Origin of the sequence: Bradyrhizobium sp. 164 (assembly GCF_023073715.1) — a bacterium.
Taxonomy (GTDB): Bacteria; Pseudomonadota; Alphaproteobacteria; order Rhizobiales; family Xanthobacteraceae; genus Bradyrhizobium.
In genome coordinates this window covers 1-42,261 of the sequence record NZ_JADPKA010000012.1, presented here as the reverse complement: position 1 = coordinate 42,261, position 42,261 = coordinate 1, and the positions used below count along the sequence as shown (strand labels likewise).

Genomic DNA, 42,261 nt, shown 5'->3' with positions numbered 1-42,261 from the left:
CGTTGTTCGGCTCCTGCTCGAACTTCACCAATTGATTGTCGACGGTGTCCAGGCTCTCGCTGGTCTCCGTCAAAAACTCCCGCAACAGATCATCCATGAAAAACAGGCCTTCATACAGGAAGGGCGCGCACGAGGCGTGATGCGCCATTTCGGAATGGGGCCAGCTTCACCGCAAAGCGTTTAATATTGGTTGAGTATGTGCAAAAGAACGGAACCAACAAAGAGATAAGGCGCTCCGGACAAGCCGAAGCGCCTCGTCAAGTTTGGATTAATATTCCGAGCGCGAAAAGGCGCGTTTACGAAGCGGTAACGGTGATGGCTTCGCCTTCCGGCGCGAGCTTCACGGTGAGCCCGCAGGCCTGCGCCAACAGCCGCGTATAATAAGGCTGGATCGCATGCGCATCCGCGGCAGGCCCGCGCTCGCCGCTCAGGAGCTCGGAGATGTTCTGCGGCAGGCGCGCATTATGTCCCGTCGCGGTGATGCGGAAGCTCATCGTCTCGCCCTCGCCGATCGGATCGATCGTCAGCATGCCGCCGCGCGGGATCGTGTGCTGGGCAACTACCAGCATATTGAGCAGCAGCTTGACGCGATTCTTCGGCAGCAGCAGCCGCGGCAGATTCCAGGTGATCGAGCACTTGCCGTCCTCGATGTGGCCGCGCGCCATGGTCTGGGCATCACCGAGATCGATCTGTGCGCCGGAGGAGCCGGCGGCGCCGAAGGCAAGGCGGCAGAACTGGAGCCGGGCCGAGGCCGTCTTGGCGCTCTTGCGAATGAGGTCGAGCGCGAACTCGCGGTCCTCGGGCTTCGGATCGTCGTCGAGCACTTCGAGCCCGTTGACGATGGCGCCGACGGGGCTGATGAGATCGTGGCAGACCCGCGAGCACAACAGCGCTGCGAGTTCGAGCATATCTGGAGCAGTAGCGGTCGCGGGCGACGAGGCGTCAGACATATAATGGGGTCCTGGAGGGTTCCTGGAATGCACGGCGTTGGAGCCGCGAATCACGCATGCTTGACGGATGCTGCGGGTTCTAACATTCGCATGGCCGCGGCAGCTAGCTTGCGATCGATGAGAGGTGGCCATAAAGCCCCAACCGAATCAATCGGGGCGAATCAGTCGAGGAGGACGAAATTGCCGATGAATGAGGCATCCAGGTGAAGCGGATCATCGACGGCGCGGCCGCAACCGGCCTGATGGAGCCGCTCACCGCACTGATGGTGAAGGCGGGCGAAGCGATCCTCGCCGTCAACCGTGCGGCGATGCGGGTCGAGGGCAAGCAGGACGGCTCGCCAGTCACCGAGGCCGACCTTGCCGCCGACCGCATCATTGCGGAGGGACTGGCGCAGCTTGCGGCCGACGTGCCGACCCTGTCGGAAGAACGGACCCAGTTCGCCTCGCCGCCGTTTCAGGGCAGCTTCTTCCTGATCGATCCGCTCGACGGCACCAAGGAATTCGTTGCCGGCCGCGACGAATTCACCGTCAACCTCGCCCTGGTGACTGAAGGCGTGCCGCTGCTCGGCATCGTCTCCGCGCCCGCGCTCGGCCTGCTCTGGCGCGGCGTCATCGGCCGCGGCGCCGAGCGCGTGAGCTTCGACGGCACGACCATCGGCGCGGCCGAGCCAATTCACACCCGCAAGTTTCCGGCGCAGGGCGCGCCCTGGATCGCGGCGGTGAGCCGCTCGCACGGCGATCTGAGGAGCGAGGCGTTCATCGATGCCAGACCCAATGCCGTCCGAAGGACGGTCGGCTCGGCCGTGAAATTCGGCCGGATCGCGGAAGGCAGCGCCGACATCTATCCCCGCTTCGGACCGACCTCGGAATGGGACGTCGGGGCCGGCGCGGCGGTGGTAACCGCGGCCGGCGGCAGGGTGACCGACGGCAAGGGAGGCGAGCTCCGCTTCGGCCAGCGCAGCGACAGCGGCTTCATCATCCCGGAGTTCATTGCCTGGGGCGACCCGCAGGCGGTAGATCGCTACTGACCGCCTGTTACTGGCCAAGCTTATCCTGGAGGGCGGGCCAGCGCTTGCCGACCTCATAGAGAAAGCGCTCCGGGTTGGTGACGAAGGCGTCGCGATTGGCTTCCCGGCTGAACAGATAGAGCCGCTGCGCCACGATCGCGAAGAAGCGGGGATTGCCGGCGACGACGACGCCGCGGGCGATATCGGCCGGATCATAGCCGCCGAATTGTGGCCCGTAGATCTCGGGATGGGACAGGAAGGAGGCTCGGTTGCCCTCGTTCCGGAAGCGCCAGACCGCGCCCCAGAGGTTCGCCTCGAACTGCGCCGTCCCTCGTACGGCCGCGCCATCGACGAAATAGGCGACGGGATCGAAGCCCTCGATGGCGACGCCGCTGAAGCGGTTGACGACGATCCGCTCGGTGGTGGCTGCCTCTGCAGGCAACCTCGGGCAGATGATCCAAATGCCCGCCAGCAGGCAGACGAGGCAAACGCGGCGGCCGATCAAGGCAATTCCGGGGCGCAAAGGGCTATCTTCCTGCCGTTGTGCCGTCATAGTTGCTGCGGATAACATCCGAGTCGAGGGGACATCCGGCGCAACCTAGAGCCGTGCCTGTTGGCGTCAGGTTAAGGAAGCGATCGGTTTCGGTACCAGGGGTTCTTTTATGACTTTCGCATCACGCCTTGCTGCGCTCGCGCTCGCCGCGATGATCGGCTGGATCGTGCCGGCCTCCGCCCAGCAGGCGCCCCCGCCCAACCTGCCGCCGCCGCAGCGCGCCCCGACGCCCAACACCTATGGGCCGGACGAGCTCGTGACCGCGGGCCACCGTTTCTTCGGCAACGTCTCGCGCGGGCTCGCCTCGATCATCGAGAAAGCGGTCAGCCAATGGGGTCTGCCGAACGGCTACATTCTGGGTGAGGAAGGTTCCGGCGCTTTCGTCGCCGGCCTGCGCTACGGCGAAGGCACGCTCTACACCAAGAACGCCGGCGATCTGCGCGTCTATTGGCAGGGCCCCTCGCTCGGCTTCGATTGGGGCGGCGACGGCGCCCGCACCATGACGCTGGTCTATAACCTGCCCGCCACCAACGCGATCTACCAGCGCTTCGCCGGCCTCGACGGCTCGGCCTATATCATCGGCGGCTTCGGCATGACGGCGCTCACCGCCAACAACATCGTGCTGGTGCCGATCCGGTCCGGCCTCGGCCTGCGGCTCGGAGCCAATATCGGCTATCTCAAATTCACGCCGAATGCGACCTGGAACCCGTTCTAGGTCTCTTCTCCCAACTGGGTACGGATCAAGGTTAACGACAGAGCGGGGCTGGCTTTTTGCCGGCGCCCCATGCCATTGTCGTTGGTAAATTTTTCCTTAGCTCTGGGAGTTCTGGCCCATGGTCGAACCGATCATGTACCTGGCGATCGGTTTCCTGCTCTCGATGCTGTGCGGGCTTGCCATCGTGCCGCTGGTGCACAACCGCGCGGTGCGCCTGACCACGCGCCGGCTCGAGGCCGCCACCCCGCTCTCGATGGCCGAGATCCAGGCCGACAAGGACCAGCTCCGCGCCGAATTCGCCATGTCGGCGCGGCGGCTCGAGATGAGCGTCGAGCAGCTCAAGAACAAGACCACGAGCCAGCTCGCCGAACTCGGCAAGAAGAGCGATGCCATCAACCGCATGAAGATCGAGTTAGGGGAGAAGAACGCCACGATCTTCGCACTGGAGGCGCGCGAGAAGGCGGTGAAGGAGCAGCTTCGCGCCACTGAGGAGGAGTTCAACGCCAAGACCGAGGCGCTGCGCGCCGCCGGGATTGCGCTGGCCGACAAGCAGGCCGAGCTTGCAAAGATCAACTCTGAACTGTCGGACCGCTCGATGATGGCGGAGAGCCGCCAGGTCGAGCTGGTCGCCGTGCGCGCGCAGATCGAGGAATTGAAGAACCGCGTCGGCGATGCCGAAAAGGAGTTTGCCGCGACGCAAGCGCGCCTCGCGCAAGAGCGGATCGAATCCGAGACCGCCTCGCGCGAACTCGCGGATGCCCGGGGCCGCGTCGAGAATCTGAGCCAGCGTGTCACCGAGCTCGATCGCCAGCTCATCGTGCAGGTCACGGAGGCCGAGATGCTGTCGAGCCGCGTCGCCGACCTCGAGGGGCGCCTTGCCACCCAAGGCAAGCTGCTCGCCGAGCGCGACTATGAGAACAACCAGCTGCGCCAGGCCAACGAGAGCAATGAGCGCATCATCAAGGAGCTGCGCGTCGAGATCGCCGCCTTGAGCGGCGGCAAGTCGTCGGCCCCGTTCGAAGCGCTGCGCGCGGAAAAGACCGCGCTGGAGGAGCAGCTCCGCAGCGCGCGTGACGAGCGCGCCAGACTCCAGCGCGACATCAACGCGATCCAGCAGCAGGCGGAAAGCTCCTGGGCGACCGAGCGGATGGAGAACGCGCTGCTGCGCGAGCGCATCAACGACATCGCCGCCGAGGTCGCCAAGCTGGCGATGCAGCTCGAAGGCCCGAACTCGCCGATCGAGGCGCTGCTCGCGGCCGACGCCAGCCAGGCCGCCAAGCCGGCGCCGCGCCCGGCCAACGATGCTGCCACCAACGGCGCGGCCACGGCCACCCTGCCCGAGGGCGGTGGAACGCTCGCCGAGCGCATCCGCGCCCTCCAGGCCCACGCCTCCCGCGCCCGCCAGCAGGGCGCCTAACCGGGCCGAAACCCGGCCTACCAGCGAATGGCATGGCTTGCGATAGGTTTTCCGGCCCTACGGCGCCTGGAAACTTGACACCTTCGGCCCGCACTTCTAAATCGCGGGCTCCAATGTGCCGGCCGGCCGCAAGTCCGGCCGCCTGCATGATGGTCCCGGGCGCATAGCTCAGCGGGAGAGCGTTCCCTTCACACGGGAGAGGTCCAAGGTTCGATCCCTTGTGCGCCCACCATTAATGCCTTGGAATCAGCCACTTAGCGACCCATTGTGCGCCCACCATTAATGCCTTGGAATCAGCCACTTAGCGACCCGGTTCTCCGAGTATGTGCCCCAAAAAAGCTGGGGCACAACAGGGGCACGAAGCGAGCAATGATGGCGCGACGGCCTCGGAGCGGCTCGGCTGCTCATCGTGCAACCGTCCGATGTTCTCGCCACCCAACCGGTGTAGGCGACCTCGTTTGTCTCGATGCGCTCTTGTCTGCGACGTTCCTGCACTGTTTCTCTTTGCCCTTAGTGCTTCTCAGGCGGTGAGCGATCACTCTGCCGAGCAGCAGGACTTCGGCTGCGCGCCTAAAGAAAATCCCGCCAGCCACATAGGGCTGACGGGTTCTCGTTTGCCAGTGCGTATCCGCGGTACTCGTCACCCATCCGCGATGGCGCATCGTGCAGCCATAACGGTTGACGTTGGATTACCGCTCACGATCTTAGCGGCTTCGTTCGACGTCGTCCGTAAGACCGATGGCGACGGCAGACAAGTTGAAAGTATACACTTTCCGCCCCTCAAAAACCTCACCGAGCGGCGACGCAGGCCGCCGCGTAGTAGCTCGAAGCTCTTCAGAATCATGGACAGTCTCTGATTTGCGTTTGGGTTCTGCGAGCGCACGCAGCTGGCTGACCTCATCGGCCCGGATCTTCACTCGGGGGTCCCGGTGCCAGACATCTCGAATGCGGTTTTCGGACCAACTATCGAGCCTGCGGCTTAATCTGCGAAGCACAGCCTTCAGCGACTCGCCGGCATCGCTCGCCGCCAACTTTCGAAGAAGGTCTGCGGCCTCGAGCAGAAGATGAAGCCAAGCCGGGCGCGACTGGCCCAGCTGATCGCTCGCCGCAGAAATGTCCGGGCCATAAAGGTCCTCGTCGAGGCGGACTGCACTGGCGGAGGTGCTCAATGCCGACGCGACCAGGCACGAAACACCATGTGCCCATTTCGATTTTAAAAATGTGATCCTCAACAGAGCGAGGACGTGGTGGCGAGCTTCAGGCGGATCGGCAGTCCGTCTGGATGGGTAAGCGTGTGGGCGCTCGACTGGATGAGGATTGTCTCCAATTGGAGACAAAATTACCGAGGGGGGATCGTCAGCCATACCGCGATCACCGGCATCCTAAGTACCTCGCAGATTATCGATTCCTAGTAGCTCGGTCGGAGAGCAAGCTACTGCGTGTCGTGGGCATGGAAACGAAGAACCCGATTCGCTGCGGGGCGTTTTTGCCCGCCCGCCCCCGATGTGCACGCCACCGGGATTTTACTTCCGCAACTATCTAATAACTATGAAGAATCCCGCCCGTCTTTGACCGCGAGTGTTGCATGCCGGCTACAGCAACGTAGAGGCGAACGACGTACTCTTAATCGGGCCCGGAGCCAAACGCATCCGATTCATTGAACTCGTATTTCTGGGGAGACACTCGCATGAAAAGGCTTTTAGCGGCTGCAGCCGGAACACTAACTCTGGGGCTGGTCGCTCCCGCCAGTGCGGCGGATCTGGCCGCGCGGCCATATACGAAGGCGCCTCCGATGATTGCTGCTGTTTACGACTGGAGCGGCTTTTACATCGGCATCAACGGCGGCGGCGGTTCAAGCCACAAGTGCTGGGATTTTGTGGATGCAGCCGGCATTTTCGGTGTCCCAGGCGCTCTGGTCGGCGAGGGTTGCCACAATGCTGTCGGGGGCACGGTCGGTGGCCAGATTGGCTATCGCTGGCAGTCGGCAAATTGGGTGTTCGGTTTCGAAGGCCAAGGCAACTGGGCTGACTTCAGAGGCGACAACACGAGCTTGGCGTTTGGCACTGATCGCAATCGCTCTCGCATCGACTCTTTTGGTCTGATTACCGGGCAGGTCGGTTACGCATGGAACAATGTTTTGTTCTACGTCAAGGGCGGCGCCGCGGTCGTCGGCGACAAGTATGATGTGTTTGATATTCCGACTGGCGCGCTCTTGTCGTCGGCGCGTGAAACCCGTTGGGGTGGCACCGTTGGCGCGGGTCTCGAGTATGGCTTTGCTCCGAACTGGTCGGTTGGCATCGAGTACAACCACATCTTCCTGGGCGATCGCACGATCGACTTCACCACGCCGGCTGGAGCCTTCGCAGGTAGCGACCGCATCCGCCAAGACGTTGACATCGGCTTGGTCCGCCTGAACTACAAGTTCGGCGGTCCGACGATCGCGAGGTACTGAGCAGCTTCATAAAAGAACAGGGGCCGGCTCTTAGAGCCGGCCATCTTCTTTGGAAGGCTCGAATGACAAAGACCTTCAGGCCAAACGTCCCTTCGCAGCTCGCCGTGAGCTCAACGAGGCACTCGCTTCGGGTGAACCTCACACAATTTGCGGAGCATCGGGCAGGCACTCAGACATTTCAACATTTCAGAACTCTCAAAAAAAACTGGACTGCAGCGTACAAGCATCTATCGCGCGTTCGGCGACCAACGGCTTCCGAATTTTTCAACAATTCTCAGTGTGCTCACCGCCATGGGCTTGCAGATCAAACTAGTTCCACGCACTGGCGGCAAGGGAGCGTCGAGGACATGATCAGGGCTCTCCAAAACAAGTTCAATCTCGACTGACGCGAGCCCGTTTCGGGAGAGCAAAAGCCCCGCCGGTTCGCGCTAGCGGGCCTGTGTGCTAGCAACTTGGCGTGCCGCGCGGATCGTGCGGAACGTCGCGGCACCGGCCGCAGGAGCTGTCATAAGGTAGCACCTGCGGCCTACATATCCGCGGGGGCTCGGACGCCGCCGCACCTGATGGAAGCCCGTTGTTCTCGTTTTGCGGAATGTTCTCATGCTGCCTCGGGTACTGGCCTGTTTCCGAGCGCGGTGGCCTAGTTTGAAAATCACAGTGGCCTGATTTGAGGAACCGGCCCGGAACTTTCGCGTTTGTTACGTCATGGAGGAAGGCCATGGGAGCGCGCCGCCGATTTAGCCAGTCTTCGCCCTTGGAAGAACGACTTGCCGAAGAAGCGAAAAGCCTACGCGAGCAAGCCAAGAAGCTCCCGCATGGACCGCAGCGGGAAGCCTTACTGCGTAGAGCCCGACAAAACGAGGTTGGCGCTCACATGACCGAATGGCTTATGTCGCCCGGCTTGCAGCCGCCGGAGTAAAGCGTAAGATTCAGGTGATTTGCGAAACCAAATGGGGGGCAGCGTGACGGCGCCAGACCTCGTTTTCATAATCACCATGGTTGGATTGGGCGCTCTATCCACGGTCCTCGCGTATATGCTGGTGCTGAGCCTCTAAGGCGCCCGTAAATCTCCGAAATGGACAGAGAGTAACGCCGCCTCAGTTGGCGGGCCTGTTCTGCGGGTGCAGGTTCGCGCTGGCGGGCCTATCACGTCGTGCTCAAAGGTGAAGCCCTCGGGATCGTTCTCATCGAGCCATGCCTGCGCAACCTCTTCGGTCGCGAAGACCTTCAGAACCTCGCCCTGATCGTAAGTCCAAACGGTCATAATTCGCGCTCCGGGACGTCCGCTCTTGGTCTTGGATGCACGCGCGCGTCAACCAGGACCTCCGTGATGGCGTCGCGGAGGCTGTCCCGATCAAGGATCTGGATTTCAATGGTGGTTGCCGCGTCGCGCTCGCGCGTGAGATAGTCGGCCAGCGCCTTCATGGCGTCGTCGTAGCTCTGCTCGATCTGCTCGGCGGGGTGAGGCGAGCCATCTTCACGATCCTCCCGCGCTGGACTTCTTCTCCTCTTGCCGCTTCCATTTTTGGAGATAGCCCATGCGCGAGCTGGCACTGAACCGAAGAAGGCACTTCTCAGGGTTTGAGAATCGGCGATAGCGCCTATCGCGGAGATCTCGCAGGAAATCGCAAAGGCTGGCTCGCGCGAAGCACGACGGAAGTCGGCAGTGACGGCTCCGGAATAGGGGACGTGGAAAAGGTTTGCGACCGGATCGTGAACTGACAGAAACCGCTGAGTCTGACGGGACGATTTAAGCCGCTTTATGATCCGCTCGCGTCGCCGGGTCGGCGGGTGAGAATTCTCAGCGCGGTGGTTGCGAGCTTTGTGGTGGCGATGGTCGGTCGGTGTGAAAGCCCATCTCGCCCTTGCAGCGCCGTACGAACGGGGTTTGTACGCGATCATGACGCGCGGCGGCGTGGCGCCGAATTTCAAGGCCTTCTTGACAAGCCGCTGCGCAGCGCGCGAGTCTCTTCGGCGCTGGATTAAGACCTCGAGAACGAGCCCTTTCTGGTCAACAGCGCGCCAGAGCCAATGTTGTTCGGCCGCGTCGAGATAGCGATTTCGTTCAGATGCCATTTGTCGCCGCGCGCGGAGCGCGCTGGCGGATCCAAAAGGAGAACGCCTTGCCGAATTGGTTCCCGGCTGGCGCACGGTTTAATAGGTCACGACAATGCCGCGCGCCGCCAGCATTTCCTCGACCATGCGCGAGCTTAAGGAAACGGGAAATACATCCAAACGGCATAGCAGATCCCTTCCAGTGGGAAACCATGACGGCGAAAAAGAACCCCGGGCGGTTGGCATGCCGCTCGTCTGCCCGCTCGGCCGCTCCAATTCGTTAATTTGACCGTGCCTTCTGCCCTCAACCCTCGGCTGCTCCGTCCTGTCAACGCCATGCAGCTGAAGCACTACACTCTTCACGTCTTCAAACCGATGCGAACAATTGTTTTCGCGGGCGTCTCCTTTCTTTGAGGTCAGCGACGACTCCTCATCTTGCCCCCGGAGTAGCGGAAAGGGCCGTCCACCCCAGCACGAGAGCCCGGTGCGGCTGGCCCGCACGCGTTTGGCCCTTTACACCGCATTTTGGTGCTCCGGGCCGGGAAGCCCAATCGTTGTGGGGCGCTAAGCACGGCGCCGCAGACACTTACCGAAGCGATCGGCGATGGGATCTCGAACACAAATGCGCAAAACTGCTTCATTCACGATCTGAAGCATAGCCGGGTCTTAGGCTATTCGGACCCGGCCATCGCAAGCGCGGCGACAAGCGCCGCGATGCTGTTTTTCAAGCGAAAGGAAGTCGGGGTCTCCACGCTCGCGATCGAATTTCAGTCGGACCCCGTTGTCGATCTGTTCGAGGAGCCCGCGCCGGCTTCGAGTTCATCGAGGATTTCCTCTCGGTGGCGGTCTGCTTGATGGTGTCACCACAGCGACGCTCTGGCGCGAGACACTCAGGTAACTACATCCTGAGGCGCGCGAACTGCATCGACGCGTGCTCCGCCTCGGGAAGGGAGTAGCCTGAGGCGATGCTCAACAACGACTTACAGAACGCAGGCGTGAGCTTGCCGCGGTGGATCACGACGTTCTCGTGCCCCTTGGCGGCTTGAGCGCTCTGCCATTGCCGATTGTAGCCGCGCTGTTCATGGGACTTCACGTGGCAAGCGGCGAAGTCGGCGACGCCCAGCGTGGCCAACTGCGAGGCACGTACCGGCAGCTTGGTATGGATGTGCACCCACATCGGATTTGGCGTCCTACCACTGCGCAGCGCCTTGGGCTGCAGCTCGATCTCGAACAGCGTCGCTGGCTCGATCTTCTTCAAGGCTTGGGGTGAATACACAGACGCAAGTTCTTCGGCCGCCCGCAACTGTTCAAGGTACTTCTGCGACGGAAACGCATAGGTCTTCATGCAATCGATCGTGATCCCCGCCTTTTGCGCGTTCACTGAGTTTGCCTGTCCCTGAACCTCGGACAACATCGCCTTAAGCCGGACTATTTTGTTGTGCACTTCGGTCAATTGCGCAGGCTTGAGTAGGCCACGTCGGCGGGGCTCCTCCAGCGCGGCTACACAGGTCTTAATCTCGGTGGCCTGCGTCTGCAGGCGCTTAAGGACGAGATCCACGACGTGGTCGGCGTCCTCGGGCTTCATCTGGCGCGCTTGCGAGACGGCGCTTTGCTGAGCCGGCAGATCGAACTGCAGCAGCTCGTCCAATCGCTTGAGTAATCCCGTCAGTGCGTTCCTGGAGGGCGGAGCCTGCCACATCGCCAGGTGCCCGGTCGCCGATGATGACGCCCTCGCGCGTGCCTCCTCCGCACTCGCGAGTTTCTTCGTACCCAGATCCGAGAGTACGATAACCGTGGCAGCGTCGGGCCTGGCGAGCTGCGGCTCGCGCAGCCCGGCCGTCGAACTCCGCTCGCCTGCGGCCGGTGCGCGCTTGCCTTTCCCCTTCCTACGCGCCGCGTGGCTCTCAGCCGCTAAGTCGGTCTTTTCCGATATCGCAGTCTGGGCAGGCGGCTCCACTTGCGTCTTTGGCTGCACTGCCAATAGTCGCGTGACTTGATGCGCGGTGACCCATGCACCTTCCATGATCTGGTCCAACTGTTCCAATAGAAGGTCGGCATCCGTTCCAGCATCCCTTAGCGTGGCACCGATGCGTTCCACCCCTGAGGCCAATTCCGAATGCCGTTCCATGACTCCTTCCAGAACGGTGCAGTGCTCTGCGTCGAGTGGCTCTCCGTGCTCGTTCAGAACGGCTTTGTACGTCGAGTTGAATGCCGGAAAAGCATCCTGGATATAGGTCCCGAGCAGACGCACCCGCCCGTTCTCATCCATGAGGGCGTCCCTCACGGTTGGTTCAAACGTGCTCGCCTGAGACTCAATCAGAAGCTTCGCGAGCTTAATCCGCGCTTCCAGATACAAGCACCCATCATAAAGTGCCGAGCCGGTATGCAGGCGTAGTGCGGCCTCGATGGGCTTCCGCATCTCGGGCGTCGTGCTTGGCAACTTGGCAGTGGTCTCGCAGACGGACACCATCCGTTCCGAGCGTAACAGCTTCTTTCCCCACCACTCGATGACAGGCACATGGTCCTTCACCATACTGGAAGCCACTCGGCTCAACTGGTCGGGTGTAGCGTTGGATTTGATCCGCTGGAACAGGTCTGCCGAATTCTTTCTGCGCTCTTGCAAGTCGGAGATAATCGCTCTGCCCACAATCTTGCCTTGACGCCCCGCATCGAGCACGGCAGAGCAGCATTGACGGGCCTTAGCGTCGGACAGAATGATCGGCGCGACGGCCGGGCGCAGGCTCGCGTAGTACTCCAGAACTGCCGAGCCTGCTTTGACGAACCGATCGGCCAGCTCTAGCGCCTCCTTCGAGTTCTGGGCTTGCATGCCCGCATTACCGCAAGCGGCAAGTTCCTCACGCAGGCGGTCCATGTGTCGCCTTGCTGCGTTGATTTCTTCCTCTGACGAGGAAATGGAGACTGCCACACCGGAAGTTGGCTGGCTGGCGACCGGCGCCGTGTCTCCACCCTCCGACACTGAGGTAAAGCCGCGCCGCCGCGCAGTGACTGCACGTGGCGCAGCGGCTGCACGTGCCGCAGCGCCTAGGATTCGATCTGGGCCAACGGAGGGACCGGAAGACCTGTCGCCAAGGGCATCGTCGGCACCGCGCGCCGTGCTAGCGGAGGGCGTCCCTCTATCTTGGGGCCCAGAGCGCATCCGCTCCACAACGGAATCGAACGATTGACTGCCTTCCCCAGGGGCTAGACTTGAGTGCGAGCGTGAACTGCTCGATCCGGCTCCAGCATCTCCAGTGCGCGATCTTCCAGATCGGCCAATGCCCGTCATATTCCATCTCCAATCAAGTCGAGAATGCGCAGCCTGTCTGGATAGACAGGCTGGCTGACGAGTAGCTGACGAAGGGCGTTTTTCCGGTTGCACAGGAAACCCACACCGCCGTGGATCGTGGTCGAGTAGCTCGGCCATTTGGCGTTGCCCCCACACATCCGGGCAGACGGCTTTGGCGAGTAGGCCGGCGGAATCTCACCGCCGGCCTCTCAAGGATCCCAGCGTGAGACTCTCGCGTCACTAGGCTCCCATCAGGCGAACGAGCCGCGTATGCCGATCTTCCATTGTGCGAACAACCCGGGACGTTCGCGAGATAGTCGTTCGAGAACGCGGCCGGTCTTGGCCTTGCGACCCCATAAAGCGTTTGAACTTCCGCATCATCCAAGCCTCGATTGTCTGATTGACGTATCGAAGGATTGACCCAGAGGCGCCCGCCTGAATCGACCGTAATACACAATCCCCCGCAGGAGGGGATTGAGCTGCCGAGCGATGTCAGCCATTGACACATGGGTCCGTTTTCGGAGGTTAAATCCCGGATTGCCGCCCGCATAAACTTCAGCGCCGAAGCGCTGAGCCGAGGCAGAAAACTGCAAAACACCGAGGCGTTTTGAGAGCTCTTTGCCTGTCGCGGCCGGAAGCAGTAGCCGAGGAAGTCAAACTTGACGTTCGAAACCGGGCATATGTCACGCGCGAGGAGCACGTCCGGCGCGAGCGCTTCCTTCAAGTTCACTTCTGAACCGGCCCCTGCAATAGCGAAATACCAGTCGGTCCCAGCCCGCTCTTATCATTCGAATCGTCTTGTCCCACAGGCAATCTTCGAACAGCGCGCTCCAGGTAATACGACGGATCATCGTCAGACGAATCCGTCTCGCAGCTCTCTTGACTATCGCTATCCTCGACTTTGGAAAGATACTTTGTAGGCCTGTCTACTCGGTGCCACTGGTCGTTCTCGTTCTTCGTCCACACTTTTGGATGCTGTTGAGGATCAAGCACCCAGTTATTGCGACCCACGAACAAAACCCATTTCCGCTAGATGGGGTTCCATACCTCCTACGCCAGGACGTGATAAGACCAGCGGATGATCGCCGTCCATTCGCAGTTCATGCTCCAGCAGGATATCGCCCGCGTTCTCGGCGAGCGGATAAGTAACGCGTAGGTCTACCACGGACGTGATATCGTTACGCCCGAACTGTTGGCGAAAATGGTCTCCCTTGATCCGGACCGAGCCTCCGGCTCCTAAAAACCCTACAGTTTCGTTACCCAACCTGATAGCTGAAAAATCGCGCGGGCTTATCCGGATCATCGTAAGTACTGGAATAGCCTCCTCCCACCGACAGTTGCAGCCCGCTCGGCTTTCTCCGATCAAAATCCGAGTACTCGTGCGGGTTACTGGCGATGTGCATGATTTCACTGGACAAGAATCTCTTCACTTTGCGCATGAAAGATTCTCAGTCGACGATCTTGATAATGGGCGGATTGGAACGCAGGGAGTATGGCGTCGCGCCCGCCGACGACGACCCACCTCGCTCCAGGCCGGCAACCGCTTCCGCAAAACGGAGCCACCGATTCTGCCATACATCAGATCGCTCCCGGTCGGCAAGATGCACGCGATTGAGTCGTGCCGCGACAAGCTTTGCCGAGGAGGATATACAACCTAGCTGACCACAACCTGACCAAAGCATCTGTCCGCACTCCGATGCGACTGCCAAGCACTCTGCGGAAGACTTATTGGCCGTCAAGCTCTCTAGGATCGGGGCGCTTCGGCTGAGACGGAACAACTTGCTGACGCGCGGTCATGCACCATGCGATTCCGGAGCAAGTCGCCCACCGATTCCGAGATGATGCACCATTCTGATCAGACGTAGAATGACAACAACATTTTTTCCCGCGTCCGGATGGAGCAGAACCGACATTGCTTGGCGAGTGACCATCACGTGGGTTTGCTAGTCCAGAAGAGTCGGCGCCCAATGTGAGCCTTGCAGGAAGACGCCGCCATGCAAATCACCAAAATTATCGCTCGCCCCACCAAATTGCCAGCGACAGATTGCGTTCGGTCATCAGGGCATCAGGTGCGGCTAGGAGACTGAGACACAGACCTCAGACGTGTTGTCACTATCCAGGATGCGAATGCAATCCATCCAAAGAATTGATTTCACACTTCATGTGCTGCCGGGTAGGGAAAGCGCCGTGCATCACGCAACATGGTAGGTTTGCTGTCGGTAAAGCTGCGATGAGTACGTGATCATGGACGCCGCGATCGGATTGTAGGCACGGTTTTGCCCGGTGCGGCCAACTTCATGTCACCCCCCGTCTTTGGATTGTGCGGCCGTTGAGCAGTTCATTCCGCAGCGTCTCGGTGATTTTATAAAAGTTCGAAAAAGGAAGGCGCGGCAGGACGGCCTCGTTATGGCGTTCTCCAGCTGAGCGTAGCCGCGCTTGGCCATCACTGTCGCTCCAGTGATCGGAGCACGAAGGAGACTCACCTTCCAGGCCGAATGAGGAAGTTCGTTGCTCAAGCACGGAACGTCTGCCGGCGTGTGAGGCTTTGCAAATTGAGGGCCGCGATGCAAATTGCCTATCATCGCTGCTCCCCATCAAACCTGCGGCCGTGCGGCTGCGCTCGCCATCGGGAGCATCGATCGTGATGAGGAGATTTAGATCCAGACCATGGAACGGCATTGTCACTGCTCCGCCATGTGAATGCATCGATCCAAACCATCGATTTCACCAATCAATGTGTTCTCGGCAATCATCTCGGCCTCAGGATGTCGGCGACAACTACCGGGATTGTTCCGGCGCTGAGCGGGGTGCTGCCCGCCTATCGATGCATTTGATTGATTGCCGCCTATGTCCCGGTGGCGAGAGCACATTCGACGTCACCAAGATGCATGCGCGCCACGTGAGACAGTGAACAACGCCAGTCGAGCTTACAATGGAATCCCGATCCAGTATGCGATTCGCCAGCACCGCTGCTCTTCGTCTATTCCGGATTCCAACGCTTACGCGGAGGCCGGACTGTTCAATTCCGCGCATGCTCGAACCTGACGTGGTGGGTGTCTTGGCGTGACTTAATAGGAGGTCGCGGAATGCGAACGCTACTCGTTGATCATGAGACAGACCCAGCGCGCGTTGTACAAGAAGCGCTCTCCGATTGCGGTTTTGCCGTTGACGTAGCGTGCACCCTGGACGAGGCGGCCGCCGCTTTTTGTTGCGCCAGCTATGACATTCTCTTGCTCGAGTTGGTTCTACCGGATGGGGACGGCTTGGATTGGCTGAAGCAGTTGAGACGTGACGGACATTCGATGCCTGCCGTGATGATGAGTAACTTCAACGAGCTCGGTAGGCGCATAGCGCTATTTAATGGCGGTGCGGACGACTTCCTGCCCAAGCCCGTATCTACTGATGAACTCATCGCACGGATGCGCGCTACTCTGCGCCGATCAACGCAAATGATGGCCCCCATCGTTACCTTTGGCAATCTGCGATTCGATTCGATCGGTCGGCAAGCGTCGGTCAATGGTCGACCGCTGAAGATTGCCCGCCGCGAGGTGTGCATTCTCGAACATCTGCTCAGCCGCGCCGGCCGCACCGTGGCTCGCGCGTCATTGCAGGATAGCCTCTATGCATTTGACGACGAGGTCTCCACCAATGCGCTTGAGGTCGGAATCTATCGTTTGCGCGGTCATTTGAGTCAGTCCGGTGCGTCGCTACGGATCAAAACCGCGCGCGGGATCGGCTACGTCCTTGAATTGAAATGCGCGGCATCGACCGCGCAGCCAATCGAACTTGAAAGAAACGACCATCTTGAGCATCATTCTTGACAAGCATGCCGGCGTCACTCGAAGATCGATCGCAGCCAACGGCCTTTCGTCCACCTTTCTTCCTTGTCTTTCGCAGCTTTTGTGCGTGGTCGTCCTGCTATTCCCGGCTGCTGCCGTAGCTCAGATCAAGCGGGATGATGGAGGTGGGCCGCAGCGTACGGCTGCCGACGGCATTAGCGGAACGCTGACCCTTTCCTCTTCGCTGGGTAAGACGATTCATCTGCCAGCGCCAGCTGCGAGCATCTTTATCGCAGATCCTACGGTCGCGGACTATCAGGCACCTTCGAACAAGACCATCTTCGTTTTCGGCAAAAAATCCGGGCGGACCACCTTGTTCGCACTGAACGAGGGCGGGGAGGCTCTCGCTGAACTGCGTGTTGTCGTCACGCAACCGATCGAGGATCTGCGCGCCACGCTGAAAGCCCAGGTCGGCGACTATCCCATCCAGGTAAGCTACACCCCGCGCGGGGCCATCCTTAGCGGTACGGCGCCCAATGCGGAGATCGTCGACATAGCGATGAAAGTGACCGAGCAGTTTCTTGGGTCTGGTGCGCTCGTCGTCAACAAGATTCAGGTGGCGGGGTCATTGCAGGTGAATCTGAGCGTGCGGGTGGCGGAGGTCTCCCGGAGCGCCATGAAGGAGCTCGGCGTCAACCTCTCCGCTTCCGGTCAAGCTGGCCCTTTCACTCTCGGCATGGTCAGTGGCAGTGGTGGTGGATACGGCGCGGCGCAGGGCGGCGGTACGGCGAAGATAGGAGTCAACACTGGCCATGTGAACGTCAGCGCTATGCTCGATGCACTGGCTCACGAGCGCCTCGCTTCCGTACTTGCTGAACCGAACCTCACCGCAATGTCAGGCGAATCCGCCAGCTTCCTCGCCGGCGGCGAATTTCCCATTCCGGTGTTGCAGGACAATCGGCAGGTCTCTGTCGAGTTCCGTCACTTCGGCGTCAGCCTGGAGTTTGTACCGACCGTTCTCAGTAACAATCAGATCAATATCCGCGTGAAGCCTGAAGTCAGCGAACTATCGTCACAAGGTGCTGTCAACATCAACGGCATCTCCGTGCCGGCTCTCTCCACCCGGCGTGCGAACACGGTTGTCGAGCTCGCCAGCGGCCAAAGCTTTGCAATTGGTGGGCTTATCCGGCGCAACTTCAGCACTGAGATCACGACTTTCCCCTGGCTCGGCGACGTTCCGATACTTGGTGCGCTATTTCGCTCATCGTCATTTCAACAGGATGAGACGGAACTCGTGATCATCGTCACGCCTTACGTCGTGCGGCCAAGATCGAACTCGAAGCAGATGAGTGCGCCCACCGACCGCATCGCTCCGCCCTCAGACCTCGCGCGCAGTCTGACGAACACATTGGCAACGCGCTCGCCTGTTCGCAGTGCTCCCCCGATAAGCGTACCAGGCGCGACAAGGGGCACCGGCCACATCATCGAATGAGGATCGACCAATGAGATTACGATTCGTGCGCCCCCTCATCGGTCTGACGGCCAGTCTAGGTGGCTGCGCTAGCACCGCGCCGACCTACCTCGAGCCGACCGCGCAAGCGATCCTGGTTGAACAGGAGAAGAACGTCTTACTGTTACAGACCCTTGGAGGGCCCGAACGGCAGCGTCTGCGTTATTTCATAGCAAGTACCGGTCGCGGTCGGTATGACGCGCTGCATCTTGATATCGTCGGCTCACGTCGGCTCGGGGCGCAGATAGCAGCTGAGGCCCGCGCAATGGGCGTCGACGCTCTCAACATCCGCCTGTACAGTCCATTCATCGATAGGCGTGATGGCTCTTCCGCCCGAATCGAGGCGATTACGTACGAGGCGCGCCCTCCCGTTTGTCCGTCGATTGCGATCGTCGGCCCTTCAGTGAACGACAATTCTTTCGATCCGACGCTTGGCTGCTCGATCCGCAACAACTTGGCCGGCATGGTCAACGATCCGCGCGACTTGATTGACAATCAGGCCGTTGTGCCGAGTGATGGCAATCGTGCGGCCATTCCCGTTGCCACATACAAAACCTTCGCGACCGGCAATAACAGCAACTTGGGTATAGCTAACAACAAGCTGCCATCAGATCCCACGTCTGCCGGCACCCAGACCGTGCAGCCGTCTCGATAGCGAGAACATCAGTCATTCGATGCGACCTCATTCACAACACGAACTAGACTTGGCCGGCGGCAAAGAGTGCTTTTGCGACAGCCTCGAAATACTGGACAGGAATGGAATTGCCAAGGCTAGCGTTGCAGATTAGCTCACGGACCAGGACGTGATCATCGACGATACTGAGACGAAGGCGCCTCGCTTCATCAAAGAGCCGTGAAGCCGCCTCCCCATCGCCGCGGCAAACCAGGACCGGGACGCCCGTTTCGCCACGGATGTAGCGTACCCCGACCAGCAGCTCGCGCCCAGTCAAGATCAATGTCGCGCGACGCACGCCGAGTGGAGACTCGCTCGCCTGCTCCCGCCGAAGGCGTCGGTGTTCGCGTTTCACCTCCGGACTGCCTTGCTGCTCCTTGTCCTCGCGCTTCATATCGCTCTTAGTCATGCGCATGCCGCGCAAAAACAACCAGCGCTGGACGATGAGATCGACCAATCCGCCGATCAGAAATGCACCACTTGCAATCCCGATCAACAGTTTCACTTGAATGAACACGAACTCGAAGCAGCCCGTGCCGCAAACCGGCAGATAGACCAGTGTCTTCCACGCGCCGACAACGACGAGGACAAAGATCGCGCCGAGGCAGAAGACCTTGACCAAGGTCTTCCCAAGCTCGATGAGCGAACGCAAAGAGGCGATGCGCTTCAGTCCGTTGATGGGATCAATGTTCTCGAATTTCGGCTTCATCGGCTCGGAGGAGAACACTAGTCCACCATTGGCCAGGACCGTCGTCAGAATTGCGCAGATGACCATACTCCCAAGAAGCGGGCCAACAATTCTCAGTGCAAGTTCGGGCAAGACGCCGAGCGCAAGATCGACCGCAATATTGAACGGCTTATCAAGCAGCTTGTCAGTCAGCATGAGCGCTTCACGACATTTGTCGTAGATGGAACTCGCTTCTATCCAGAGATAGCCGAGACCGGCGCAAGCGCTGAGGGCCCTGACTAGATCCGTGCTATGCGGAACCATGCCTTTCTTGCGCGAATCGCTTAGCTTCTTTTCAGTGGGGGCGAGCGTTTTCTCTTCGCTCGTGCCGCTCACTTCAGTTTCCTTTCAAGCCTCTCCAGCTCTCGGCTCGACTGTATGATTTCGGATTGCATGTATTCGATGAGATAGATCGTATAAGTGACCATGACGATCGCAAAGCCTATATTCTTGATCGTCAACGATAGGTCCCGCGGGTTGAATTGCGGCGCAAAGCGCCCGAGCAGGAGCGCGGATATGTCGGCCAGCAAGAGGAACGCTACCACAGGTCCAGAGACCAGGACGGCGGTACGTATGATGCTGTCGAGCACGCCCCACAACTCCAGTGTCCCTTGCATGCTCAGCGTGGGTCCAAGCTGATAAGCCGGCCAAACCAGATAGCTGCCGTAAAGCCCACTGATCATGGTTTGCAGCCCGCCCGTGACGACGAAGATCGTGATCGCGGTGGTACCGATAAGCAGTCCCGTCGCCGAAGCCTGACTGCGTGTCGCGGGATCGGCGGGAGTGACTACGCTGCTGATGCCCCGTTGCGTGTCGATGAACTCGCCGACGGCCTGAAGACTCCAGAGGGGAATACTGAGCAGGGCGCCGATCAGCAGGCCGACACACGTCTCCTTAAGACCGAGTAGCGGGATCTTGAGCAGACGGGTGTCCGGATCTAGCTCCTTCAGCCCATCGGCGATGTGCGCCAAGTATGGTAGTTCGAGTGCAACGGCCAGGCAACCGCGGATCAGGCCGCCGATCTGCGGACGCGTAAATACCGGAAGCACCAGCATAATGCCCACGGGGCGGGCCGCACCAAGGCTGGCAGCAACGACGAGTTCGATGGTTGCCTGGATCAGACTTTGCGTGTTGGTGGTTGACAGATCATACATGACGGGCGGCTGCTAGTAGCCGGTCGTGAGCGCGGGAAAATCAGTGAAGATCTGCTTGGCTTGTTCGATGAGCGGGGCGCTCAGCACCGGAGCAAACAAACCTATAATCCCAACAATAACCAAAAGCTTCACAGTCAGTGGCAATGTCTGATCCTGGATCTGCGTTGCCGCCTGGATGATGCCGATGACGGTTTCGGCGACCGCCGCTGCAATGAGCGGCGGCAGAACCCAGGTCATGAAAAGCACCAGTGATCGGCTCATATAAGGGAGAATAGTGGCCTCATCCATGCTCACCCTCCAGGTGTTGTATAGCTCAGCACTAGCCCGTGCATAAGCCGCGACCAGCCGTCAATCGCCACGAATAGGAACAGCTTGAAAGGAACTGAGATCACTGTCGGAGACACCATTGACATGCCCATGGCCATCAGAATGGTCGTTACGATCAGATCGATAGTGATAAACGGAAGGTATAGCAAAAACCCGATTTCGAAGGCACGCTTGAGTTCTGAGATTAGAAAAGATGGGACGAGAATGACAAAATCATCGGCTGTGGCTCTGCCGCGCATCTCTTCCGGCCAGACACGTTCGGTCGAGGACAGGAAGAAGCCTCGCTGTTCTTCATTGGTGAAGTTCTTGAGATAGGCTCGCAGCGGCTCCTGTCCCTCTTTCGCAGCGGCTACCCAATCCTCGAGCGTTTGATAGCGGAGCTGCAGATCGGCGACTCGATTGTAGCTCTGCTCAAAGACGGGGGCGCTCGTGAAAGCGGTGAGCATCAATGCCGCGCCGTATAGAACGATGTTCGGTGGAATCGACTGGGTCCCAAGCGCATTGCGAACGAGGAAGAGAACGACAGATACCTTTACGAACGCCGTGGTCGTGACGACAGCGAAGACCAACAAGCCGAGCGCGGCCGTGACCGCAAGAAGCGGCAGTATTGCTGGTTCAATGTTAGTCATTTCCCGCTAACCCGCCACGCAGTCTAACGCCGAGCTCGTCCCCAATACGTACTATGTCGCCACTCCCGATACGTACGCCGTTTGCAAGGATATCGACCGGGCCATCGACCGGCCGGCCAAGTTCGAATACATATCCTTTGCTGATGCTTCTCAAGGCTCCCAGCGTGATGGGCCAGCGGCCGCATTCAAAGACAAGCGAAATCTCAATATCGTCGAGATCGGCTTCCGAAGGCGGCTGCTGTGAACCGGGTAGTGTCGTCATGTGCGCATACTCCAGAGGGCGCGGCCGCAAGCGAAACGGTCCGTGCAGGATCAGGTGGTTGCCAGTGACATCTGCCGCGGTCCATAACCGGCCCGCAGTGAGGATGATCTGACCGCGGGCGAATGGCATTACATCCGGCAACAAAGCGTCGCCCTTACGCGTTTTGCGAAGAAGCGAGGCTGACGCCCGGAGGGAGCCGACCTCTCCTGCAACTGTAACGGGTAACTGTGCGGGGACCTCACACAACTGTCGCGGCAATTGGCCGAGCAGCTTGCCTAAGGCGCGGAACGCCGGCGGTATCGGTCCATCAAGAGGCGAGAAAAGAAATAGGCGACCTTTGCCCCTGACCGGACCGTAGATGATGTCGAGTTCGATATAAGGCCCGTTCTTCTCGGCCTTTCCAACATGAAGGAGTCGCAGTTGCTGCTCTGTCTCAGTCTCCACGTGCGCGAGCAACGGTTCAAGTGCAAGTTCGAGAACCAGCGAACGACTTGGCTCGGAAAGTAAAGCTAGGCCACTCTGTACTGTCGAGATCAAGGCCTCGGCAAGCGCATGCGGTATCGACAACACGAGCTCATCATCGCCGAGGCCCCAAACGCAATCGAGCATCGACAGAGCCGGAGGTTCCTCCTGCCACACAAGTCGTTCCAATCGCACCGACAGCGGCTTGTCGCAAAGGTTACTCCGCGAAGAGGCGGAGGGCCGCACGTTTCTGTTGAGCCACGTTACGAGACTCTGCGTTAAACGCTGGGTTGGCTCGTACTTCGCGTATGCGTCCGCGCGAGTTGCAGGAGGCGGCTGTACAGGGCAGCGCATTTGCTTCCCAACTGGACTAGCTGTAATCAAATTGAACCGCCCGCCACCGGCATGGGCAAACCCCTCCCATGGCGAAGCAAGACTTCATCATCGGCCTCTAGCTCGGCTGTTACTTCCGAATGGGTATCGGCCGCACGCCGGACGTCGGTCTCGATTTGTCGCCATTTATGAGTCGCTGCGGAACGCTTCGCCCAGTGCGCACGCCTCTCGGATGCGGCTGTCTCGGCCTGCTTTTGAGCGATACGCGCCTCCTCAAGTGTGCGGCGTTTCGAGGTGATCTCGATCGCGAGCCTCTCAAGGGTGAGCTGGCAATGATCGAGTTCAACGACGGACAAGGTACCGGCCGACATCAACTGTTGGTAAACCTCCGCCTGGGCCTCTGTATGATGCTTTTCAGCAATTGCAAGTTCCTGCCATGCGTGCTCCGCGGCCGAGGTCGCGATATGAAGCTTGGCTTGCATATTGGACAACTCACTACGAGCACTACGCTCGCGCATATCCTTTACTTGCCGCAAGCTCGAAACGTGTATGCAACTCATGCGGTCAGATGGCACATCCATGTGACGGTTTCCTCAAAAGTGGACGCATCGTTTTCACCTTGGCGTAAAAACTCGCGCAGATCATCGATCGAAGCGACAGCTCGGTCCGTCAGCGGATCGCTGCCTTGCTTGTATTCACCAACCTTGATCAAAAATTCGGCCTCTGCATGACGGGAGATAAGATCACGGAAGAGGGATGCTGCCTTGCGATGCGGTGCAGATACGACGGCATCCATGACGCGGCTGCGGCTCGACAGTACATCGATGGCGGGGAAATGCGCCCGCGCCGCGAGAGAGCGTGAAAGAACGATATGACCATCGAGAATGCCACGCGTTTCCTCGGCGATTGGATCGCCCGTGCCGTCACCTTCCACAAGCACGGTATAGAAGGCCGTGATTGAGCCACGCTCACTCATACCAGCGCGCTCCAGCAAACCTGGCAACATTGCAAAGACAGAGGGAGGAAAGCCCCGGCGGGTCGGTGGCTCACCGGCAGCAAGCCCGATCTCGCGCATAGCGCGGCTAAATCGCGTCAATGAATCCATCATCAGAACGACGCGCAGGCCTTGATCGCGAAAATATTCGGCGAGCGCGGTTGCCGTATAAGCACATTGCGCCCGCTCCGTCGCTGAGCGATCGGAGGTCTCAACGACGACGACCGTGCGGCGGAGGGCAGTCTCCCCAAGATGCCGCTCGATGAATTCACGCACTTCGCGTCCACGCTCGCCTATCAGCGCAACCACGGTCACGTCAGCGACCGCGCCTTTTACGATCTGCGACAGTAACGTCGACTTGCCGCCACCAGGCTCTCCATAAATGCCGATGCGCTGGCCCTCGCCGCATGTCAGAAGACCATCCAAGGCGCGAACACCGAGTGGTAGAGGGCGATCGATGATGCACCTTGTCATTGGATTTGGCGCCTTGCCGCGCAGCGGACGCGTCTCCACGGTTTTGACTGCGCCCCTGCCATCGAGAGGACGGCCGAAGCTGTCGATCACCCGCCCAAGCAAATTGGGGCCGACCGGCACTTCGTGCATTCGGCCAGTGGCAACGACTTCTGCGCGGCCGGACATGCCTTGCAGGTCACCGATCGGCGTCAGCAACACGCCGTCCTGCAAGAGACCGATCACCTCGGCCTCAAGCGACCATCCGGTGCGCGGATCCTTGAGCACACAAACTTCTCCAATACGAGCATCCGGCAAAACTGCATGGATTAACGTGCCGAGCGCCCGCGTGATCCGCCCGCGTACGGCACGCGTGTCCACATGGCTTGCCGTAGTTCGCAGACGCGCCAGCGCCGCGTGCAGAGTCCCGTCTCCATCAGGACAGCTATGGTCTGGTCTCGGCGCCGTCACTATTCGTCTGCCTCATGATCTAAACCAAAGCCCAAACGCAGTGCGCGGAGCTGCGCGTCAAGTCCGAGATGGATATTGCCAAATTCGCTCCACAGCACGCATTCGTTCGCTGACAGCGCCGGGTCCGGAATAATTCGGACCGCCGGCCGGTCCTCCCGTCCGTCACAGGCAGCAAATTCGCGCGTAAGCGCATCAGCATCCATGGGGGACGCATGAAGGGACAGTTTCGCCCCGCCATATCTGTGCGAAATCGTGTGACGAACCGTCCTCACCAACATCTCGCCGGGATCGAAATCGCCCAGTAGATCAGTTACGATGTCCATCACGAGCGCTGACAGTTCCTCCTCCAAAACGGCCTTTCGTCGTGCCACTTCCGAGGCAGCCTGCGCCACCAGCTGTGCCATTTCCTCGGCGCCGGCCCTCACCCCCTCGGCATGGCCGCGCGCACGCTCCTTCTGAAAAGCTCTGCGCGTCCAGCCGCGAGCGCGCTTCAGATTTCGCTCGGCCACGGCACGCGCCTCGAGGGCGCTCTGCCAAATCTCGAGATCCCTCGCCTCTATGAGTGGCCCAAGCGGGCGGATGTGCGGAGCGACGGGCGGCGCAGTTTCGTCGGCTGTCATCCCGCTGGGGCCTCCCTCGTCAAATGGGCCAACACCGGTGAAAACAATTGGCCCGCGGCATCGCGGTGTTCAGTCCCCGGATTGTCGGCGGCCGTTCCGACAGCTAGGCGTAGAAGCACGCGGCGGCAATCAAGCGTTGACGCTTCATCGAGCCAAGCGCCGAGGCAGGCATGTCCATCGTCTTCAATCCCTAGCGCGAGTTCTTGAGGATCAGCAATTAATCTGGTCGAAACCGCATGCGCTGCATGTCGGATCCCGAAAGCCTGCACCTCGGTGCCGACGTGCTCGACCAGAACGGCGACATCATGCTTTGAAATCAGCCTTGTCAGCGAACGGGCATGCCAAATGCCGCCGGCGAGCAGGGCAGCCCTGCTCGGATCATGCCCGAGGAGAAGGTCTGGCCCGAAGTCACTTCCGTTCAAGCCCATTTCATCTTCAAGCAGCAACGCTTGCAGTCTTACCTGCAGCCTAGGACTCTTCTGCAGTCGCACCAAAGTCGCGGCCGAGAGGTTCGCGTCAAGACGCGCGGCAAGGCGGGTCGGATGAATCGTGGCAGCAAGCTTACGAATACCTACAGAGGCTAGTTTCAGCGGATCATGCCGCTCGGCAGACGGATTCGGTCTCGTCATGTCGGATACCACACTACGCCGCATTAGGCTTAATCGCTTTGCGAATCATCTCCATAGCAGAGACAGCCGAGCGCCCACCAACAGCGCTAACTTTCTGAGATGATTGCCTGCGCTGGCGCCCACGAGCGCTCAGCAAGACGCAGGACAGCACGCCGAATACAGACCCGCCGAGACCCATGCCAACCGCAACCAATGGCGTCGAAATGACTCCAGATGCTTGGACGAAACCAGCCGCAGCCGCCGGTCGCGGCTCTAGTGCGGGCCGCTCGACTGAGACGAAAACAACAGCCACCTTGTCATAGGATAAGCCCTCGATGCTGTTGGCGACGAGCATTTTAATCTGCGGCAGCAAGATTGAGAGATTTGCCCTCGAGTCATGTCGGATGAAAACCGACGCCGAAGATGGCGTGGTGTCACGTCGCAACAGGTCGTTCTTTGGCAGAACAACGTGGACGCGCGCCGAGAGGACACCATCGATATCACTGATCGTGCGAGATAATTCCTCGCTCAGCGCATAGACGTAACGGGCGCGCTCCTCGATTGGCGAAGCAATCAGACCCGCCGCGCTGAACACTTCGCCTAGACTCTTGAAAGCGTGGCGCGGCAACCCTTCGCCATTCAGCAGGTCGATTGCGGAAGCAATCTGAGTCTGCTCGACCTGGATCGTGATAGTCCCGTCCTTAGCAGCAACGCGGACCGCATCGACCCCGTTCTTGAGGAGGACCGCAAGCATCTCATTGGCCTCACGCTCCTGAACTTTCGTGTAGAGATCGGCTTTGCAACCAACCAGGGCAAGCAGGAGCGGCAGCAGAGCCAGAAGTTGAAGCCGCTTGCGGAATGGGCACGCCTGACCGCTTTCGCGATCGATTAAACCAATCATTCGCCCCACTCAGCCCGCCGATATCAGCTTATTCAGAGATGAACCGAGGCTACCGATGCCATTTGAAATGAGTGTTACCTGGATGACGCTGTCAGAAACATCCTTCAGATTCGCCAACATCGCCTCGAAGTCACCTGCGCCACTGGGGGCGCCCGGCACACCCGCTCCCGCTTTGCCCGGCTGCAGCAATAGGGGCTCCGACGTCGACCCGGTCTCCGCACCTTTTGGAACTGCATTGACCGGATACATCGCAGAAAGGTTCTGGAGGATGCGATCGCCCAGCGGGCTCGCCCGTGTTGTTGCACGCGATACCTCGGATATCGGCGGAACGGGCGCCGCTCCCGTTACTGGAGGCGCAAGGTCTGGAACCGAAGCCGCTTGCAAGAGGCTCTGCTGAAACTGGACCTGCTCGTCGACCGCTGTTGCCGAACAGGCCTTGGACAGGCCTTCTAGATTGTGAGAGATCGGCGCAGCGCCTAACATCATCATGGAAAGACTCGCTCTCATCGAGATGTGATACGACCAGCCGTTCAAGCCGATTAGCGGCTCAATGTCCTAGACAGGCCAGCTGACGACAAGCTGACGAGTTCGCCCGCAACATCGCCATCTAAAGATCACGTTTCGCGTTCACGTACCGAACGTACTCCTGTTAGTTTAAGTCAACGAGAACCATGAATGCTCATCCGATCCATAATCCCGCACGTTTTGAACGGAGTTCTGTGTGTCGCCGTTTTCGGCGGAACACAGATCGCGCGCGGCGCTCCCCTGTCGCTGCCCTCGACCCCTTATCGGTATACGGTTCTGGATCAGGAGCTTTCTGCCGCGCTGCAGGAATTCGGCAACAACCTCAATATTAAAGTCACCATCAGCGCCGAGGTGAAGGGTCGGATTCGCGGGCACATGCCGGACCTGCCACCGCGCGACTTCCTTGATCATCTGACTCAACTCTACAATCTTCAATGGTATTACGATGGGCTCGTGCTTTACGTCTCTACCGCAAAGGAAGCGCAAACTCGTCTGCTTGTCCTAACTTCAATCAGCTGCGACGCGCTCAAGGCAACCCTCGATGCGCTCGCCATTTCCGACGAACGCTACATCATGAGATCGGCTCCGGGAAATGGCCTAGTCCTTGCGTCCGGTCCACCACGCTTCATCGCACTCGTGGATCAGACGCTCAATGGTCTTGTGGCGGAGGCGCAGGCGCGACCTCGCTCCGTCGAGATGCCGTCCCGGGAATCTGTGCTGATGTTATATCGCGGCGCCTCCGCGACGATCGTTCGGGATGGGCGAACTGAAGGCCCGTACTCTTCAGACATGCCGCGCCAGGAGGGTGCCTTGCCTGCGCAAGGGCCGGGCCCAAGATGATACAGCTCAATCAGCCGTTACGCGGGTTGTGCAAGGAGCCTGGACCGATCGTCCGGTCAGACGCCGCACAAGCACGGCGAGACGTGCGTGCCGTAAATCGGCTCCAGAACACGAGAATTGCCGCTGCGCCACCTTGTCCACCAGTATCCGGATGTCCGGTGGTAGTGTGCGGGAGGTTCTGCAAAACCTGAGCGGCTGAAGCGGTCACAGTAAATCCGGTATTTGCGAAGATCACCGCCCATAGCGGAGCAAGGACCATCACGACCGTGACGAAGATTAGGACGGATGGCTCTGCCGTCAAACAGCTTATTGCGTCGGACAGGGATCCTGAAACCCCTGATCCAGGGTGCGGTGCAGGAAGCTATCGAAGCCGCGATGGCGGAGGCGCTGGGCGCGGCGAGGCGCGGCTGGGCTATCGCTCCGGCTACTATACCCGCTCGCTTATCACCCGGGGTGAAGGTGCCGCAGGACCGTCAGGGGCGGTTCTCGACCGAGCTTCAACGCTGTCAGCGCTCGGAGAAGGCACTGGTAGCGGCGCTGGCGTTCGGACATCAGTCTTGAATGCTCGCGGTTTTGCGACTGCACCACATTTTGCGGCTTGGACGGGGTTAACACCGAGGGCACAGTCGAGCGGCGGGAAAGAAAGGTTCGGGGCGGTATCAAAGCGTGGAAATCGGCAACTACGGACGCTCTTGATCCTTGGTGCGACCTCAATCATCAAGCTTGGCAAGCGAGGCTTGAAAGTCCCGCTCTGGATTCGGATCATGCTGCAAAGACGGCCGTCAAGCTCATAGCGGTGGCGTTCGCCAATAACTTGCGCGCACCATCTGGGCCTCGCTGTCAGAGGCGGCATCTATCATGCGCCGCCTGCAATGCTGAAAACCTAATCTTAAGAACTCTCCGGCGGAAGAAGAAAGCTGCCAAGGAGGCAAGGTGCAAATCTGGATGGACCCCGAATGACGACATTCCCGGTAGCAATCAGGACCGCCTGACTCACTGCGCTTCGAGCGCGAGAAATTGATTGGGCGATTGCTTCCGCGGATATCATCGTGGCCAGCGGCCAGGCGCCGCGTTTACAGGTCGAACATATGACCGCACCGTCGTCCCTTGTTCAACCAGAGAAAGATCTTGCAGCCCGGGCCGTTCCACATATGAGTCAGAGCCCCTTTTGGATGCCGATCGGGAGTCCCAGTCCAATGCCGATCGAGACCCGTGTCAGCCACGACGGGCTGGTGTGGATCAGTGGGAACTATTACAGCATACCCGACCATACGCGGCGCATTGTCGAGGTGCAGCAATTGCCCGATGTAATCCCATTCTCGATCAAGGCGCAATCGTTGCCGTCCATCCCGTTCTGGAGAAGGCCGCCGGCGAACTCGCGTCGCGCCCGAGCATCGACAGGCGGCCAACCGGTCCAGGTCGCGACCTGGCGTATCCGAAACCCTCGTCGATCGGGCCGGCGATCACATGCCAAGCCGGTCGCTGGGGTTTTACCAAGGTGTTGCAAACGGCTCCCCAATCGGAAGGCCGGCCATAACCATGCACGCGCAGCCGGCAGCGACCGACAACGTCAGGAAAGGCCTAGTCGCACTCAAGATGCCACGTGCGCTCAGAATGCTGGACACCACCTGCGGCGAATTGAAAGAGGGTGAGGTCACCTGGATTGAGGCGCTCGATCACGCATCGAGGAGCTGACGGTCCGCGACAGTCGCCGTGTCAGCACCGCGCTGAGAATGTCTCGCCTGACCACCGTCAAAACCCTCGCTGGCTTCGACTTCGCATCCAGCCCTCGCTCGATCGCAATCGCATTCTGGAGCTTGCCGAATTGAATTCATCTGCTTGCGACACCGGCAAGAGCCATCTCGCGACGGCACTCGCGGTCGAGGCCGTGAAGGCGGGAAAGAGCGTCGCGTTCGCCACGCTCGCGGACATCGTCATCACCACTTTGCGCGAGCACCTGCGGTTCCTCGCCCGCGCCTCCCTCCTTGTCGTCGACGAGATCGGTTACCTCCAGGTCGTACCTGGCGGCGGCAATCTGTCTTCCAGTTGGTGAACGCCCGCTATGACAAGGGCGCGGTGATCCTCACTTCGAACCGGCCACAGCAATTGCTTGATCGACTGCTTCACCACACAATTGTTATCAAAATCGAGGGATCGAGCTATCGGCTCCGCCAGCACGCCGCTCTCGTCCCGGAAAACGTCCGCTTGCCAACCCGCCGCAGCCCAAGCGCCGCGGCCGCCCGCCTGGAAGGACCAACGACGATTCCGATAGCGGCTGGTCCCGGAACCACAATCGCCGTCACCCAGGGAAATCTGGACATTCTCACGCAAAGTTCGCTGCCGTTGACAGATGTCCATGATCTCCGCCAGGTACAGCAGCCATCTGCAATCGAACGTAAGTGATGTCGGCGAGCCAGATCCGGTTCGCTGCTGCGGCCCTAAAGTTACGATCGATGAGGTTTGGCGCGATCGGCAGGCCATGACGGCTGTCGGCAACTCGGTGCGGCCGGGCCATGATGGCGCCGATACCGTGCCGATGCATTAGGCATTCGATCCGGCCCCGCTGGCGCCAAGTCCCTGTGCCCGCAGCGCGGCATGGACCCGTGGGTTGCCGTCCCCGCGCGCCGCTGTCCTGATGAACTCGAATGTCAGTAAAGAGCGCAGCATTGGTGGTCGTGCGTGCTCTGTCCGGACGCTCGCGCCAGGCGTCATAGCCGGCCCGCGAGACCTCGACCGCGGCCCACATCAGCCGCCGGGCAGGTATCGCGATGGTCCTCGATGAAGCGGAAGCTCGTGTCCGCGTTCCGGCAAAGATCGCGATCGACTTTTTAGAATGTCCCGCTCGATGGGCATCCGCTCGTTCTCCTCGGCAAACGGGCGATCTCGGGAGCCTGGTCCGCCGACATCGGCGCCGTCTGCGTGCTGTGGCGCCGCGTCGCCGATGCCGGCTCCTGCCGGAGCTTCTCAACGCAGCGCCGCAACACCGAACCGCGCAGACCGAGTTCCTTGCCAACGGTTCTGATCGATCGGCCACTCGACACCAGAAGCTTAGCCGCCTGTCGCTTGTACTCCTCGGTAAACAATCGACGTTGACGTACTTCCATTCGACGCGTCCTGGCTCTCTGAGCCTACTACAGGTGTCCACTCATTCGGAGGAGGTTCGCGTAGCTGCGCACCGTCAGCTTCTCGAAAGCTAAGCCTCCTAGGCAGAAGGTGTCGATCTGGGCCCGGCGTTAGCTGTTGGATCTGCCAAAGGAGAATCCGATGGATCCGTTCCACAATCTCGGCCAATTCGAGCCTCCGGATTTCGCCCGGACGGACTACGACGAGCTGCAACAGCTCCCAGTTGACCAAGCGGGGTTTCAACAGCACCTAAACGAGTTGCACCTGCGCGAGCGCCCGCCCCGCAATGCAAATCGTCGCGGCGACCCTTATCCTTATAATGTGTCGAACAGGGATGCGGACTGGTTGGACCACGGGGAAGGCATCTCGCGGTCGACGTGGAATCCGCCCACCGAATCTGAACAGGGGAGCAATCAGCATGTGCTTTTTGCGGCCGCAAGTCGCGGTGGCCAGTTGCCAGCCGGCAGTTTCAGTCCGGCGGACGTTTGGCACGGCCTGGATTCAGCGGTCCACTTGCCGACGCATAGTGTCGACCAGCAGGAGTATTCGTGGGCGAACGCCGATGATGATTGGCCAACGACCTCCACTGTTCCTTGGGAGCAACATCACGGGGGATCCTTCCTCGACCCGCGGCCATGGCTCGGCGATGGCAATACTTCAGAAGAAGGGCACTGGTTAGCCCCGGCAGAGGCGCAGTGGGTCCAAGCATTGAGCGACGGGCGGGTCTCCCCCGCCGCTGGCGGTCCGACGAACGTTGAAGGCCCCGTCCTCCAGCAATCGCAGCTTGATGAAATCCTGAACAGTTGGGCTGGCGAGGAGGAGCAGACAGAAGACGAGGACCGGCAAGAGGCGGTAAGACGAATCAAAGCCTGGGGAGAGGCCGGCGACGTCTATGCACGGCTGGAGCTACCATACCTGTGCCTAACGACCTTGCCCCCCGCCTTTCCGCCCGATCTCCGGACGCTCGACGTCAGCGAAAACGAGTTGATGCACCTACCCGACAACCTACCGGCCGAACTCCGGACGCTCGACGCCCGCGGCAATCGCATGACAAGCCTGCCTGAGACCTTGCCGGCGGCACTTCAGTTACTCGCCATCGGCAGCAATGAGCTAACCAGCCTGCCCGTAACACTTCCGGATGGCCTTCAGACACTCGCCGTCGCCAGCAACCGGTTGGCCAGCCTGCCTGAAACCCTGCCGGCCGAGCTCCAGCAGCTCGATGTTCGCAGTAACCGGCTGACCAGCCTGCCGGAGACCCTTCCGACCGGACTTCAGTTACTTGAGGTCGGCGGCAACAGGCTGACCAGCCTGCCCGACACTCTACCGCCCGAACTCCAAGAGCTCGAAGCCGACGGCAACTGGCTGACCCGCCTGCCCGACAGCCTCCCCGCCGAGCTCCAGTTGCTCTTCGTCCGTGACAACCGACTGACTAGCCTGCCCGAGACGCTCCCGCCTGAGCTCCAGAGGCTTCATGCCGGCGGCAACAGGCTGACCAGCTTGCCCGAGACCCTCCCGGCCGAGCTTCAGGTGCTCGAGGTGCGAGACAACCGGTTAGCCAGCCTGCCGGAGACCCTGCTAACGCAGCTAGATTCTGGGTGTATGGTTTATCTGGAGGATAATCCGCTGCCCGAGCGGGTGCAGACGAATCTGGCGACGGCCCTGAATGCGCGAGGCTATACCGGCCCTCGGGTCTTCTTCTCAATGGGCCGGGAACCGGCGGTGAATCATGAGCGGCCGCTGGCGCAGGCTGTGGCCGACTGGGTCGAGGGGGAGCCGGAGGTTCTGGCCGCCTGGCAGAACTTCGCTGACGAGGCGGGTGCGCCGGAATACGCGCGCTTCCTCGACAGGCTGCGGGACACCGTAAATTCTGGCAATCCCCAGTTCCGGCAGGCCGTGATTGAGGATCTGCGGCAGGCGGCGACCAGGCCGCAATTGCGCCAGCAGTACTTTCAGCTGGCTTTCGAAGCGAGCGAGAGCTGCGAGGATCGCATCACTTTAACCTGGAACGGCATGCAGACCGCACGCTTGAACGCTGAAGTCGAGGATGGCGCCTATGACAATCGGCTTGACGATCTCGTTCAGCAGGGCCGCGTCCTGTTCCGCCTGGACGCGCTCGAGCAGATCGCCAGGGAGAAGGTCAACTCGCTCCGCTTTGTCGATGAGATCGAAGTCTATCTGGCCTATCAGGTCAAGCTGCGCGAGCGGCTTGAGTTACGGCACATCGCCCCGGACATGCGCTTCTTCGGCGTGTCCTGGGTCACTGAGTACGACCTCAGCACGGCTGAGATGCGGGTGCGCGACGAGGAGGAGACGGGGTTGGCCGACTATCTGGCAACTCGGTGGCAACCCTGGGAGACGGTGCTGAGCCGGATCGCACCCGAACCCCATGCACAGATGCAGCATCGGCTGCTCGAGGCGATGGGGGAGGAGTTCGACAGCCGACTCCAGCAACGGCTCGCCGGTCATGAGCTAATCGGGAACAGCGATGCCGAGCGGCAGTTCGGAGCGCAGATCCGCGATGAGATCGTCCGCGAGATCAAGGGCGCGCTGACGCGTCAAGTGCTCGCGGACCATGCGCTTGAGCTGTGAAGCGGCCATCGCGTTGCAAGGAGCTGTCAATCCTGTTTTCACTCAGGCGTCGGCGCGTCATGGTCGGCTCCAGACGCCCGCGCGGAGGCGCGGAGGGACCATCTGTGAAAATGTAGTGCTCGGCCGGCACGATCTAACCGCACGGCGGCGCTCGATCTTTTTTCGAACGATTGCCGCGGCGGGCGCGCCCGGCAGCGGCGCAGGTGCTTCATCACCTTTCGCAACATCGACCGACTGCCGCCATCGTTTACGTAATCTGCCGCCAGGCAATCAGGCTATTCCATCCGGGGTGAGACGAGGACTGGTTGACTGGCTCATCGCATAGGCGTTCGGAACTTCCTTTGTACCTCCTGACGAGCCCAGCGGGTGCCGAGTCGCTCGGCGGCATAACGATGCGGCAAATCCCTGCATCACACCTGGTATCGGCCATGGCGTATGCAGGAAAACCCCAATCAGCCGATGAATTGGAGTTCACGCTGAGTGCTATGCCGGATAAAGCGTGACGTGAGACTTCCTGCCCACGAGCAAGCCAGGAGACGAACACAGGGATCTTACGAGCGGGTTTCGACACCCCTTTTCCAAGCACCACGCTTGCCGCACGCAACGGGGCTAGCGCAAGAGAGGCGCGTCGCAAATCAAACTGTATCACATTTCTCTTATGCCCCAGCAGTTCCCTGCCGCACTTAGCACCCACGGGGGGTTCCCAAAAAGGCCCTGCTCACCTAGTTGGTAATCGAGACAACAGAACCACTACGTCCGCTACTATTAGCTATGCCGGGTCACTTCTGTAGGGCGGCACGCCAGCGCAGCGGGCGGGTGCTTGCATTGCGCGATATCGTGCACCGATCGTTGCGGACAACGTGATTTGGTCCGCGCAATCGGAATACGCTGCGCTGTCGCCATTGCTTGTATTGCAGTTGTGGCTCATCAAGCGTCCCACGTTGTCGAGTTAACGCATTTAGTCTTGAGCGCATATAAATCGCAGGTCCAGGCAGACGTTGGCGAGCACTCAATGCGAGGCACTTTCGCATCGACACGCAACACCGATCCGCTGCATTGATCTTCCGAGCATTTTTGCTTCAACGCGTCGCGCAAAGCTCCTGGTCAGGAGTCCGGCCGATCGCGCACTCAATGCGTTCGCGCATAGCTGGATCGATATCTCTGGCGCCGAGCAACTTTGGCGCCGGCGGCTCTTGCATTTGAAGAGCTGGTCTATCCCAGCTAGCGCAACTGCAGAGCCCCAGAGTAGCGAAGAGAGCCGAGCACGAAAGCAAACAAAATGAACCCAAGCGCCACCGCACTGCCTTACGAGGTGAATTCATGCGGTCCTTCTTGGATTGACTGCTGCGCCTGTGAATCGGCTGCAAGGAACGTGTTGCTGAGTTCCTCGGACGGCGCGTCGTCGTCCTTTGCAGCTGCGAGTGTAATGGATCCAACAGGCTGGATTGTGAAGTCCGAGGCAAGGTCCTGATAGGATAGAACAGCAAGATCGATCCCATTACGGGTGAGAAAGCCGCGGACAAAGCGTCGTATATCCATCGAAGCAAGGATAACGGGCCGGATCTGCCCCCGAACTACGTTCGAATGGATCTGACGCATTTTTGAGAGCAGCGCCTCGCTTTGCCCGTCGCTCAAAACCAGGTAGGGTCCTTTGGCAGTCTCTCGAACCGCGCTGCGCACGATATCCTCGGTTTGACGTTCGATGATAAAGACCGGAACGACGCGGTGTGCGTTGGCATACCGGTGGCAGATTTGCCGTCTCAGACCGGAGCGAACATGTTCCGTGAGCAAGACGACGTTTTGTTCACGTCCGCTCCATTCGGCCAATGCTTCCAAGACCAGCCGTGTGTTCCGGATCGGAATACCCTCCTCCAGGAGGCGCCGCAAGACGTCGGCTACTTTAGGGATCGGCGTCGTACGCAACACCTCCTTGACCAGATCGGAATATTCCGTCTCCATGCGAGCCAGCAACTGGCGCGTCTCCTGGATACCCACCAAGCACTGTGCATAGCGGGTTAACGCCGAATGGACGCGCAAGGCCAGGATTTCAATGGGACGGTGGTGCCCGATGCCGGCTGCTTTGAGAGCCGGTGCATTGCTCTGTTCAATCCAGATTTGATCCGTCTCCCGGTCATGCCGAAACGGGATGCCACTCAATTCAATGTTGGCCGGATCGTCGCGGAGTGCGAGCTGCGTTGGATCAATTAACTCCTGCTCGACGGGCACGCCCTCGACATCCACCCTGTACTGCAAGTCTGGCAAGCGCTCGTCGACCTCGATGGGGATGCGCGGAATTGTGATGCCGAGATCAGACGAGATCAGTCCCGAAACGCGTGCAATGTGCTGTTGCAATTCTTCTTTGTCGATCGCCCGTGTCAGACTTGACGCAAGGAACAATGCGATGGGAAGCGCCTCCGCAGGCACGGTTTCCTTGTTAGACTGTGTGGGAGCCGGGCGAGAGATATCAGCGCTTTTCTTGCCGCTTTGGGTCCCACCGTCGGCAAAGCTCGCTGCCGCAAAGACTGCAGCCAAGACGAGAAAGACAGGGAGCGGAAAACCCGGAATAGCCCCCATTACAACGAGGACGCCGGCAGACAGCCGCAATGCGTGCGAGTTTGCTGTGAGCTGGTTAACGATGTCGGTCCCAAGATTGAGCCTTACAACCCCATTTACTCGAGTGATGATTGTCGCAGCTGTAATCGAGAGCAGCAGCGAGGGAATTTGTGAGATTAACGCATCACCTATGGTCAGCAGGGTATATTGATGCAGCGCCGCCTGGAAAGACATTCCCTTGGAGAGCAGGCCGATGGTGATCCCGCCCAGCATGTTGACGCAGATAACCACCAATCCTGCGATGGCGTCGCCCTTCACGAATTTCATGGCGCCATCCATAGCCCCGTAAAGCTGACTTTCTTTCTCCAATGTAGCGCGCCGGCTGCGGGCTTCATTCTGATCGATATGGCCATTGCGCAATTCCGCATCGATTCCCATCTGCTTGCCTGGCAGAGCATCGAGCGTGAACCGCGCCGCCACCTCGGCCACGCGTTCAGCCCCCTTGGCCACGACGATGAACTGCACCATGGTCACGACTAAAAATATGACAATGCCGACGACGATATTTCCCGATATGACGAAATCACCGAACGTGCGAATGATGCTGCCCGCATCCCCCTCAGCCAAGATCAGCCGCGTCGTTGAGACGGTGAGCGCCAGACGGAATACCGTGGAAATCAGAATGACGCCTGGCAAGGACGAGAAATCAAGTGGAGTGCTAATATAGAGAGCGACCATCAGCAGCAATATGGCGAAGCCCAGATTGAAGCCGACGAGCGTATCAATCGCCACTATCGGGATCGGCATGATCATCATGCCGACCGTCAGAAGCAGCATCAACGCGACCATCAAATCGGAGCTGGCCGACGCGCGCGCAATGATCTTACGCAGGACGCTGATCATGGGGACCTTCCGATCGTTGATTGATCAGGCCAGTGCTCTCACGCAACGAGACATAGCGTTGGAAAGCGGCGAGCGCCTCGTCTATGAGGCCGGCCCGCCGTAGGGCGTGGCTACGCAACAGCATCAAAGAGATACGCGCCGAGGGTTCGTCATCAAGTGCGTTCAGTCTATCTAGGACCTGCAACGCCTCACCTCCGAGGCCTTCCAAGATGAGGGCATAGGCGAGAATCCGTAATAGATCGACATCTCGCGAGTCGTTGCCGACGATGAGTCGCAAGAGAGCCACGCATTCTGCGCTCTGCCCACATGCAAGGTGAAGATAGGAAAGTGTACAGAGCAAATCGCGCTCCTGTCCGGAACTCAGTGAGACGTTATCGGATTCGGAAACGTTGGTCGTCCGTTGCGCTCCATCGGAGTTGAACATTGTTAGGCTTCGATTAAGCTATTCCGATTCTGGCGGAGCAGCGCTAGCCAGTGCAGTCCCTGCCGTAGGACGACGATACCGTCCCCCGCCATCGAATCCGCAGGCGCGGCCGCCAGCTTATGAACGAGACGTTCCAGAACAATGCTATACCCCTCTTCCCGCAGCATGTCCGGATGACGTAGGCTTGGAGTGACGAAGGAGAGTAGATCGTGCGCGATATCGCGCCCGTAGAGCGATCCCACCCCAGCGGGCTGCTCGATCTCATAAATGCGAGTGCGCATCTCGTTGAGACTGACACGCCCGACTGCATCAATATCTTTGGCCTCCGATGCGGCTTCGATCGCTACATCCAGCGGCTTATAACGCGTGTTCAGCTCGCCCCAGATCGACGCCAGCTCCTTCTCGCCATTTGCACGAGCACCGTCCGCCTCACCTTTATTGGGTTGGATGGTCGGCCCTATCACTGGTTGATGATGGTGCTCGCTGAGTCTCTGCGAAGCAGTGCCAGGCCCGACATCGTGGCGGGACAGCTTTGACATGACGATCTCCTTATCCTTCCTTCGGGCACGGAAAGCCTAATACGGAACGGCAACAACGCGGCCATTGCGGCTTAGCAGCACACGCCCATCCTCGATTCGAGTGACCGCCCATCCCTCCGCCAAGAGAGCGCCGACGAAATACTTCTGCCCACCGACAAGCAGATAGGGCTGGGATCCGCGCGAAACAGCTTCGATCGCGATTGAGGATGGCTGCTTTTCCTCCTTGACGATCACTCCGTTCACCAGTGTCACCGCACCGTATGTACGAGCATCGAACCATTGCTGGAGCTCCTGCCATTTCGCAACGGTTGCAGGCGTGACTTTTCCCTCAGCGCTAACAAAACCCGGCCCCGAACCAACCCTGATATCGAGCAGGCCCGCCTTATCAATTTCCTGTTTCAGCACTTCGGCTGCAGCCTGAGCTCGCCGATCGTTAGGCCGGTTCGTGCCCAGCTTGGGTACAAGCTCTGCGGCAGGCGGCGCAATGCCGGTCGGTGCACTTCCGGTGGCTTTGAAGAAAATGGTCGAGAGACCGCCTACACCAAGAAAGCTGAGGAGCACGAGGGCGAGAGCTGAGATCCAAACGCGCGAGAGGCTGATCGACCGAGCCTCAACTGCATTCTGCATCGACCAGCGAATAGACATGGCGCCCGCACGAATGACGGCGGGAAGAAAAAGAACAACACGTTCACCTGCGGCAATATCCCCTTCGCCCTCTGGGGTGCTTACGGCTGCAAGAGCCTCAAGCTCGATTGAATTGCCAACGAGGGTGATACGTAGGTGATGCGGCTCAAGCCCTTGTTCGACGAAAACCATATCCGCGTCGAGGCCGCTACCGATAAGGCTCGTTCCGGCAGCCGCCTTCCCGCTTAGCCCGACATAAGGTCCCGACAGTACCTCGAAATGTAAGGAGGCGGCCTCATTCACGGACAATTCTCCGAACCATGACGAGCACGGCAGGGCGATTGGTCGCACGACTCATTCTAGGCCGCACCACTCACATCACCCGATGACGGGAAAGGCGGAGCGACGATTCGCCCCGCCTTTGACCGTTATCCGTTGACGCGCTCGCTGGCCGCCTTCCTCTCACTCGAGAGCTCGGTCGTCAGTGCACGCAACCGTATGTCCTGCACCATGGCCTGCTGGTTAACCGCCTTCAATTCGTCGATCAGTTTCTCGAAAGTACCCGTCCCACCAACGTTATCGGCCGCCGAGCTACCGACGCTGGAACTCGTGGACTTGCTATCAGTCTTGCTATCAGTCTTGCTATTTGCCTTGCTGTCATGGGTGTCGTGGGTACCACCAGTAGAAGAGCTAGTAGAACTTGTTTTGGTCATATCGCTTCACCTTCCGTTATTTTGCCGCCATCAATGGCAACACTCCACTGACGTCGAAGAACCGGCGTCAGGTATCCTCTTCTGTTTCAGCTATAGCTTCGCGAAGATTTGACATGTTTCGCTCCATCGCCTGCATCGCGACGCTGGCAAGAACCGAACCGAAAGCCGATTCGAACTTCTGACGATCAGTTACCGACTGCGAGCTGCCACTGTCAGAATTGGTATGGATGACGCCTTCGATTGCCCCGGCCATCTGGTGCCTCTCACTTCAGTTCCGCCAAAACGGTGGTATCACCACCGAGCGATTCACATTGCTTACGCTACTGGGACTAGCTGTCGAGAAGCTGACGAGAATGAGAACAACCTCACTATCGTCAACGTCAACCCAGCTGAGAGCGCGCATTCGCAGGTACATGCCGCGACTGCCACCGCGCGAATTTCTCGGCCCCACTTTCAATCTCTACATTATGCCGACGAGCGCCAGATCGCGGCGCCTGCCCAACGCACCTCATCACATTGCTCGATCAGCAATGGTGTGATGGCAAGTCAGAGGCAAAACCGCGCGCAGTTGGAAATGCTGCCGCGGGAATCGGCGGTGATGTTGTTTCGTGGCTCCACAGCGATCGTCACTCGGGACTGACGACCGCAGGCACCTGCTTTGCGAAAGCGTCAGAACAGCGTCGTGCTTGCACATGCTCTGAGCCGGAGATGAGTTTCATGAGCACGATGACGCCTCTCCGGGATGTTAAGACGACCGACATTGGCTCGTCCTGCTCCGTCTAAAAGTCGTCAGCTTCTCGAAAGCTCGCCCCCTTAACATGAAAGCTCGATCTTACGACGCCGACGCCAAGTATTTACCGCAATGGAATGGAATGAACCTAATGCAGCTCAACAGCGTTTCGCTGCCCGCCAGTGCAGATCCAGCTCAGTTCGGGCTTGTTCCGGGGGCTTCGTCGGCCTTGGGATCATCCGCGCAGACCCCCGGCCAGATTCGGCAAGGCGAACCTTCGATGTTCGAGGCAATGGTGTCCATCTGCTCGCGGGAAGAGAAATCCGACGTTCCCTCCACGCCGCCGGATCTGCTGCAATCAGAGCTACAGATCCCGCAGGATTCGCTGGACCAGTTGTCAGCGCACGCGAAGGCGGCGATCGAGGCGGTGATGAAGGATCCGTTTTTTTCTTCCTCGGTCGATTCCTCCTCGGTCGATTCCTCGTCGGTTGACTCCCCTAGTGCAGACGCATCGGCGACGGCTGCTCCATCGCCTGACGTTCCGAGCACTCCGGTGCCAAGCTCTAGGATCACGTGGGACGGCGGCACGCTGACCAATGCCGAGTTGCAGATCGTGGCAGTGCTGAACCGGCACAAGGACCAATGCCCACTCAGCTGGGACTCGCTGGCAGCCAAGGCCAGCGATCCCTCGACGCCGCCGGATCTGAAGGAGGCGATCGACGGATTGCGACGCGATCCAGAGCTCTTCTATGCGATTGGCTCCCAGGGGGACGGCCGCTGCGGCGGCAAGATCAAGGCCAAGGATCTGTCAGAGTTTTCCGCCAGCCATTCGCAGGTTGCTACATTCCAGGAGCAGCAAGCGCATAGCTACGAGCAGAACTATATTCCATCCGACGGCACCTCGAATGGACAAGCGTCGGTCATGTCCTTGAATGATGCATTGCGCGAGTTTTACAAGTATTCTGACTACCTGCCCAAGAGTTTGAGCCTTGACGATTTCAAGCGGATCGTCGACGGCAACGCCGACATCGGTAAGTGTCCGCCTCAGCTGATCGCGGCGGCTCAACACTTCCTCGATCACCCGGACGCCTGGAAGCAGTTGTGCGGTGGTGCGACTGATAAAATCCACAAGGAAGACTTCTTGCAAGTCGCCTCGTCGTCGATGAATTCCACGCAAAGCGAGCTGAACACGCTCGACACGATCAACAAGAATCAGAATGCCTTCTTCGGGGACGGCGACCTGACACGACACAAGTTGGCGAGTATGGTGGATGACAAGACTCTCGACCCGAAGATACGAGAAGCGGCATCGCAACTGCTCTCGGACCCGCTCTTGTTCCGTTTGCTAAACAATTCGATTACGGGTTACAAAACCCATCAGGAGTTCTTCGACTTAGGCGGCGGGCATACGGTCGACTCTGGTAATATCAGCAACAACGACTTCAGGCACTTCTATAGCAACATGTCACTTGCGAACCATACCGTTCAGCAGATCAAGACCCATGTCCCCAAGACCGCCGCTGAACAAAATGCAGTCACAGATATGGTGATGGGGGTATCCGACCAACCCGATGTCGCGTCTCCGAAGAAGAATGGCGGGGTTCTCATGCATGCGGTCGATGACGTAGCCAAGGTGGGCTCGAAGGTGCTCGACTGGGAGGCCACGGCAGTAGGCCTGCTCGGCGTCATTCCGGGACTGGGCGAGTTGGCCGATGGCGTATCGATGGTGCTCGAGCTCGAGTCGCAAGCATTGTGCCTTCTGCATACGGGCATTAGTGGGGGTGATATGAAACAGGCCCTGAAAGAGGCTGGCCTTAATCTTGCGGGGCAGGCCATTAGCTTTGTCGCTGGGCCCGAGGTCAAATTCGCGCTGCGCGAGGGCCTCGCAAAGGAGATGCTCGAACAGACCGTGCAGTTCGGCCTCGATACGGCGATCTCGAAAGTGCAGTCCTATGCCGAGGACCATTTGGACGACCTGAAGGCACGCCTTACCGAGCCCATGCAGGCCGCAGGCGTTCCGAGTTAGGTCGCTACGCCGTCGTCGTCTCAGACGGTGGTCTGAAAGGCCAGTTTTGCGGGTAAGGTGCGGATGGATACCTACCTTTTCAGGGACGGAGGCTTGCACCTTCAGCGCCGCTCGACAGCACGGCGTCGAGAAACTCGGTATGTGCCAGGTCGTCAGGGCGAAGCCGCCACTTGGCAAACGGCGGCGGAAGAACGCGCGCTGCACTCGAGGCGCACCCCAAGCACCTGGCGCCACTCTTCTGAGAGCCTGACCGAAAAAGGGTGAGCGGTTTTGGCCGGCTTGTGATTCCTTCGGATTTGCAAAGATTCGAGGGAGGACACCATGCCGTGGACCAAAA

The 42,261-nt window shown here is 59.6% G+C and carries 34 protein-coding genes, 1 tRNA gene and 3 pseudogenes; 14 read left to right on the top strand and 24 right to left on the bottom strand.

All coding sequences use genetic code 11. From position 1 onward, the window contains the following. Positions 1-296: 296 nt before the first annotated feature. Positions 297-950, bottom strand: coding sequence for a histidine phosphotransferase family protein (locus tag IVB01_RS04485; protein ID WP_247275789.1), 654 nt, complete (start codon positions 948-950; stop codon positions 297-299). Between the two features lie 203 nt (positions 951-1,153). On the opposite strand from IVB01_RS04485, the gene IVB01_RS04480 reads away from it, so the two are divergent. Further along, entirely contained in the window at positions 1,154-1,978 is an 825-nt protein-coding gene (locus IVB01_RS04480) for a 3'(2'),5'-bisphosphate nucleotidase CysQ (RefSeq protein ID WP_247275790.1), read from the top strand. 7 nt (positions 1,979-1,985) lie between these two features. Here the strand turns inward: IVB01_RS04480 and IVB01_RS04475 are convergent, their stop codons facing one another. After that, the gene (locus tag IVB01_RS04475) at positions 1,986-2,480 is read right to left on the bottom strand and encodes a YHS domain-containing (seleno)protein (RefSeq protein ID WP_247275791.1); all 495 of its coding nucleotides are present in this window, start codon (positions 2,478-2,480) and stop codon (positions 1,986-1,988) included. A 139-nt stretch (positions 2,481-2,619) separates the two neighbouring features. Between IVB01_RS04475 and IVB01_RS04470 the strand changes: the two genes are divergently transcribed. The 3 genes from IVB01_RS04470 to IVB01_RS04460 all read left to right on the top strand — a co-directional run bounded on the left by IVB01_RS04470 (position 2,620) and on the right by IVB01_RS04460 (position 4,874). Continuing rightward, positions 2,620-3,225 (top strand): DUF1134 domain-containing protein, encoded by a 606-nt coding sequence (locus IVB01_RS04470; RefSeq protein ID WP_247275792.1) that lies wholly within the window; start codon positions 2,620-2,622, stop codon positions 3,223-3,225. 118 nt (positions 3,226-3,343) lie between these two features. Beyond that, the gene (locus IVB01_RS04465) at positions 3,344-4,642 is read left to right on the top strand and encodes a hypothetical protein (RefSeq protein ID WP_247494261.1); all 1,299 of its coding nucleotides are present in this window, start codon (positions 3,344-3,346) and stop codon (positions 4,640-4,642) included. 157 nt (positions 4,643-4,799) lie between these two features. Further along, positions 4,800-4,874: transfer RNA gene (locus IVB01_RS04460), tRNA-Val, on the top strand. A gap of 472 nt (positions 4,875-5,346) precedes the next feature. Here the strand turns inward: IVB01_RS04460 and IVB01_RS04455 are convergent. Continuing rightward, a complete protein-coding gene (locus IVB01_RS04455; protein ID WP_247355822.1) occupies positions 5,347-5,811 on the bottom strand; it encodes a hypothetical protein in 465 nt (154 codons plus the stop codon). Positions 5,812-6,329: 518 nt separating this feature from the next. Between IVB01_RS04455 and IVB01_RS04450 the strand changes: the two genes are divergently transcribed. Together IVB01_RS04450 and IVB01_RS35630 are read left to right on the top strand one after the other, a co-directional pair. Continuing rightward, positions 6,330-7,094, top strand: a complete 765-nt coding sequence (locus IVB01_RS04450) for an outer membrane beta-barrel protein (protein ID WP_247333068.1) — start codon at positions 6,330-6,332, stop codon at positions 7,092-7,094. Positions 7,095-7,241: 147 nt separating this feature from the next. After that, a complete protein-coding gene (locus tag IVB01_RS35630; RefSeq protein ID WP_346015858.1) occupies positions 7,242-7,445 on the top strand; it encodes a hypothetical protein in 204 nt (67 codons plus the stop codon). 1,203 nt (positions 7,446-8,648) lie between these two features. On the opposite strand, the pseudogene IVB01_RS04440 reads toward IVB01_RS35630, so the two are convergent. Next, positions 8,649-9,395 (bottom strand): annotated as a pseudogene (locus IVB01_RS04440) (IS6 family transposase); the annotation flags it as partial. A 652-nt stretch (positions 9,396-10,047) separates the two neighbouring features. Beyond that, positions 10,048-12,435, bottom strand: coding sequence for a hypothetical protein (locus tag IVB01_RS04435; protein ID WP_346658341.1), 2,388 nt, complete (start codon positions 12,433-12,435; stop codon positions 10,048-10,050). A 3,086-nt stretch (positions 12,436-15,521) separates the two neighbouring features. On the opposite strand from IVB01_RS04435, the gene IVB01_RS04430 reads away from it, so the two are divergent. Genes IVB01_RS04430 through IVB01_RS04420 form a run of 3 tightly spaced genes read left to right on the top strand, consistent with a single transcriptional unit; the run spans position 15,522 to position 18,379 of the window. Beyond that, a complete protein-coding gene (locus tag IVB01_RS04430; protein ID WP_247333073.1) occupies positions 15,522-16,256 on the top strand; it encodes a response regulator transcription factor in 735 nt (244 codons plus the stop codon). Between the two features lie 28 nt (positions 16,257-16,284). Continuing rightward, positions 16,285-17,706 carry a type II and III secretion system protein family protein gene (locus IVB01_RS04425; protein ID WP_247333273.1) on the top strand — a complete coding sequence of 474 codons (1,422 nt, stop codon included), beginning with the start codon at positions 16,285-16,287 and terminating at the stop codon, positions 17,704-17,706. Between the two features lie 10 nt (positions 17,707-17,716). Then, entirely contained in the window at positions 17,717-18,379 is a 663-nt protein-coding gene (locus IVB01_RS04420) for a CpaD family pilus assembly lipoprotein (RefSeq protein ID WP_247333075.1), read from the top strand. 43 nt (positions 18,380-18,422) lie between these two features. On the opposite strand, the gene IVB01_RS04415 is transcribed toward IVB01_RS04420, so the two are convergent. The 11 genes from IVB01_RS04415 to IVB01_RS04365 all read right to left on the bottom strand — a co-directional run bounded on the left by IVB01_RS04415 (position 18,423) and on the right by IVB01_RS04365 (position 26,824). Further along, the gene (locus tag IVB01_RS04415; protein ID WP_247494260.1) at positions 18,423-19,460 is read right to left on the bottom strand and encodes an EscU/YscU/HrcU family type III secretion system export apparatus switch protein; all 1,038 of its coding nucleotides are present in this window, start codon (positions 19,458-19,460) and stop codon (positions 18,423-18,425) included. After that, positions 19,457-20,278: a type III secretion system export apparatus subunit SctT gene (gene sctT / locus IVB01_RS04410; RefSeq protein ID WP_247302562.1), complete on the bottom strand. Its 822-nt coding sequence runs from the start codon at positions 20,276-20,278 to the stop codon at positions 19,457-19,459. Before sctT ends, IVB01_RS04415 begins: the two co-directional genes overlap by 4 nt. Before the next feature lie 12 nt (positions 20,279-20,290). Further along, positions 20,291-20,566, bottom strand: coding sequence for an EscS/YscS/HrcS family type III secretion system export apparatus protein (locus tag IVB01_RS04405; RefSeq protein WP_247275802.1), 276 nt, complete (start codon positions 20,564-20,566; stop codon positions 20,291-20,293). 2 nt (positions 20,567-20,568) lie between these two features. Further along, positions 20,569-21,234, bottom strand: a complete 666-nt coding sequence (sctR, locus tag IVB01_RS04400) for a type III secretion system export apparatus subunit SctR (RefSeq protein ID WP_247302560.1) — start codon at positions 21,232-21,234, stop codon at positions 20,569-20,571. After that, positions 21,227-22,135 (bottom strand): type III secretion system cytoplasmic ring protein SctQ, encoded by a 909-nt coding sequence (sctQ, locus tag IVB01_RS04395; RefSeq protein ID WP_346659328.1) that lies wholly within the window; start codon positions 22,133-22,135, stop codon positions 21,227-21,229. Before sctQ ends, sctR begins: the two co-directional genes overlap by 8 nt. Before the next feature lie 203 nt (positions 22,136-22,338). Next, positions 22,339-22,872 (bottom strand): hypothetical protein, encoded by a 534-nt coding sequence (locus tag IVB01_RS04390; RefSeq protein WP_247333079.1) that lies wholly within the window; start codon positions 22,870-22,872, stop codon positions 22,339-22,341. Next, positions 22,848-24,116, bottom strand: a complete 1,269-nt coding sequence (sctN, locus tag IVB01_RS04385) for a type III secretion system ATPase SctN (RefSeq protein WP_247333080.1) — start codon at positions 24,114-24,116, stop codon at positions 22,848-22,850. The genes IVB01_RS04390 and sctN overlap by 25 nt, the downstream gene beginning before the upstream one ends. A gap of 89 nt (positions 24,117-24,205) precedes the next feature. Next, positions 24,206-24,826, bottom strand: coding sequence for a type III secretion system stator protein SctL (gene sctL, locus IVB01_RS04380; protein ID WP_247333081.1), 621 nt, complete (start codon positions 24,824-24,826; stop codon positions 24,206-24,208). Then, positions 24,823-25,455 carry a nodulation protein NolU gene (locus IVB01_RS04375; protein WP_247333082.1) on the bottom strand — a complete coding sequence of 211 codons (633 nt, stop codon included), beginning with the start codon at positions 25,453-25,455 and terminating at the stop codon, positions 24,823-24,825. Before IVB01_RS04375 ends, sctL begins: the two co-directional genes overlap by 4 nt. A 13-nt stretch (positions 25,456-25,468) precedes the next feature. Then, positions 25,469-26,335: a type III secretion inner membrane ring lipoprotein SctJ gene (gene sctJ, locus IVB01_RS04370; protein WP_247333083.1), complete on the bottom strand. Its 867-nt coding sequence runs from the start codon at positions 26,333-26,335 to the stop codon at positions 25,469-25,471. A gap of 9 nt (positions 26,336-26,344) precedes the next feature. Next, a complete protein-coding gene (locus IVB01_RS04365) occupies positions 26,345-26,824 on the bottom strand; it encodes a nodulation protein NolB (protein WP_247494259.1) in 480 nt (159 codons plus the stop codon). A gap of 186 nt (positions 26,825-27,010) precedes the next feature. Between IVB01_RS04365 and IVB01_RS04360 the strand changes: the two genes are divergently transcribed. The 3 genes and pseudogenes from IVB01_RS04360 (at position 27,011) to IVB01_RS04350 (ending at position 30,060) form a co-directional block, all read left to right on the top strand. After that, complete coding sequence (locus IVB01_RS04360) at positions 27,011-27,700, top strand: nodulation protein NolW (RefSeq protein WP_247333084.1); 690 nt, start codon at positions 27,011-27,013, stop codon at positions 27,698-27,700. A 587-nt stretch (positions 27,701-28,287) separates the two neighbouring features. Next, a pseudogene (locus IVB01_RS04355) lies at positions 28,288-28,494 on the top strand (transposase); the annotation flags it as partial. 745 nt (positions 28,495-29,239) lie between these two features. Next, positions 29,240-30,060 (top strand): annotated as a pseudogene (locus IVB01_RS04350) (ATP-binding protein). Between the two features lie 468 nt (positions 30,061-30,528). Here IVB01_RS04350 and IVB01_RS04345 read toward each other — a convergent pair. Continuing rightward, positions 30,529-30,804: a transposase gene (locus tag IVB01_RS04345; RefSeq protein ID WP_247494258.1), complete on the bottom strand. Its 276-nt coding sequence runs from the start codon at positions 30,802-30,804 to the stop codon at positions 30,529-30,531. 160 nt (positions 30,805-30,964) lie between these two features. On the opposite strand from IVB01_RS04345, the gene IVB01_RS04340 reads away from it, so the two are divergent. Further along, the gene (locus IVB01_RS04340; protein WP_247333086.1) at positions 30,965-33,412 is read left to right on the top strand and encodes an NEL-type E3 ubiquitin ligase domain-containing protein; all 2,448 of its coding nucleotides are present in this window, start codon (positions 30,965-30,967) and stop codon (positions 33,410-33,412) included. A 1,305-nt stretch (positions 33,413-34,717) separates the two neighbouring features. Here IVB01_RS04340 and sctV read toward each other — a convergent pair. From sctV to IVB01_RS04310, 6 genes are all read right to left on the bottom strand, one after another. Continuing rightward, positions 34,718-36,868 carry a type III secretion system export apparatus subunit SctV gene (sctV, locus tag IVB01_RS04335; RefSeq protein WP_247333089.1) on the bottom strand — a complete coding sequence of 717 codons (2,151 nt, stop codon included), beginning with the start codon at positions 36,866-36,868 and terminating at the stop codon, positions 34,718-34,720. After that, positions 36,849-37,292 carry a histidine kinase gene (locus IVB01_RS04330; protein WP_247333091.1) on the bottom strand — a complete coding sequence of 148 codons (444 nt, stop codon included), beginning with the start codon at positions 37,290-37,292 and terminating at the stop codon, positions 36,849-36,851. Before IVB01_RS04330 ends, sctV begins: the two co-directional genes overlap by 20 nt. A gap of 2 nt (positions 37,293-37,294) precedes the next feature. Next, the gene (locus IVB01_RS04325; RefSeq protein WP_247333093.1) at positions 37,295-37,831 is read right to left on the bottom strand and encodes a hypothetical protein; all 537 of its coding nucleotides are present in this window, start codon (positions 37,829-37,831) and stop codon (positions 37,295-37,297) included. A gap of 36 nt (positions 37,832-37,867) precedes the next feature. Beyond that, positions 37,868-38,758, bottom strand: a complete 891-nt coding sequence (locus IVB01_RS04320; protein WP_247333096.1) for a hypothetical protein — start codon at positions 38,756-38,758, stop codon at positions 37,868-37,870. A 125-nt stretch (positions 38,759-38,883) separates the two neighbouring features. Next, on the bottom strand, positions 38,884-39,168 hold the full coding sequence (locus IVB01_RS04315) for a hypothetical protein (protein ID WP_247275817.1): 285 nt from the start codon (positions 39,166-39,168) through the stop codon (positions 38,884-38,886). 67 nt (positions 39,169-39,235) lie between these two features. Then, positions 39,236-39,421, bottom strand: a complete 186-nt coding sequence (locus IVB01_RS04310; protein ID WP_247275818.1) for a hypothetical protein — start codon at positions 39,419-39,421, stop codon at positions 39,236-39,238. 628 nt (positions 39,422-40,049) lie between these two features. On the opposite strand from IVB01_RS04310, the gene IVB01_RS04305 reads away from it, so the two are divergent. Continuing rightward, positions 40,050-41,924, top strand: a complete 1,875-nt coding sequence (locus IVB01_RS04305; protein WP_247333098.1) for an HrpF/NolX family T3SS translocon protein — start codon at positions 40,050-40,052, stop codon at positions 41,922-41,924. 152 nt (positions 41,925-42,076) lie between these two features. On the opposite strand, the gene IVB01_RS04300 is transcribed toward IVB01_RS04305, so the two are convergent. Continuing rightward, positions 42,077-42,261 (bottom strand): hypothetical protein (locus IVB01_RS04300; protein ID WP_247494257.1); only part of this gene is annotated, 185 nt, incomplete at its 5' end.

What these genes read in the sequence shown, in the direction of transcription:
- IVB01_RS04470 (WP_247275792.1), top strand. Translation starts at nt 2,620, where the DNA reads ATGACTTTCGCATCACGCCTTGCTGCGCTCGCGCTCGCCGCGATGATC.
- IVB01_RS04310 (WP_247275818.1), bottom strand. Translation starts at nt 39,421, where the DNA reads ATGGCCGGGGCAATCGAAGGCGTCATCCATACCAATTCTGACAGTGGC.
- sctR (WP_247302560.1), bottom strand. Translation starts at nt 21,234, where the DNA reads ATGACTAACATTGAACCAGCAATACTGCCGCTTCTTGCGGTCACGGCC.
- IVB01_RS04420 (WP_247333075.1), top strand. Translation starts at nt 17,717, where the DNA reads ATGAGATTACGATTCGTGCGCCCCCTCATCGGTCTGACGGCCAGTCTA.
- IVB01_RS04485 (WP_247275789.1), bottom strand. Translation starts at nt 950, where the DNA reads ATGTCTGACGCCTCGTCGCCCGCGACCGCTACTGCTCCAGATATGCTC.
- IVB01_RS04450 (WP_247333068.1), top strand. Translation starts at nt 6,330, where the DNA reads ATGAAAAGGCTTTTAGCGGCTGCAGCCGGAACACTAACTCTGGGGCTG.
- IVB01_RS04465 (WP_247494261.1), top strand. Translation starts at nt 3,344, where the DNA reads ATGGTCGAACCGATCATGTACCTGGCGATCGGTTTCCTGCTCTCGATG.
- IVB01_RS04365 (WP_247494259.1), bottom strand. Translation starts at nt 26,824, where the DNA reads ATGATGATGTTAGGCGCTGCGCCGATCTCTCACAATCTAGAAGGCCTG.
- IVB01_RS04430 (WP_247333073.1), top strand. Translation starts at nt 15,522, where the DNA reads ATGCGAACGCTACTCGTTGATCATGAGACAGACCCAGCGCGCGTTGTA.
- IVB01_RS04315 (WP_247275817.1), bottom strand. Translation starts at nt 39,168, where the DNA reads ATGACCAAAACAAGTTCTACTAGCTCTTCTACTGGTGGTACCCACGAC.
- IVB01_RS04325 (WP_247333093.1), bottom strand. Translation starts at nt 37,831, where the DNA reads ATGTCAAAGCTGTCCCGCCACGATGTCGGGCCTGGCACTGCTTCGCAG.
- sctT (WP_247302562.1), bottom strand. Translation starts at nt 20,278, where the DNA reads ATGTATGATCTGTCAACCACCAACACGCAAAGTCTGATCCAGGCAACC.
- sctV (WP_247333089.1), bottom strand. Translation starts at nt 36,868, where the DNA reads ATGATCAGCGTCCTGCGTAAGATCATTGCGCGCGCGTCGGCCAGCTCC.
- IVB01_RS04360 (WP_247333084.1), top strand. Translation starts at nt 27,011, where the DNA reads ATGCTCATCCGATCCATAATCCCGCACGTTTTGAACGGAGTTCTGTGT.
- sctJ (WP_247333083.1), bottom strand. Translation starts at nt 26,335, where the DNA reads ATGATTGGTTTAATCGATCGCGAAAGCGGTCAGGCGTGCCCATTCCGC.
- IVB01_RS04345 (WP_247494258.1), bottom strand. Translation starts at nt 30,804, where the DNA reads ATGGAAGTACGTCAACGTCGATTGTTTACCGAGGAGTACAAGCGACAG.
- IVB01_RS04340 (WP_247333086.1), top strand. Translation starts at nt 30,965, where the DNA reads ATGGATCCGTTCCACAATCTCGGCCAATTCGAGCCTCCGGATTTCGCC.
- IVB01_RS04305 (WP_247333098.1), top strand. Translation starts at nt 40,050, where the DNA reads ATGCAGCTCAACAGCGTTTCGCTGCCCGCCAGTGCAGATCCAGCTCAG.
- sctL (WP_247333081.1), bottom strand. Translation starts at nt 24,826, where the DNA reads ATGACAGCCGACGAAACTGCGCCGCCCGTCGCTCCGCACATCCGCCCG.
- IVB01_RS04435 (WP_346658341.1), bottom strand. Translation starts at nt 12,435, where the DNA reads ATGACGGGCATTGGCCGATCTGGAAGATCGCGCACTGGAGATGCTGGA.
- IVB01_RS04405 (WP_247275802.1), bottom strand. Translation starts at nt 20,566, where the DNA reads ATGGATGAGGCCACTATTCTCCCTTATATGAGCCGATCACTGGTGCTT.
- IVB01_RS04330 (WP_247333091.1), bottom strand. Translation starts at nt 37,292, where the DNA reads ATGTTCAACTCCGATGGAGCGCAACGGACGACCAACGTTTCCGAATCC.
- IVB01_RS04375 (WP_247333082.1), bottom strand. Translation starts at nt 25,455, where the DNA reads ATGACGAGACCGAATCCGTCTGCCGAGCGGCATGATCCGCTGAAACTA.
- IVB01_RS04390 (WP_247333079.1), bottom strand. Translation starts at nt 22,872, where the DNA reads ATGGATGTGCCATCTGACCGCATGAGTTGCATACACGTTTCGAGCTTG.